Source organism: Pseudoalteromonas sp. S16_S37, from assembly GCF_014694405.1.
Lineage (GTDB): Bacteria > Pseudomonadota > Gammaproteobacteria > Enterobacterales > Alteromonadaceae > Pseudoalteromonas.
In genome coordinates this window covers 1-53,493 of record NZ_JAAUWV010000027.1, presented here as the reverse complement: position 1 = coordinate 53,493, position 53,493 = coordinate 1, and the positions used below count along the sequence as shown (strand labels likewise).

General features: G+C 42.6%; 55 protein-coding genes and 1 pseudogene. 22 read left to right on the top strand and 34 right to left on the bottom strand.

Annotated features, from left to right (window positions below; genetic code table 11):
* The 4 genes and pseudogenes from HC733_RS23165 to rlmB all read left to right on the top strand — a co-directional run.
* Positions 1-196 (top strand): annotated as a pseudogene (locus HC733_RS23165) (IS5/IS1182 family transposase); the annotation flags it as partial.
* 247 nt (positions 197-443) lie between these two features.
* Positions 444-929: a response regulator transcription factor gene (locus tag HC733_RS12975; RefSeq protein WP_238937542.1), complete on the top strand. Its 486-nt coding sequence runs from the start codon at positions 444-446 to the stop codon at positions 927-929.
* Between the two features lie 125 nt (positions 930-1,054).
* Positions 1,055-3,547: a ribonuclease R gene (gene rnr, locus HC733_RS12970; RefSeq protein WP_190365470.1), complete on the top strand. Its 2,493-nt coding sequence runs from the start codon at positions 1,055-1,057 to the stop codon at positions 3,545-3,547.
* A gap of 2 nt (positions 3,548-3,549) precedes the next feature.
* Positions 3,550-4,293, top strand: a complete 744-nt coding sequence (gene rlmB, locus HC733_RS12965; RefSeq protein ID WP_190365469.1) for a 23S rRNA (guanosine(2251)-2'-O)-methyltransferase RlmB — start codon at positions 3,550-3,552, stop codon at positions 4,291-4,293.
* Positions 4,294-4,356: 63 nt separating this feature from the next.
* Here the strand turns inward: rlmB and yjjG are convergent, their stop codons facing one another.
* The 3 genes from yjjG to HC733_RS12950 all read right to left on the bottom strand — a co-directional run bounded on the left by yjjG (position 4,357) and on the right by HC733_RS12950 (position 6,636).
* Entirely contained in the window at positions 4,357-5,037 is a 681-nt protein-coding gene (gene yjjG, locus HC733_RS12960; protein WP_190365468.1) for a pyrimidine 5'-nucleotidase, read from the bottom strand.
* A 9-nt stretch (positions 5,038-5,046) separates the two neighbouring features.
* Positions 5,047-5,592: an inosine/xanthosine triphosphatase gene (yjjX, locus tag HC733_RS12955; protein WP_190365467.1), complete on the bottom strand. Its 546-nt coding sequence runs from the start codon at positions 5,590-5,592 to the stop codon at positions 5,047-5,049.
* Positions 5,593-5,736: 144 nt separating this feature from the next.
* Positions 5,737-6,636, bottom strand: a complete 900-nt coding sequence (locus tag HC733_RS12950) for a phosphoribulokinase (protein ID WP_190365466.1) — start codon at positions 6,634-6,636, stop codon at positions 5,737-5,739.
* A 131-nt stretch (positions 6,637-6,767) separates the two neighbouring features.
* On the opposite strand from HC733_RS12950, the gene HC733_RS12945 reads away from it, so the two are divergent.
* Both HC733_RS12945 and galE read left to right on the top strand, forming a co-directional pair.
* A complete protein-coding gene (locus tag HC733_RS12945) occupies positions 6,768-7,631 on the top strand; it encodes a hypothetical protein (RefSeq protein ID WP_190365465.1) in 864 nt (287 codons plus the stop codon).
* 66 nt (positions 7,632-7,697) lie between these two features.
* Positions 7,698-8,714 carry a UDP-glucose 4-epimerase GalE gene (galE, locus tag HC733_RS12940; protein WP_190365464.1) on the top strand — a complete coding sequence of 339 codons (1,017 nt, stop codon included), beginning with the start codon at positions 7,698-7,700 and terminating at the stop codon, positions 8,712-8,714.
* Between the two features lie 42 nt (positions 8,715-8,756).
* On the opposite strand, the gene recG is transcribed toward galE, so the two are convergent.
* The 3 genes from recG to asnC are packed head-to-tail and all read right to left on the bottom strand — an operon-like array spanning position 8,757 to position 12,062.
* The gene (gene recG, locus HC733_RS12935) at positions 8,757-10,844 is read right to left on the bottom strand and encodes an ATP-dependent DNA helicase RecG (protein ID WP_190365463.1); all 2,088 of its coding nucleotides are present in this window, start codon (positions 10,842-10,844) and stop codon (positions 8,757-8,759) included.
* An 11-nt stretch (positions 10,845-10,855) separates the two neighbouring features.
* Positions 10,856-11,554: a tRNA (guanosine(18)-2'-O)-methyltransferase TrmH gene (trmH, locus tag HC733_RS12930; RefSeq protein ID WP_190365462.1), complete on the bottom strand. Its 699-nt coding sequence runs from the start codon at positions 11,552-11,554 to the stop codon at positions 10,856-10,858.
* A gap of 49 nt (positions 11,555-11,603) precedes the next feature.
* Complete coding sequence (asnC, locus tag HC733_RS12925; RefSeq protein WP_190365461.1) at positions 11,604-12,062, bottom strand: transcriptional regulator AsnC; 459 nt, start codon at positions 12,060-12,062, stop codon at positions 11,604-11,606.
* Between the two features lie 183 nt (positions 12,063-12,245).
* On the opposite strand from asnC, the gene asnA reads away from it, so the two are divergent.
* Positions 12,246-13,244, top strand: coding sequence for an aspartate--ammonia ligase (gene asnA, locus HC733_RS12920; RefSeq protein ID WP_190365460.1), 999 nt, complete (start codon positions 12,246-12,248; stop codon positions 13,242-13,244).
* 104 nt (positions 13,245-13,348) lie between these two features.
* Here asnA and HC733_RS12915 read toward each other — a convergent pair whose 3' ends face one another.
* From HC733_RS12915 to coaBC, 8 genes are all read right to left on the bottom strand, one after another.
* Positions 13,349-14,962 carry a FapA family protein gene (locus HC733_RS12915; RefSeq protein ID WP_190365459.1) on the bottom strand — a complete coding sequence of 538 codons (1,614 nt, stop codon included), beginning with the start codon at positions 14,960-14,962 and terminating at the stop codon, positions 13,349-13,351.
* Positions 14,963-15,132: 170 nt separating this feature from the next.
* On the bottom strand, positions 15,133-15,525 hold the full coding sequence (locus HC733_RS12910; protein WP_190365458.1) for a RidA family protein: 393 nt from the start codon (positions 15,523-15,525) through the stop codon (positions 15,133-15,135).
* Positions 15,526-15,533: 8 nt separating this feature from the next.
* Positions 15,534-17,636 carry a bifunctional GTP diphosphokinase/guanosine-3',5'-bis pyrophosphate 3'-pyrophosphohydrolase gene (spoT, locus tag HC733_RS12905; RefSeq protein ID WP_190365457.1) on the bottom strand — a complete coding sequence of 701 codons (2,103 nt, stop codon included), beginning with the start codon at positions 17,634-17,636 and terminating at the stop codon, positions 15,534-15,536.
* A 168-nt stretch (positions 17,637-17,804) separates the two neighbouring features.
* Positions 17,805-18,080, bottom strand: coding sequence for a DNA-directed RNA polymerase subunit omega (gene rpoZ / locus HC733_RS12900; RefSeq protein ID WP_171627710.1), 276 nt, complete (start codon positions 18,078-18,080; stop codon positions 17,805-17,807).
* A 90-nt stretch (positions 18,081-18,170) separates the two neighbouring features.
* Entirely contained in the window at positions 18,171-18,794 is a 624-nt protein-coding gene (gmk, locus tag HC733_RS12895) for a guanylate kinase (protein ID WP_190365456.1), read from the bottom strand.
* Positions 18,795-18,950: 156 nt separating this feature from the next.
* Positions 18,951-21,707, bottom strand: coding sequence for an alpha/beta hydrolase family protein (locus tag HC733_RS12890; protein WP_190365455.1), 2,757 nt, complete (start codon positions 21,705-21,707; stop codon positions 18,951-18,953).
* A 225-nt stretch (positions 21,708-21,932) separates the two neighbouring features.
* Entirely contained in the window at positions 21,933-22,523 is a 591-nt protein-coding gene (slmA, locus tag HC733_RS12885) for a nucleoid occlusion factor SlmA (protein ID WP_190365454.1), read from the bottom strand.
* A 129-nt stretch (positions 22,524-22,652) separates the two neighbouring features.
* Entirely contained in the window at positions 22,653-23,849 is a 1,197-nt protein-coding gene (gene coaBC, locus HC733_RS12880) for a bifunctional phosphopantothenoylcysteine decarboxylase/phosphopantothenate--cysteine ligase CoaBC (RefSeq protein WP_190365453.1), read from the bottom strand.
* A gap of 137 nt (positions 23,850-23,986) precedes the next feature.
* On the opposite strand from coaBC, the gene radC reads away from it, so the two are divergent.
* The 6 genes from radC to HC733_RS12850 all read left to right on the top strand — a co-directional run bounded on the left by radC (position 23,987) and on the right by HC733_RS12850 (position 30,017).
* A complete protein-coding gene (gene radC / locus HC733_RS12875; protein ID WP_190365452.1) occupies positions 23,987-24,661 on the top strand; it encodes a RadC family protein in 675 nt (224 codons plus the stop codon).
* A gap of 274 nt (positions 24,662-24,935) precedes the next feature.
* Complete coding sequence (gene rpmB / locus HC733_RS12870) at positions 24,936-25,172, top strand: 50S ribosomal protein L28 (protein WP_058028557.1); 237 nt, start codon at positions 24,936-24,938, stop codon at positions 25,170-25,172.
* A 12-nt stretch (positions 25,173-25,184) separates the two neighbouring features.
* Positions 25,185-25,340, top strand: a complete 156-nt coding sequence (gene rpmG / locus HC733_RS12865) for a 50S ribosomal protein L33 (protein WP_005493124.1) — start codon at positions 25,185-25,187, stop codon at positions 25,338-25,340.
* A gap of 420 nt (positions 25,341-25,760) precedes the next feature.
* Positions 25,761-27,875 (top strand): hypothetical protein, encoded by a 2,115-nt coding sequence (locus HC733_RS12860; RefSeq protein WP_190365451.1) that lies wholly within the window; start codon positions 25,761-25,763, stop codon positions 27,873-27,875.
* A 247-nt stretch (positions 27,876-28,122) separates the two neighbouring features.
* Positions 28,123-29,049 (top strand): Fic family protein, encoded by a 927-nt coding sequence (locus tag HC733_RS12855; RefSeq protein ID WP_190365450.1) that lies wholly within the window; start codon positions 28,123-28,125, stop codon positions 29,047-29,049.
* A gap of 368 nt (positions 29,050-29,417) precedes the next feature.
* A complete protein-coding gene (locus tag HC733_RS12850; RefSeq protein ID WP_190365449.1) occupies positions 29,418-30,017 on the top strand; it encodes an amidohydrolase family protein in 600 nt (199 codons plus the stop codon).
* 99 nt (positions 30,018-30,116) lie between these two features.
* Here HC733_RS12850 and HC733_RS12845 read toward each other — a convergent pair whose 3' ends face one another.
* The 12 genes from HC733_RS12845 to rpoE all read right to left on the bottom strand — a co-directional run bounded on the left by HC733_RS12845 (position 30,117) and on the right by rpoE (position 39,998).
* Positions 30,117-30,665 carry a GNAT family N-acetyltransferase gene (locus HC733_RS12845; RefSeq protein ID WP_190365448.1) on the bottom strand — a complete coding sequence of 183 codons (549 nt, stop codon included), beginning with the start codon at positions 30,663-30,665 and terminating at the stop codon, positions 30,117-30,119.
* Between the two features lie 26 nt (positions 30,666-30,691).
* Positions 30,692-31,528 (bottom strand): kinase, encoded by an 837-nt coding sequence (locus tag HC733_RS12840; protein ID WP_190365447.1) that lies wholly within the window; start codon positions 31,526-31,528, stop codon positions 30,692-30,694.
* Positions 31,529-31,597: 69 nt separating this feature from the next.
* Positions 31,598-32,332, bottom strand: a complete 735-nt coding sequence (pdxJ, locus tag HC733_RS12835; protein ID WP_190365446.1) for a pyridoxine 5'-phosphate synthase — start codon at positions 32,330-32,332, stop codon at positions 31,598-31,600.
* 4 nt (positions 32,333-32,336) lie between these two features.
* Entirely contained in the window at positions 32,337-33,026 is a 690-nt protein-coding gene (gene recO, locus HC733_RS12830; protein WP_190365445.1) for a DNA repair protein RecO, read from the bottom strand.
* The gene (era, locus tag HC733_RS12825) at positions 33,027-33,926 is read right to left on the bottom strand and encodes a GTPase Era (protein WP_190365444.1); all 900 of its coding nucleotides are present in this window, start codon (positions 33,924-33,926) and stop codon (positions 33,027-33,029) included.
* Positions 33,916-34,593 carry a ribonuclease III gene (gene rnc, locus HC733_RS12820; RefSeq protein ID WP_190365443.1) on the bottom strand — a complete coding sequence of 226 codons (678 nt, stop codon included), beginning with the start codon at positions 34,591-34,593 and terminating at the stop codon, positions 33,916-33,918. Before rnc ends, era begins: the two co-directional genes overlap by 11 nt.
* 2 nt (positions 34,594-34,595) lie before the next feature.
* On the bottom strand, positions 34,596-35,534 hold the full coding sequence (gene lepB, locus HC733_RS12815) for a signal peptidase I (RefSeq protein WP_190365442.1): 939 nt from the start codon (positions 35,532-35,534) through the stop codon (positions 34,596-34,598).
* Between the two features lie 13 nt (positions 35,535-35,547).
* Complete coding sequence (gene lepA, locus HC733_RS12810; protein WP_190365441.1) at positions 35,548-37,335, bottom strand: translation elongation factor 4; 1,788 nt, start codon at positions 37,333-37,335, stop codon at positions 35,548-35,550.
* 67 nt (positions 37,336-37,402) lie between these two features.
* On the bottom strand, positions 37,403-37,852 hold the full coding sequence (locus tag HC733_RS12805) for a SoxR reducing system RseC family protein (protein WP_190365440.1): 450 nt from the start codon (positions 37,850-37,852) through the stop codon (positions 37,403-37,405).
* A complete protein-coding gene (locus HC733_RS12800; protein ID WP_190365439.1) occupies positions 37,849-38,799 on the bottom strand; it encodes a MucB/RseB C-terminal domain-containing protein in 951 nt (316 codons plus the stop codon). Before HC733_RS12800 ends, HC733_RS12805 begins: the two co-directional genes overlap by 4 nt.
* A gap of 4 nt (positions 38,800-38,803) precedes the next feature.
* Entirely contained in the window at positions 38,804-39,415 is a 612-nt protein-coding gene (locus HC733_RS12795) for an anti sigma-E factor RseA C-terminal domain-containing protein (RefSeq protein ID WP_190365438.1), read from the bottom strand.
* Position 39,416: 1 nt separating this feature from the next.
* Positions 39,417-39,998, bottom strand: a complete 582-nt coding sequence (gene rpoE / locus HC733_RS12790) for an RNA polymerase sigma factor RpoE (RefSeq protein WP_190365437.1) — start codon at positions 39,996-39,998, stop codon at positions 39,417-39,419.
* Between the two features lie 267 nt (positions 39,999-40,265).
* Between rpoE and nadB the strand changes: the two genes are divergently transcribed.
* On the top strand, positions 40,266-41,861 hold the full coding sequence (nadB, locus tag HC733_RS12785; protein ID WP_190365436.1) for an L-aspartate oxidase: 1,596 nt from the start codon (positions 40,266-40,268) through the stop codon (positions 41,859-41,861).
* Here nadB and HC733_RS12780 read toward each other — a convergent pair.
* Together HC733_RS12780 and HC733_RS12775 are read right to left on the bottom strand one after the other, a co-directional pair.
* Positions 41,858-42,166, bottom strand: coding sequence for a hypothetical protein (locus tag HC733_RS12780; protein ID WP_190365435.1), 309 nt, complete (start codon positions 42,164-42,166; stop codon positions 41,858-41,860). The genes nadB and HC733_RS12780 overlap by 4 nt on opposite strands.
* A 97-nt stretch (positions 42,167-42,263) precedes the next feature.
* Positions 42,264-42,515 (bottom strand): FAD assembly factor SdhE, encoded by a 252-nt coding sequence (locus tag HC733_RS12775; RefSeq protein WP_190365434.1) that lies wholly within the window; start codon positions 42,513-42,515, stop codon positions 42,264-42,266.
* Positions 42,516-42,708: 193 nt separating this feature from the next.
* Between HC733_RS12775 and ygfZ the strand changes: the two genes are divergently transcribed.
* The gene (gene ygfZ, locus HC733_RS12770; protein ID WP_190365433.1) at positions 42,709-43,623 is read left to right on the top strand and encodes a CAF17-like 4Fe-4S cluster assembly/insertion protein YgfZ; all 915 of its coding nucleotides are present in this window, start codon (positions 42,709-42,711) and stop codon (positions 43,621-43,623) included.
* Between the two features lie 12 nt (positions 43,624-43,635).
* Positions 43,636-44,121, top strand: coding sequence for an FKBP-type peptidyl-prolyl cis-trans isomerase (locus tag HC733_RS12765; protein ID WP_190365432.1), 486 nt, complete (start codon positions 43,636-43,638; stop codon positions 44,119-44,121).
* 21 nt (positions 44,122-44,142) lie between these two features.
* On the opposite strand, the gene HC733_RS12760 is transcribed toward HC733_RS12765, so the two are convergent.
* The 3 genes from HC733_RS12760 to HC733_RS12750 are packed head-to-tail and all read right to left on the bottom strand — an operon-like array spanning position 44,143 to position 45,771.
* Positions 44,143-44,583, bottom strand: coding sequence for a hypothetical protein (locus HC733_RS12760; protein WP_190365431.1), 441 nt, complete (start codon positions 44,581-44,583; stop codon positions 44,143-44,145).
* Between the two features lie 11 nt (positions 44,584-44,594).
* Positions 44,595-45,419, bottom strand: coding sequence for a DUF481 domain-containing protein (locus HC733_RS12755; RefSeq protein WP_342366016.1), 825 nt, complete (start codon positions 45,417-45,419; stop codon positions 44,595-44,597).
* Between the two features lie 28 nt (positions 45,420-45,447).
* Complete coding sequence (locus HC733_RS12750) at positions 45,448-45,771, bottom strand: DUF440 family protein (RefSeq protein WP_190365430.1); 324 nt, start codon at positions 45,769-45,771, stop codon at positions 45,448-45,450.
* Positions 45,772-45,935: 164 nt separating this feature from the next.
* Here HC733_RS12750 and HC733_RS12745 point away from each other — a divergent pair, with 164 nt between their 5' ends.
* Genes HC733_RS12745 through HC733_RS12730 form a run of 4 tightly spaced genes read left to right on the top strand, consistent with a single transcriptional unit; the run spans position 45,936 to position 48,694 of the window.
* Positions 45,936-46,727, top strand: coding sequence for a crotonase/enoyl-CoA hydratase family protein (locus HC733_RS12745; protein ID WP_190365429.1), 792 nt, complete (start codon positions 45,936-45,938; stop codon positions 46,725-46,727).
* Between the two features lie 54 nt (positions 46,728-46,781).
* Positions 46,782-47,159 carry a CidA/LrgA family protein gene (locus HC733_RS12740; protein ID WP_190365428.1) on the top strand — a complete coding sequence of 126 codons (378 nt, stop codon included), beginning with the start codon at positions 46,782-46,784 and terminating at the stop codon, positions 47,157-47,159.
* Positions 47,152-47,838, top strand: coding sequence for an LrgB family protein (locus tag HC733_RS12735; protein WP_190365427.1), 687 nt, complete (start codon positions 47,152-47,154; stop codon positions 47,836-47,838). The genes HC733_RS12740 and HC733_RS12735 overlap by 8 nt, the downstream gene beginning before the upstream one ends.
* Before the next feature lie 28 nt (positions 47,839-47,866).
* Positions 47,867-48,694 carry a mechanosensitive ion channel domain-containing protein gene (locus HC733_RS12730; RefSeq protein WP_190365426.1) on the top strand — a complete coding sequence of 276 codons (828 nt, stop codon included), beginning with the start codon at positions 47,867-47,869 and terminating at the stop codon, positions 48,692-48,694.
* 52 nt (positions 48,695-48,746) lie between these two features.
* Here the strand turns inward: HC733_RS12730 and HC733_RS12725 are convergent, their stop codons facing one another.
* From HC733_RS12725 to cysS, 3 genes are all read right to left on the bottom strand, one after another.
* Positions 48,747-49,202: a hypothetical protein gene (locus HC733_RS12725; protein ID WP_190365425.1), complete on the bottom strand. Its 456-nt coding sequence runs from the start codon at positions 49,200-49,202 to the stop codon at positions 48,747-48,749.
* Positions 49,203-49,428: 226 nt separating this feature from the next.
* The gene (locus HC733_RS12720; RefSeq protein WP_190365424.1) at positions 49,429-50,295 is read right to left on the bottom strand and encodes a mechanosensitive ion channel family protein; all 867 of its coding nucleotides are present in this window, start codon (positions 50,293-50,295) and stop codon (positions 49,429-49,431) included.
* 79 nt (positions 50,296-50,374) lie between these two features.
* On the bottom strand, positions 50,375-51,754 hold the full coding sequence (cysS, locus tag HC733_RS12715; RefSeq protein ID WP_190365423.1) for a cysteine--tRNA ligase: 1,380 nt from the start codon (positions 51,752-51,754) through the stop codon (positions 50,375-50,377).
* 201 nt (positions 51,755-51,955) lie between these two features.
* Between cysS and HC733_RS12710 the strand changes: the two genes are divergently transcribed.
* On the top strand, positions 51,956-52,450 hold the full coding sequence (locus HC733_RS12710) for a peptidylprolyl isomerase (protein WP_190365422.1): 495 nt from the start codon (positions 51,956-51,958) through the stop codon (positions 52,448-52,450).
* A 51-nt stretch (positions 52,451-52,501) separates the two neighbouring features.
* Entirely contained in the window at positions 52,502-53,236 is a 735-nt protein-coding gene (locus HC733_RS12705; protein WP_190365421.1) for a UDP-2,3-diacylglucosamine diphosphatase, read from the top strand.
* Positions 53,237-53,493 lie beyond the last annotated feature (257 nt).

Here is a 53,493-nt window from a genome sequence, read left to right as displayed (position 1 = left end):
CATCATCGGGCACATGAAAAGTGATGGCCATTTGGGATTAAACCGCTTGAAAGGCATATTGGGCGACAAACTCAATGCCATTCTAGCGGGTGTGGGCCAAAACTTTAGAAAAATCCTAACCCTATTGAGGCTTTTTTACGTCTGGATTTTAAGCTGGCTATGTGCGCCATTGGCACGTGAAAATCAACAACAATAACGTTAGTTGGTTAACCGAATCTAAAGATAGCAACCCACATTAGACAATCTTAGTTTTTTGAAAAACCGAGTTTTTCAGAATCGACTAATTATGCAAGCGATAAACAAATGTGACACAGAGCCGCTGCTACGCAAAGAACAAAAAATGGGTAAGTGGGCGCTCATTTTTTCATGTTTTTACTTTTTCCCATTGCTCACTCAATGGGACAAGGTAAATGGCTTGGACGTTATTTTGCAGTTGCTTGTGTATGTTGTCTTTGTGGGCTCAGTTATCGTTTAAAGCATGGCTTGATATTGAAATGCCTAATAAAACGGGGCTCGACCTCGCCCAACATATCAACGCGCATTGTCCACATATTTTAACCGTGATTATGACCACATTTTCTAAGTCAGGGTATATTCAAAGGGCGATGTCACTGAACGTTAAGGGGTTTATCCTAAAAGAAGCACCGGTGAATTATTTGGTTGAGGCACTGGAAAAGGTCATGATGGGTAAGGTTGTGATTGAACCAGAACTTGCTGCATTAGCCTTGGATGAAATAGACCCGCTCACAGATAGAGAGCGCGCGGCTTTGCGTTTGGCTACAGAGGGAATGAGTAATAAAGAGATAGCCGCGAGACTATATTTAAGTGACGGCACGGTGAGGAATTATTTATCAGAAGCGATGGCTAAATTACATGCCTCTAATCGAGTAGATGCAGCTCGCATAGCCAAGCAAAAGGGCTGGCTGTAAAGGAGTTGGTGACACTTAACTTTGCAGCACTCATTTGTTGTAAATAAAACTTTCACTATGTGAAGCTGTCTCATTATCGGCTTTTGGGTTAAAATAACAACATAACTCAATTAACAAGTTAGTGAATGTCAAAACAGGATCCTTATCTCAGTCGAGAACAAGACAAATACGAAAACCCAGTACCCAGTCGCGAATTTATTTTAGAGCACATTAAAGCTGCCGACAAAGCGACTACTTTTAGTCAACTCTGCAATAGTCTCAACGTATTAGATGATGAGCGCCAAGAGGCGTTTAAACGTCGTTTGCGTGCCATGGAGCGAGACGGGCAATTGCACTTCAATAAATTTAAACGCTATGTGATCCCATCGGATGATGGCTTAGTGAAAGGTCGGGTGATTGGTCATCGTGATGGTTTTGGCTTTTTGGCGGTTGAAGGTGAGCCTAAAGATTGGTTTATAGCCAAGCACCAAATGAATGGGGTGTTACATGGTGATATCGTGCTGGCTAAGGCTGCAAGCCGAGGTTCAGGCGGCAAGGTAGAAGCGCGCATCGTTCGTGTACTTGTAAGTGAACGAGCACCTATCGTCGGGCGCTACTTTGTTGAATATGGTACTGCGGTAGTTGTGCCTGAAGACCCGCGCATTACGCAAGATATCATCATCTTACCGGGCAGTGAAAACGGTGCCCGTCATAACCAAATGGTGCAAGTACAAATTACGCAAAGCCCAACAAGGCACATGAACGCCGTGGGTAAAGTAACCGAAGTACTCGGTGAGCATATGGCCCCGGGTATGGAAATTGAAGTGGCTTTGCGCAATCATGATATTCCTCATGTTTGGCCTGAGGCTGTGCTTGAGCAAGTTGCATGTCATGGCGAAGAAGTAGAAGAAGCCGATAAGCTTGGCCGTGTAGATTTACGTGATTTACCACTGGTGACCATCGACGGTGAAGATGCCCGTGATTTTGACGATGCAGTTTACTGTGAGCGTAAAAAATCAGGTGGCTGGCGTTTATGGGTTGCGATTGCTGATGTGTCTCATTATGTGCCAAAAGGTAGTCCACTTGATAAAGAAGCAATTGAGCGCGGTAACTCAGTGTATTTCCCTGAGCAAGTGATCCCCATGCTACCTAAAGTGTTGTCAAATGGCCTCTGCTCGTTAAATCCGCACGTTGATCGTTTATGCATGGTCGCTGAAATGACCGTTTCTGATGCAGGGCGCTTATCGGGTTATCGATTCTACGAAGCGATTATGAACTCACATGCACGGCTTACTTACACCAAAGTACACGCGATTTTGCAAGGTGATGAACTTCTACGTGAGCAGCATGCTCAGTTGGTGCCACATTTAACCGACTTACAGCAAATGTACATGGCACTAAAATCAGCCAGACAAACCCGTGGTGCGATTGAGTTTGAAACACTTGAAACACGTTTTGTATTTAATGCACACCGTAAGATTGAATCGATTGTGCCCTTGGTACGTAACGATGCACACAAGTTAATAGAAGAGTGCATGATTTTAGCCAATGTCTCGGCTGCTAAGCTACTTGAAAAGCACGAAGCGAGCGCGTTATACCGTGTACACGATGAGCCTGACCAAGAAAAGCTCAGTCACTTTAGACAGTTTTTAAATGACCTAGGTATCGAAAGTCTATTACCTAATGATCCATCACCGCTTGAGTTGACCGCGGCGTTAAATTCATTGGGTGAACGTCCAGAACAAGAACTGATCCAAACCATGCTACTGCGCTCAATGAAGCAAGCGGTGTATCAGCCTGACAACATAGGCCACTATGGCTTAGCGCTAGACGCATATGCACATTTTACTTCGCCAATTCGTCGTTATCCTGACTTGGTAGTACATCGAGCAATTAAAGGTATTTTAAATAGCCAAGGCCAAAAAACTTCTGGGGCATATGTGTATGATACCGATGAGGTTGACAAGCTAGGTGAGCAGTGTTCAACCACTGAACGCCGTGCCGATGATGCTACCCGTGAAGTGGCTGATTGGTTGAAATGTGAATTCATGCAAGACCATGTTGGTGATGAGTTTACCGGCGTGGTCTCTTCGGTGACAAATTTTGGTTTATTTGTACGCTTAGATGACTTGCAAATTGATGGCATGATCCATATTTCTAGCTTAGGGCAAGAATACTTCCACTACGATGGTGCTAAGCACTGCTTGGTAGGAGAGCACAGTCGTCAGGTCTATCGTTTAGGCGATAAGCTCAAAGTGGTCGTGGCTTCAGTTAGTTTGGATGAGCGCCGTATCAATTTGGCTATGGCTGGTGAGCAGTTGCCGGATAGATATGCACGCCGTCGCAACAAATCAGTTGCGTTGCAGGCAAGACCTGAACCGCAAAGTGTCAGAGCACAGTTAAAAGCGGGTAAGATCCCAGGTAAAAAAGCGACTGAACGTGGCGATAATAAAGACGAACCAAGGTCTAAAAAAGGTAAAAAAACCACCCCGAAAGGCAAGCTGAAAAAAGCCAAAAAAGCGGGTGGTGAGGGCAAAAAAGGCCCATCGAAAATAAAAGCAAAGGGTAAAAACGTTAAGGCAAAACGTCCTGGTAAAAATGCCCGAAAACGCAATACAAGTAGCTCTGGAGCACAGTAACAGTGAGTAATGAATTAATTTTTGGATTTCATAGTATCGAAGCGATTTTAGCGAAAGAGCCGGAGCGCTTTTTAGAAATTTATGCGCTTAAAGGTCGTGAAGATAATCGTTTGAATCCGCTGATCAATGAAGCTCGCAAGTTTGGTATTTCGGTGCAATTTATGCAGCGAAAAGCACTTGATAACAAAGCCAATGGTGAACAACACCAAGGCATTATTGCGAATGTGAAAGCTGCAAGAACGTACAATGAAAAAGATTTGGACGATATCTTAGCACGTGAGACAACACCGTTCTTTTTGGTGTTAGATGGCGTAACCGACCCTCATAACTTAGGTGCGTGTTTACGCAGTGCTGACGCTGCGGGTGTACACGCGGTCATTGTGCCAAAAGATAAATCTGCAAAGCTCAACGGTACTGCTCGTAAAGTTGCGTGTGGCGCAGCTGAAACGGTGCCACTAATTCAAGTAACTAATCTTGCTCGCACATTACGTGATATCAAAGAAGCGGGTGTATGGGTTGCAGGTACGGCCGGTGAAACCGATACTGGGGTTTTTGATGCCAACCTGACTGGACCTATTGCAATCGTAATGGGGGCTGAAGGCGATGGTATGCGTCGCTTAACCCGAGAGCATTGCGATGTGCTGGTGAAAATCCCAATGGTGGGAACTGTGTCGAGTTTGAATGTATCCGTGGCAACGGGGATTTGTTTATTTGAAGTATTACGTCAGCGTAACGCTTTGCAATAATAGCCACACTCATCGACCAAGCTAGATATGAAAAAGCGCAGCAATCGTCTGCGCTTTTTGCTTTTAGTGATCAGTGCCCAGAATCGCTTCTAGCTCTTGTAAAGATTGCACGGTATAGGTTGGCTTAACGCCTTCAGGGCAAGTTTTGCCTGGGTGTTGTAGCCAGCAGCTATCTATACCAAAATTATTGGCACCTAAAATATCGCTGCTTGGTGTATCGCCTACCATTAACACTTTGCTTTTATCTGGATTGCCAAGCAAAGACAGTGTATGAGCAAAAATATAAGGATCGGGTTTGGCTGTGCCCACTAATTCAGAAATCACAACGCAGTCAAAACAATCACTTAAGCCGGTATTGGCAAGCCTCTTTTCTTGTAAAGCGGCAAAACCATTGGTGATAATGCCCAAGTGCGCTTTACCCTTTAGATGATTTAACAGGCTTCGAGCACCTGGTAAGGGCTCACAAATACTTGCCATTGACTCTAAAAAACCGGCGTTTAGCTCATGAGCTGGGACTGTGAGCCGCTGAGCCCATTTAGAAAAACGGGTCACTTGTAAAGTCTGAGCATCAATGCGTCCTGCTTGATAGTCAAGCCATAGTGGGGCATTCACTTTTTGGTATTCATCGTGATCTTGCTCAGTAAAATCAACGCCATATTGAGCAAATAATTTTTTCAGCCCCAAAAAGGCATTAAAGCTAAACAGGGTTTCATCTGCATCAAATAGGATATGGCTATACTTCATCACTGGCCTTTAGTTGCTGTATAAATGTGGGTGTAAAAACGGTGCCATAGCTAACGTGAGCGCTTGTGTGTATGTACTTTCACGGGTAGCAACGTGGTTGGTGAGTAGTCCAATGGCGCCACCTTTTTGCTTGATATTATCGGTATTGAAGACTTTATCCATCACAGGGCCTAATTCTTCACCAGCTACAAGGGCATCATAAATAGGCTGTGGTAACGGCAAATTACTGCTGCGATTCACACTGGTGTGTTGATTATTAGCTATCACTACATAAGCAAATGTTGCTGGGCCATAGCTAAATTGGTATGCCCCACCTTCCATTGCGCAGTAAAAGTCTGCTTGGTGGTGAGCTTGCAAATACGCTACACGATTTTGCGCACCGAAACGGGTTTCGTCTTCACCCAGCGGTTGGTCGGGTACGCCACTGGGGGCACGTAACCCTTGGCAGTCAACTTGATGATCTGGATAGTAGCGCTCAAATACGCTCTTGGCTGCGTTAATCTTGACAGGGTTTTGCGAACCCACGAGTACTTTTATGGCCTTTGCTGATGCCATTGTTCGCCTCCAACTGCGGCAAAAAGAGGAATGCTAGTTTAATGTGCCATGTCTGTGCTCGCAAGTTAAATAACTTCAGCAGTTGGTGGCCATTTATTGTGGTTTTTTATTGCCAAGTCTTTAGTTAGCGTTTTAACGCGCAGTCTAAATCGGTAAGTCTACTGGCGCCATGTTTTCAAGTGCGCGCTTTTTTACGAGCAGATCTTTAATAAGAGGAGTAAGTACTAACTCCATTGCTAATCCCATTTTACCGCCCGGTACCACGAGCGTGTTCATGCGAGACATGAAACTGCCGTCAATCATGTGCAAGTAGTAAGGAAAATTCACATCGTCAATACCGCGAAAACGGATCACCACAAAACTTTCATCAAGCGAGGGAATATCTTTGGCGCTAAAGGGGTTTGAAGTATCAACCGTAGGCACGCGTTGGAAGTTAATGTGGGTGCGAGAAAATTGCGGTGTAATATGATTAATGTAATCGTCCATACTACGCACAATTGAGGTCATCACAGCCTCTCTTGAGTGACCTCGCTCATTGGTATCGCGGATCAGCTTTTGGATCCACTCAAGGTTGATAATCGGCACCATGCCAATCAATAAATCGACATGTTTTGCAACATCATGCTCTTGCGTGACGACACCTCCATGCAGGCCCTCATAAAACAACACATCAGTATTAGGTTCTAAATCTTGATATGGCGTAAATGTCCCCGGCAGTTGATTGTAGGGGACGGCATCATCAAAGGTGTGTAGATAGCGCCTGATCTTACCATCACCATGTTCACCATAGCGGCTAAACAGCTCTTCTAGTGCAGCAAAGTCATTAGCCTCTTGGCCAAAGTAGCTGATATGCTTTCCCTCTTGTAGGGCATCTCGTTTGAGTTTGTCCATTTCGGGGCGTGTATAGCGATGAAAGCTATCACCTTCGATAAAAGCTGCATTGGCACTTAAACTACGAAATATATGCTTAATGGCATTAGTGGTGGTGGTGGTGCCAGCCCCGGAGCTACCAGTAATAGCAATGATTGGGTGCTTTTGGGACATAGTTGGCCTCGATAATCTCAAAATTTTAACAAAATAGTTAAAATCGATTGTTACTCGAAGCGACGCGAATAGCAAGTTTTGTGGTTTAATCCACAACTGAGTATGATAAAAGAAAAACAATAAGGACCATCATGAAAGCACGTATCCCACTGGCCACATGTTTGTTTGCTGTAACGACTTATTCAGCACAAGCGGCGATGCCGAAAAGCCAAATTTTGCTTGCCAGTGAAGTAGCTGACTCGATTAAAGTTGTATCATTAACGTCATCAGATAGTTATCACAACCAACCGCTAGTTACAGATAAAGGGGTGTACTTCACTCAAGAAGTACTCAACAGTGAGCAAGCGCAAACTGATTTGTTTTTCTACGATTTTGCAAGTAAACAGAGCCGTAATTTAACCAATACACCTGTCTCTGAATTTTCGCCTACTCTGTATCCCCATGGCGACGGCCTATCGAGCGTGGTTGTAGAGCCTGATGGCAAGCAAAAACTGTGGTTTTATCCATTCGATACAAAACAAAGCGCGACTCGGATATTTGAACACATTGAACCTGTGGGTTATCACGCATGGGGCGCTAAAGATGACTTGGTAATGTTTATATTGGGTGAGCCACACACATTGCAGTACACGGATACCGCAGGACACTTACCATCTAAAGTAGCAAAAGATATTGGGCGTACTTTAGCGTTTAATGATAAAAAGCAAATTTATTCGTTTACCTATAATAAAAATGGTCAGCATTGGTTTGCGAGTTTTTCCGCTAAAACACAGCAACTACAGGATCATTTTGTGATGCCAGCTGGCGTGCAAGATTACACTTGGTTAGACGACACGCGTGTTGCTTATGCGATTGGTAACCGTATCTACACTCGTGATTTTGAAAGCCCAAAGGCGGTGTCGCAGTGGCACAATTTAAGTCAGTATTGCGATACTCATATTTCTAGGCTGAGTTATCATAAAGGACATTTAGCGTTTGTTTGCGATAAATCGTAACTTACTGTGCAAAGTGTTGTAAAACTACATTAAAATAGCGGGATATTTTTAGCTAAAGGACGCGAAATGAGTATATTGGTCACTGGTGGTGCTGGGTACATTGGCTCACACACGGTACTTGAACTACTACAACAAGGTGAAGATGTAGTGGTTGTTGATAATTTAAGTAATTCTTCTAAGGAGTCTTTGACGCGCGTCGCAAAAATCACGGGTAAAGAAGTTGCTTTTCACCAAGGTGATATTATAAATAAAGCCTTTCTTGATGAAGTATTTTCTCTTTACAACATCAGTGAAGTAATTCACTTTGCCGGCCTAAAAGCGGTTGGTGAATCGGTACGCAAGCCCATCGAATATTATCAGGTTAATGTGCAGGGTACGTTAACATTACTTGATGCTATGCGCGATGCTGGGGTATTCAAATTGGTGTTTAGCTCCTCAGCCACAGTGTATGGCGACCCTCAGACTTTACCTATTAGAGAAGATTTTCCGGTTGGAGGGACTACCAATCCTTATGGTACGTCAAAACTGATGGTTGAGATGGTCTTACAGGATGTTGCAAAATCAGATGAGCGTTGGGCATTTGCTATCCTTCGCTATTTTAACCCAGTAGGTGCTCATGATTCAGGGCTTATAGGGGAAGATCCAAATGGCATTCCAAATAATTTACTGCCTTATATTGCGCAAGTTGCTGTAGGTAAATTAGCGCAGTTGGGCGTGTTTGGCGATGACTACGATACCGTTGATGGTACTGGGGTGCGTGATTATATTCACGTTGTTGATTTGGCGGTTGGTCATCTCAAAGCGTTAGAAAAACTGCATGATCACGCTGGTACGCATATCTATAATTTAGGGACCGGTAATGGTTATTCGGTATTGCAAATGGTCACTGCATTTGAAAAGGCTTCCGGTAAACCCGTTCCTTATCAAATAAAACCACGTCGTGAAGGGGATATTGCAGCCTGCTATGCGGCCCCTGAAAAAGCACAGCAAGAACTCGGCTGGCAAGCTTGTCGTGGCATTGACGAAATGATGCAAGATACATGGCGTTGGCAAAGTAATAACCCGAATGGTTACAAAGGGTAAAGGCTGTATTAGCAGATAAGTGTTGTTTGCTTATCTGCCTTTTTAGGCCATAGCCAGTTCGCTTTTTGCGCCAAGCCAACGCGTGACTAACGGTTCTACAATTTCAGGATGAGATTGCATTAGTTTAAATGCCAGTGGCCTAACTTGGGTTAAGAGCGCTTTATCACGATTTAAGTCTGCAACTTTAAATTCAGCCAACCCGGTTTGCTTGGTGCCTAATACCTCACCTGGGCCGCGAATTTCCAAGTCTTTCTCAGCAATTACAAAACCGTCATTACTATCGCGCAAAACGCCTAAACGTTTTTGCGCTGTGATTGATAATGGTGCGTGGTACAACAACAAGCAATGTGAAGCGACAGCACCACGGCCTACGCGTCCACGTAGCTGGTGGAGCTGTGCAAGACCTAAGCGTTCAGGGTTTTCTATGATGATGAGACTGGCATTGGGCACATCGACACCGACTTCGATCACCGTTGTTGCAACCAGTACATCTATATCCCCATTTTTGAAAGCCATCATAATATCTTGCTTTTCTTGTGCTTTCATTCTTCCGTGTACTAACCCAACTTTTAGCTCAGGGAGTTGTTCACGCAGTATTGTTGCAGCATCTTCTGCTGCTTGGCATTGCAATACTTCCGACTCATCAATCAAAGTGCATACCCAATAAACTTGGCGTTTATCATCCAAACAAGCGGTTCTTACTCTATCAATTACTTGGCCACGGCGTGTATCTGGTACTGCAACCGTTGTTATTGGCGTGCGACCGGGCGGTAGTTCATCAATGACGGAGGTTTCTAAATCAGCATATGCGGTCATGGCGAGTGTTCTGGGAATTGGGGTAGCCGTCATGACTAATTGGTGTGGATAGCAATCGTTAAATTGGCCTTTTTCTCGCAGTGCTAGGCGTTGATGTACACCAAAGCGATGTTGCTCGTCAATGATGATGAGGGCTAGATTATAAAACTCAACTTGCTGTTGGAACAATGCATGAGTGCCTACCACCATCTGCGCCTTACCATTGGCAATGTTTTCCAAAACACGTGTTCTTTCTTTCCCCTTTGTTTTACCTCCAAGCCAAGCCACTTCAATGCCCAGATGTTTAAACCAATTACTGAAGTTTATGCCATGTTGCTCGGATAGTATTTCCGTGGGAGCCATTAAAGCGACTTGATATCCTTTGGCGATTGCGCCTAATGCAGCTAAAGCCGCAACGAGTGTTTTTCCCGACCCCACATCCCCCTGTACCAATCGCATCATTGGAAAAGGCTGTTGTAAATCTTGTTTAATTTCGACCACCACACGACTTTGCGCATTAGTGGGGGCAAAAGGCAAGTTGGCTAAAAATTCAGGTTCTAAGGTGTTGTAAGGCGGTAACGGCACAGCTTTTACCGACTGAGCGCGACTGCGAAGCTGTAGTAAGCTTAAATTTTGTGCCAATAGCTCTTCAAAAGCTAAACGTTGTTGCGCAGGATGCTGGCCAAGCTCAAGTAAAGATAAATCTGTGTCTTGTGGTGGTTTATGTAGTGTTAATACTGCTTCTTTAAGGCTCAGTCCCGCAGGGCGATATGCTTGCGGCAAGTACTCATCTAATTGGTACTTTTCCAATAGCGCAATGGCTTTGTCTGCGATGGCACGAATACTGAGCTGTTTTAAGCCTTCGGTAGTTGGGTAGACAGCCGTTAGCGTTGCCAAAGCGGGATCTTGCGCTGCGCTATGACTGTCTCGAATGCTGTATTCTGGGTGTGCCATTTCAAGACCGGCTTGGCCGCGACGCACCTCACCAAAGCAGCGGATGATTTTGCCTGTCTCCATGGCATTTTTTTGTGCTGCATTGAAGTTAAAAAACCGCAGCGTCAGTCTGCCAGTGCCATCATTTACATGGCAAATAAGCATTCGTCTTTTGCCAAAGGTAATTTGGCTATGTTCAATTTGGGCTTCGATGCTAACATGACTGTGTGGCGTTAATTCGGCAATGGCATAAGTACGGGCTCTGTCTTCATAACGCAGCGGTAAGTGAAAGAGCATATCTTGGACGCTAAAAATCCCCAACTTTGCCAAACGCTCTGCTACCTTAGGCCCAACGCCTTTAAGCTCGGTGATAGGGTAGTGAGAAAGATTTGGCGTCGTCATGCTATTCCTTGTTATTTCACTTTTTTATATTTCAGGATATGCCAAAAGGCGTCGTCGGCCACGATTTCACCTTCTTCATCTAAGGCTGGATAGGGCAAGCCCTTTTCTGTGCAGCGATTAGCAATGATTGGGTGGCAACCTTCAAACAATAAAGTATGTTTGGTGTCGGCGTCCAGCATATCGTTACGATCATACAAGCCTGCTGCTTGTCTTTGTCTCTGCGCTTCGTACAAGATCAAAGCGGCTGCAACAGATACATTCAATGACTGCACCATGCCTTCCATGGGTATCACAATATGCTTATCAGCATGCGCTAAGGCTTTATCTGAAATGCCGAGACGCTCTTGGCCCACAATAATAGCTGTCGGTTTGGTGTAGTCAATCTCGCGAAAATCAACTGCTTCATCGCTTAAATTGGTCGCAAGTAATTGTATCCCAGGGTTTTGAGCGCGAATTGCAGCAACGGCGGTATCAATGTCATCGTGCATATGCGTTTCAACCCAGTTTTTACTGCCACCCGAGGTGTTATTGGTTAAACGTCTTTGCTCTTGTGGCCAGACAGCATGTACGTGATGACAGCCCACCGCATCTGCAGTACGTACGATGGCTGATAAGTTATGGTGTTTATGTACTTCGTCTAAACAGACGGTCAGGTCGGTTTGGCGTCTATCTAACACCTGTTTGACACGATGAAAACGTGTTTCTTTCATCAATTACTGCTCTTTTAATCAAAATTGCGTCGATTATACCTGCTAATCGTTAGGGGATCACCTCGCGGGCAATGGGGTTTTGTAATGAGATCAAGGTTTCAGTGGATTGAATGGCTTCAATAGTTTGAATTTTATTGATCAGTACATCTTGTAAATGGTCGATGGTGCGGGCCATTACTTTAATAAAAATGCTGTAATTACCCGTTGTATAATAGGCTTCCACCACTTCTTCAAATTCTTGTAACTGTGCAATAGTGCTGGGGTAATCTCGCGCATGCTTTAAGTTAACACCAATAAAACAACACACATCATAGCCCAGCTTTTTTGCACTGATGGTGACTTTAGTGCCTTGAATGATCCCAGCTTGTTTCATCTTTTCAACCCGCACATGAATTGTACCCGCACTGACTGCGAATCTTTTTGCTAATTCGGCATAAGGCGTACGGGCATTGCCCATTAATGCATGCAAAATCGATTTATCCAGATTATCGATTTGATAATTTTCCATGTGAATTTACCACTTTGATTTTTGATTTATCAAAATATAGCGTGATTTTTTTATGATATATAGAGTGATTTGTTATTTTTATTGATGGTTGTTGTAATTTATTCATTTTTTGTTGACGATAGCTTTAAGCCACGAAGCGCTGGCAATTAAATTTAAGAATTTACTGGGAGTGAGGTCCTAATTATGCAAAGTACATATCGTCAAACACAGCAGCAAATAAGCCGAGTTAAACAAGTCTTTTCACAACAACTAGAAAGTGAACTGGGCTTAATAGAAGTTCAAGCGCCGATACTGGCTAAAGTGGGTGATGGCATTCAAGACAACCTAAGTGGTACTGAAAAAGCCGTATCGGTGAAAGTTAAAACGTTACCTGAAGAACAGTTTGAAGTGGTGCACTCTTTGGCTAAATGGAAGCGTAAAACATTAGGTGATTACGGTTTTTGTGTGGGGGAGGGCTTGTATACGCACATGAAAGCGCTTCGTCCTGACGAGGAAAAGCTATCCCCTGTTCACTCTGTTTATGTTGATCAGTGGGACTGGGAAAAAATTATTTGTGCAGAATCAGAGCGTTCTTTAACCACCTTAAAACAAACCGTGGAAGCGCTTTATCGCGGGATTAGAGCCACCGAGCAAGTGGTTGCCCAAGAGTTTGGTTTAAAGCCGTTTCTACCTGAGACGATTACCTTCGTCCACAGTGAAGAATTGCGTCAAATGTATCCAGATTTTAGTGCTAAGCAGCGTGAAAAAGCGATTGCACAAGAGTATGGTGCCGTATTTTTAATTGGTATTGGTGGTGAATTAGGTGATGGCAAAATTCATGATGTACGTGCACCAGACTACGACGATTGGTCAACAGCAACGTGTGATAAGTATCAAGGTTTGAACGGCGATATTCTGGTGTGGAACCCTGTGCTAGAAGATGCTTTTGAAATCTCTTCAATGGGTATTCGTGTCTGTCCTGAGTCTTTGCAAAGACAGCTTAAGATCACTGAGGATGAAGATCGTCTAGTCCATGATTGGCACCAACAATTACTTGCAGGTGAAATGCCACAAACCATTGGTGGCGGTATTGGTCAATCACGTTTAGTGATGTTGTTATTGCAAAAGCAGCATATTGCACAAGTTCAAGTAGGCGTTTGGAGTGATGAACTCAAAGCGCAAGTTTCAGATGTATTACGTTAATTGTGTTGTTTTATAATGAGTAGCGTAAAGCGGTAACACTTAATAGTGTGCCGCTTTTTTGTCTAAGCTATGGCACAACTCGATATCAATGCGATATAGCGTAATCAGCTGGTTTTAAATTCTATCTCAATTTTGTTTTCTACAAGGCTTGCGCTACAAGGCGGGTAGCTACGGGTGGTTTTATAGACACGGTCAAAAATATGAATTTCAACGCCTGGGTTAAGCGCTTGATTAGCGACTAGTTTGGTATTTTCTAATAAGCTATTGAGATTATACTCTAGTTCGGACATTTTCTTTTCAAGGACTTCGGCTTCTTCACAGTAGTGCATTTGTGTGGCACCAATTTTGGCCATCAGTTGTTTTTTCTTTTCGGCGTCTTTGACTTGATCTGCTTTTTCAATCGCGCTTTGCAACGTATTGAGCTGTTCACTGGTTTTAGTTAACGCTTTTAGGCACTCATCGGTTTCTGAGGTGATTTCGATACCGCGATGGGCCAAGCGCACAGTCATTTTAGCGCCTGACTCACTGCCAATTTCCCCAGCAATAACCATTTGCGCATCAAGTATTTCTCCGCCGATAAGTTTACCCTTTGGCGCATCGTCTGCGCCAACTTGCACAAGTGACGTTGCTTTAATGGCGCAATGGTTGCTCTGTTTGGCAATAAATACATTGTTTGCCTCTAAGTAGCTGTATTGACCATGTGCTAAGTGAATGTCTCCAGCAGCGATGAGTCGACAAGTTAGACCCTGATCGTTATTTTGATGATCAACATGGCCAATCGCTGCTTGTTTTACGTCAATGTGGCCACCACTGATGAGCTCGCCAGATTCTACCGAGCCCATCACCGTAATATCGCCCTTTGCTTTTACTTTCATACCGGGGGCGACATTGTGGGTAACAATAACAGTACCGTTAAAGTCAACATGGCCACTGCGCACATCGACGTCGCCAATGGTAAAGACATCATCCACACGCATCCCATTTTGGATATCTGATGGACAACCAGCGATGGTAGCGATAAGTTCAAGGGGATTGCTTGCAGAGATCTCAGTACCATCACCTGCGCTTAGCTCAAAAGTATCTCCGTCTTTAGCGGGAATGCTATCACCGGTTACGGTATAGCCTTCTTTTCCTAGTGTAGCAGGTTGTTTCGAGACTAATAAAGTACCCGGTGCAACACTTGCGAGTTTACCAAAGTCACGCATATCCACAGAGCCATCTTCTCGAAGCTTAGGTTGTTTTAAACGCTCTCTAAGTGTGGTTACATGAGGGATGAGTTTGGCTGCTTGACCATCAACGGGTGGACGTCCTCTAGCGATGACGCCTTTGGCGTTCGAACCAGGCGGAAGCTCAAACTGCTTTTGTAAAACTTGCTCTAAATAAGCTTGCTTATAACCGCGGCTGACACCTGCTTTTATGATCACTTTTTTGGCCTGTTCAAGGCTAATTTTGGCACCACCTTTGGCCATCACTAGGTGCGCTGTTGCTGTCATTTTATCGTCAGATACTTCAATGGATAGTTGGGCATCTACTTTTTTAGCAACGACTAGGTGTCTCTTCGGATGTTCACTTTTAAAAAACGCGTCAATTGATTCATGGTCCACTTCGCAATCGGCATAAGGAGATTTTTCCAGCGCTTCAACAATGAAGGCTGCATTAGGTGGGTTAAGTTGAGCAACTTCTAATAAAATATTACCGTTGTGCGCCAGTTTGAACACGTTTATCACCCTTTACCTTTCAGGCCAATCAATTAAACCAATGACAGAAAACAAAAGTATTAGTTACAGAGTGCTTAATAAAGAGTATAGAGTCAAGTGCTTAAGATCAAAGAACAAGCATAAAAAAAGCTGCATAACAGCAGCTTTTTAATACTAATGCATTAGTTGCATCAATTTGTTGAAGGCAGTTCCATGATGCCGTCAATTTCAATTTGTGAGCCTTTAGGCAATTCCTTCACGCCAATGGCTGCTCGTGCAGGATAAGGCGTTTTAAAGTGCTGGCTCATAATTTCATTAACTGTTGCAAAGTTGCTTAAATCAGTTAAGAAAATATTTACCTTGACCATATCTTGCAGTTTACCACCTGCAGCTTCGCATACCGCGGTTAGGTTTTTAAACACTTGCTGAGCTTGCTCAGCAAAGTCATCAGACACCATTTCCATGGTTTCAGGAACCAAAGGAATTTGCCCTGATAAGTAAACTGCAGTACCAACTTTCACTGCTTGGTTATAAGTACCGATTGCTGCAGGTGCTTGATCGGTAGAGATAATCGCTTTATTCATTGTTAATCCTATTTCTTACGATATACGCGTTGGACATCTGGCATCACGCGAATGCGACGCATAATGTTAGCGACGTGAATACGGTCTTTTACCGTTATGCCTAAATCTATCACGTATAAGTTACTTTCTTTTTCATCGGTAGCTATTTCAACGATATTAGCTTGTGTACTTGCTACCACGTTTGTGAGTTTTGCTAATGCACCTTGATGATTGATAATTTCAACTCTCAGTGCTGCAATGTATTCTTTTTCTGGGTTATCTTCCCATTTTACAACAAAGTATTTAGAGCGTTCGTTCTCCCAACCTTTGATGTTTTTACACTCTTGGCGGTGTACGTTTAACCCTTTACCTTGGCTTACGTAAGCGGTAATGGCATCACCTGGTACAGGTCGGCAGCATTTAGAGTAATTTACCAACATGCCTTCTGTACCTATGATGGCGGCTTTGGCACGTTTTGCAACGTTTTCGATGCCGTCATCCGTTTGCAGCAGGCGTTTAGCTATGAGCACACTCATAATGTTACCTGTGCCAATTTCTACTAAAAGTTCCAGCAAAGTCGAGAGTTTATGTTCTTCTAGAACGCGATCAATATTCTCTTGCGGAATATCATCAAGCTTGCTCTCTCCCAACGCCGAGTCTAACAGACGTCTGCCAAGTTGAATTGCTTCTTCTTGGTGCTGGCTTTTCAGGTAATTGCGCACGCCTAAGCGGGCTTTACCTGTGACAATAAAGTTTAACCACGTTGCATTTGGATGGGCCCCTGAACTGGTTATAACCTCAACCGTTTGACCCGTATCAAGCGCTTTGCTCAAAGGGTAAGGCTTGCGATTAACGCGAGCGCCAACGCAGGTGTTCCCTACATCAGTATGTACCGCATAGGCAAAGTCAACGGCGGTTGCGCCCATTGGCAGCTCAACAATGCGGCCATCTGGTGTAAACACGTAGATTTCTTCTGGGAATAGCTCAGTTTTAACGTTTTCAACAAACTCAAACGATGAGCCCGCACTTTGTTGTAACTCAAGCAAACTTTGCATCCATTGTCGTGCGCGTTGCTGGGCAGTGTGACCTGCATTGTCTCCAGCTTTTTTATACATCCAATGTGCTGCAACCCCTTTGTCGGCCATATGATCCATATCATGGGTGCGAATTTGGATCTCAACAGGAATACCATGAGGCCCAACTAAAGACGTATGCAACGATTGATAACCATTAGTCTTAGGGACTGCGATATAGTCTTTAAAGCGAGTTTCGATTGGTTTATATAAATTGTGCACCACACCTAATACGCGATAACAGGTATCTAGGTTGTCAACGTTGATTCTAAAAGCGTAAATGTCCATTACTTCGTTGAACATGAGCTCTTTATTAAGCATCTTCTTGTAAATACTATACAAGTGCTTTTCACGCCCGCTAACAAATGCTTGGATCCCAGATTCTTGTAAGCGCGATTCAATTTCTGTTTGAATGTTACTGATCACTTCTTTGCGGTTACCGCGCGCTTTGGCGACTTCCGACTTCAGTGCTCGATGGCGCATGGGATAGAGTGCTTGAAAGCCTAAATCCTCAAGCTCATTTTTGATATCATGGATACCCAAGCGGTTTGCGATCGGTGCAAAAATTTCTAGTGTTTCACGGGCAATACGGCGACGCTTATCTGGCCTTAATGCACCTAGCGTGCGCATATTGTGAGTTCTATCGGCAAGTTTAATCAGGATAACGCGGATATCTTGCGTCATCGCCATGATCATTTTTCGGTAGTTCTCAGCCTGAAACTGTTTTTTGTCTTTAAAGCTCAGCTTATCAAGTTTACTTACGCCTTCAACAAGCTCTGCAACGGTATCACCAAATATTTCCGCTAAGTCTTGCTGGCTAAAATCCGTATCTTCAATGACATCATGCATGAGCGCAGCCATCAGAGTTTCATGATCTAGGCGCATGCCCGCAAGTATTTGTGTCACCTCAACTGGATGGGTGATATAGGGCTCACCACTTGAGCGCGTTTGTCCCTCGTGGGCTTCACGAGCAACCACATAGGCTTTTTGCACAAGCTCTATGTCGCCAGGTGCTAAATACTCAGAGATTTTCTTTTTTAGGCCTTCAAAAAGATACATTCACGCTCCAGTGTTCCGGTGAAGTTATCGATATGTAACGAATATACGATGAAATGAAAGAGAAACCAACGACTAGGCCAGACTTTATTTTTAGGTACGGCTTTTATTGGGCTATAAAACAACAATGCCAGCAAAAATGCTGGCATTGTCATAAAAACTAAATGTATTTTAGTTGTTGCCGCCGACAATAGCTGCAACAGCTGCAAGCTCAGCAGCTTCTTGGTTTTGCTGTTCTTCACGGTCAATCACGTCTAATGAAGAGTTGTTCACAAGACCTTTTTCAATTTCACGTAAAGCGATAACCGTTGGCTTATCGTTTTCAGGATCAACCATAGGATCTTTACCACCTACAGCGATTTGACGAGCGCGACGCGCTGCTACCAAGATTAAATCAAAACGGTTACCAATTGCATCTACTGCATCTTCTACAGTTACGCGAGCCATCGAAGCACTCCAAAGTTAATTCATTTCCAAAAGGGTAGTTTACTGCAAGGGAAGCAGTTCGCCAAGTGGATGGTTAAAATTTATCAAAAATTAGCGTAAAAGATCGTTGATCAATTCGCCATGACGTACTTGCTGAGCTTTAAGTTCCATGCGCGCGGCTATTACAATATGTTCTAGTTGAGCTAACGTTGTATCAAAGTCGTCGTTTACCAGTACGTAATCAAATTCGTTGTAGTGTGAGCTTTCTGATTTAGCTTGCGCCATACGTGATGCAATCACTTCTTTTGAATCTTGGCCACGGCTGTTGAGTCTGTTTTCAAGTTCTTGTTGAGATGGAGGTAAGATAAAGATAGTTTTAACGTCTGGCACCAATTTACGTACCTGTTGAGCACCTTGCCAGTCGATATCCAAAAATACGTCTAAGCCTTCATTCAATTGTGTTTCAACGGCAGCTTTAGAAGTACCATAATAATTATCAAATACTTTGGCCCACTCAAAAAAATCACCCTTCACGATCAGCGCACTGAACTCATCTTCTGTAACAAAGTGATAATGTTCACCGTCATTTTCCCCTGGGCGTGGTGCACGAGTGGTATGTGACACAGACATTTTTATGTCTTGGTGTTTAGTTAATAACGCTTTAATTAAGCTTGATTTACCGGCACCAGAAGGAGAGGAAAGAATAAAAAGATTACCACGCGTTGCTGTCGTCATAGGATATTGCTCTTTATATAAAGTGGCGAAGGGTTGCCACAGCTAAAATCAATCTAAACGCACATTTTAAACGCTACATTTGATATAAGCTAGTCAATAAAGAAAAGTGGTGGATAGAACATTAAAAAGGCCCAAGTATTAGTTGGGCCTTTTAGGTTATTCAGCTTTATAAGCTTCGCCTTGCGTTATCCAACTTGCTGCTGGTACACCTTTGAGATAATGGTCAAAGTACTCCATTATGCGAATAGAAAAATCTAGCTGATTTGGAAATTGCTTAAGGTGGTGTGGCTCACCTTCATATTGCAAGAATATCGCGTCTTTATCGTAGCGACGCAGGGCTAGATAGTATTGGATGCCCTCTTGCCAAGGCACTGCGCCATCTTCATCACCAAACATGATTAGAATCGGCGTATTCACTTTGTCTGCAAAAAATACTGGTGAATTTTCGATATATAACTCAGGTGCTTCTACCAAGGTTTTGCCAATGCGACTTTGCCCCGTTTCATATTGGAATTGACGTGCCAGTCCTGTTTTTAAACGAATGCCACTGTATGCTGAGGTCATGTTAGACACAGGCGCACCAGATACAACCGCTTTAAACATATCTGTTTGGGTAACCATAAATGCACTTTGATAACCTGCCCATGAATGGCCTTGTAAGCCAATTTTATCTGGGTGTGCCACGCCGATATCAATCAGCTTTTGCGCTGCATTGATCATAGTTTGTGTTGACGAACGTCCAGGGTGACCGATTTCAAAGCGAATATCAGGTAAAAACAGAGCATAACCATTAGAGGTAAACATAGGGAAGTTAGGTCTATGATTAAGCTCCATTTTAGGGAAGTCATACATACGTTGGCTCATGTAACGATAAAAGTAGATAACTACTGGGACCTTATCGCCTTTTTTGTAACCAGCAGGCTTAATCAATACACCTTGTAAGTCTTCGCCATCATAGCCTTTATATTGCACTAGTTCAGGTTTTTGCCCCCATGCAAAGTGACTCACCTGAGGATTTAAATCCGTCACTCTCTGTGGCTTGTCAAAGTTGAGATTACTGTGCCAGAAGTCTGGAAATTGGTGATAGGTTTGTTTGGTAAAAATGATTTGGTCAGCATTTTTGGCCTTTTTAACCACATCAAAGCGTGCCTTATCGGCAAGGTTTGTCGTTAAGGTGCCATTTGCCAGTGACAAAGTAGCAACATGGGTTTGTTTATTATCTAGGTTATGCGCTTCAAGTATTAGGCTTTCGTCTTGATTAAAACCTACCTTTTTATCATCTAACTGTACCACGCGGTACTGGGTATGTGTTTCTCTTCCTTGTGTAAGTCGCTTAGCTTGAAGTGTTTTAACATCAAATGCCCAAATATCATATTTGGAATAAACATACACAATGCTGCCATCCTGTTGCCAACCCGCGGATCCATAGCCAGGTTGTGGCTGCGGATAATCATGCTTATCATCGGCAAAAATAGCCTCGCGCACAGCGGCAGTTAAAGGGGCTACCTTTTGCTCGTGTAAATCTTTTAGCCATACTTGGCTGTCTTCAAAATATACCGCATGCGTACCTGTTGGTGACAAACTTGGCTGAAAAGGTGATTCTTTTACTATGAAGTGTTTAGCGCCTGTTGCCACTTGTACGGCATAGTAATCTTCATAAAAGCCCTTATACATAGTTTGTTTTAAATAAGGGGTGTCGTTACTGGCCAATAAAAATTGTGCTTCGGTGTTGAGCGTTAAATTAGGCACTTGCTCGTCAGTTAGTTGTGCAACACGTTGGCCATTTATGTGATAGACCGCCTTATAATGACGTTTTTTATTAGTCTCTTCCCAGGTTTTTATCTCGCGAGTTTTTATTTCTGGGTCTTTGTTGTGCCAAATTTTTAAGCCTTTTTGTGCTCGAATGGTGTCGAAATCTTTTAAAGACGCTTCATCGTGGTATTTAAGCTCTTTAGCTTTGCTATCAAGCTCGGGGCGATTTTCAAAATATAAACGCGAGCCATCTTGAGACCACTCAAGCGTAGCCGATTTACCATTAAACCAACCATCGGCACTGGCCACGGTTTGAGTTTCATTTTTATCGGCATCCCAAAGCATCAGCTGGTAGTGACGACGCAGCGGGTCATTATTCACATAATTGCCTTGATAAAACGCGACAAGTTTTCCTTGTGGATGCCAAGCAACCTGACTCAGCGTGATCCCCGGTTCATCAAATAAAACGTGTTGTTTGGCGTTATCGAGTTCAAGAAAGCTAATGCGGTTTTTACTTCCATCATCAGAGCGCTGATTAAATAACACGCCTTTGTTTGTGGGGCTAAGGCCATAATTACCAATATGCTCAATGCGAAGCGTATTTTCATTGTTTAAATTTACAATGACTAGAGTGTGAATTTTGTCTTCTTTATCGGCCGTGATGCTGGGTTGCTCGCTGTCTTTAGCGTCTGATTCTTTATCAGCGTCGGAGGCTTTTTCTCTATAAACCAGCCAGCTGCCATCGTCAGACAACTGATAGTCAACGATATTTGTAAATTCTTGCTGTTGCTTAGTTTGGGTATTTACCAACACCAAGTTTTTTGGCAGGTTTTTCTTATTTTTTTTAGAGGCTGTTTCTTTGTCTAGCAGCGATGGCGTTTGTGTAAACGCAACCCAAGTGGCTGATTTATTAATATGTGGTTTAGAACCTCTTGGCACGCTTGCTATTAGTTGGTTGAGTTTTAAATCATATACTTGGCCTTCGCTATCGCCTCGGTATGGCTTGGCAGAAAACGACAGATATTGACCATCGTCAGACAATACGGTGTTGTGGGCATAGCGAAAGTCAAATACATCTTCAAATTGTAGTGACTTTTCGGCTGCTGAGGCTGTGCTGGCGAGCATAATGCTGGCGCTGAGCAAAGAATGTATGAACTTCATGTGTGTGAACTTGTGGTTAACCATGCTTTGTTTTAACACAAGTCGGCCCTGTCGCTAAAGGCAGTTGCGGCAAATGTTGCATTGTAAGAGATAAAAAGACGGCTCGGCCGTGATTATCTCTTACACACTTGCTTGGGCGTAATTAGGAAGCCAGTTCAGGCAAGCCAGTTCAGGCAAGCCAGTTCAGGCAAGCCAGTTCAGGCAAGCCAGTTCAGGCAAGCCACTTCAGGCGAGCCAGATCTTTTGCAGCTCTACCCATTGCTTTTCAAATTGGCTGCTTGGCAGGGACTTAAAATCGCTACGCACGAATTGGTTCATCTTACCTTCAACATAAGCCAAAAATAAGTTAGCCAGTGCGCCTTCTTCGGTCGCGAATGCTTTGCCTTCTCGCAATTTTCTTTCGCGTAGCACCTGTTTGAATTGTGTTTCGAGTTTTTCGAATAAGCTTTGAACGCGCTCTCTGAGTCGCTCTTGCTCACCCTGAAGTGCATCTCCGGTTAAAATTCGGGTGATACCAGGGTTTTTTTCAGCAAAAGCTAAAAGCAGCATTAAAATGTTATAAACGCGCCCTTGGGTTTCTTTCTCATTTTCTAAAATGAGATTGATACGTGACAAAAGGGTATCTTCAATGAACTCTATTAATCCTTCAAACATACGCGCTTTACTAGGGAAATGACGGTAAAGTGCGGCTTCAGATACACCCACTTCGGCTGCTAGTTTAGCTGTAGTGATGCGTTGACCTGGGCTAGTTTCAAGCATTTGTGCGAGAGATTGTAGTATTTGCTCTTTGCGATTACTGCGTTTAGTCGCTGGCATGAACTTTCCTTTCGTTATCGTTATTATGGTCAGTGCAAACCCCAAGCAGCTCACACCTATTGCTCGGGGCCTTATGTTAATGCTTTATTCAGCTTGGTGCCAGTATTTTAAAAAGTTGCTTTTATGTACTTAATAATCAAGCCTTTTCGTAATTTCCATGAGTACAGTCATAGCGAGTGCTTGCTTATCAGCAACGGGTAACTCTAAGCTCTCATCAGGCCAAAACAGTGTTAGCGCGTTGTTGTCTGCGTTAAAACCGAGACCTTGGCGTGATACATCATTGGCACAGATCATATCTAAGTTTTTGTTTTTTAGCTTGCCTTGAGCATACTGCTCAACATTTTGTGTTTCGGCGGCAAAGCCAACAGTGTAAGGTCTATTTTTAGTCAATGCAGCTACTTCGGCGATAATATCCGGGTTTTTAACCATGGTTATGCTTATTTCGTCGCCTTGCTTTTTAATTTTTTGCTCGGCAACCTGTGCTACTCGGTAATCAGCAACGGCAGCGCAGCCAATAAAAATATTTGATTCACTGGCCAATTTTAGCGCGGTATCACGCATTTGCATGGCGCTTTCGACGGCAAAAACTTCTGCGCCACTTGGAGGGGCAATACTTACAGGGCCTGAAATCAAGTTAACTTTAGCACCGAGTAATAAAGCCGCCTGAGCCAACGCATAGCCCATTTTTCCTGAGCTGTGATTACTGATAAAACGTACCGGATCAAGTGCTTCTCGAGTAGGCCCTGCTGTTATAGTGACTGTGACATCCGCCAACACCGTTGCCGGCTCTGTTGCGATGCACAAATCGACCAATTCATGAGGCTCTAACATGCGACCAGCGCCAACATCACCGCACGCCTGTTCACCCTTACCAGGACCCCAAATTTTAACACCGCGGGAGGCGAGCAGGTTTAAATTGGCCTGAGTTGCAGCATGTGCATACATTTGTTGATTCATAGCCGGTGCAACGGCAACCTGCGCAGGTGTTGCTAATAATAGCGTTGTTAACAAATCATCGGCAATACCGTGCGCCATTTTAGCAATGATGTTGCAACTGGCGGGCGCGACTAAAATAAGATCTGCCCACTTGGCCAGCTCAATATGGCCCATTGCCGCCTCGGCATTTGGATCTAGGAGTGATTCTGCGACGGGTTCACCAGAGACAGCTTGCATTGTTAGCGGGGTGATAAAGTGTTTGGCTGAGTCGGTCATAACGACTTTTACAACGCAATTTTGCTCTTTTAAGCGTCTTACCAGTTCTGCACATTTATAGGCTGCAATACCGCCACTGATCCCTAGCACAATATTTTTATGTTGTTGGCTCATGTCCCAAATCCAGAGTAATTTGTTTAAGTGTTAAAGATAACACAGCCTCAATATTGATGGCACTAATGGGGCATTGAATATTCATCCAAGCAAACTACACTTTATGACCTAAGGACAGCCAACTCTAAGGAATAGAGATGCAAATACATACATTACCTGCGCATACGCGCCCCCGTGAAAAACTCCTCAACCTTGGGCCTGATGCGCTATCGGATGCAGAGTTACTCGCTATTTTTCTACGTACCGGTGTGAGCGGTATGAATGCCATAGAATTGGCGCAATCCCTACTAAAGCAAAATCACACTTTAAGTAATCTGTTTAACGCGAGCTTAAGTGATTTTTGCACACACAAGGGCTTAGGGGAGGCAAAATATGTGCAACTGCAAGCGGTATTAGAGCTAAGTAAGCGGTATTTAAAAGAGCGTTGCCAACGAGACACCTTGTTCAGTTCACCCGATGCAGTGAGTGACTATTTGTCGATACAGCTTAGAGGATTAGATCATGAAGTGTTTATGGCGCTGTATGTGGATAATCAAAATCGCTTAATAAAAGACGAAATATTATTTAGAGGGACGATTAACGCCGCGAGTGTTTATCCACGAGAAGTCGTTAAAGCGGCTTTAAAATACAACGCGGCTTCACTTATTTTTGCTCACAATCACCCATCAGGAATTGCAGAGCCAAGCCAAGCTGACAAATTAATTACCAAAAAACTGCAAAATGCACTGGCTTTGGTTGACATAAATGTGCTTGATCATCTGATTGTTGCTGGCGAGCAGTGTATTTCTTTTGCGCAACGAGGCTTAATTTAGGCTGTTTTGCTCAACAAAGTTGTAAAAAACATCACTTTGCGAGGCTTTTTACAAATTAGTTTAATTTAAATGCAGTTTTTGCTTTCCTAAGGGGCATTCGATCATTATAATTGGCCGCTATCAAATTTACACATGAGCTGATTAGATAGGATCAGATCCTTGATCTCTGCCTGTAGATGCTGTATAAAGAGCGCCCTCTGATTTACCCCGGGGCAACGCAGTTAAGGTCCAAGGGAAAATTAAGCTCGAGCGAAGTTATTGGAGATACATAGACATGTCTAAAGTCTGTCAAGTTACAGGTAAGCGCCCAGTGGTAGGTAACCACCGTTCACACGCGCGCAACGCTACTAAGCGTCGCTTCCTACCTAACCTACAAACACACCGTTTCTGGGTTGAAAGCGAAAAACGTTTCGTTACATTACGTACTACTACTAAAGGTATGCGTATTATCGATAAGAAAGGCATCGACGCGGTATTAGTAGATATCCGTGCTCGCGGCGAAAAAGTTTAAGGAGCTTGAATCATGCGTGATAAGATCCGTTTAGTTTCAACTGCTGGTACTGGTTATTTCTACACTACCGACAAGAACAAGCGTAACATGCCTGAAAAAATGGAAATCAAAAAATACGATCCTAAAGTTCGTAAGCACGTGATTTTCAAAGAAGCAAAAATCAAGTAATTTTGCTTTTTACAGAATACTAAAAACCCAGCCTCGGCTGGGTTTTTTGTTTTGTACTATTTTAAACGAACGATTGTTATACCAATTACATTAAATAAGTGATCAGATATTGCGACAGATAAATGGCTTAGAAACAAGGCAAATATTTCGCTATGTAGTTATTCTACATGAGAAATATTTAACGCAGTTAATGAGTCATTTAGCTCGCTAGAATGATCAATGTATTAATAAAATTGGTATTACTTATTATTTACCCATTCAAACAACAACATCAACAAGTTAATTCATTTTTACCATGAATTTACTTAATTTAACTAGTCATATTGAATCACCTAGCAGCAAACTCTCCTTTGTACCGTTAAAGCGGTACACATTATGAGATTGATCTCTGCGTTAGTAGTCATTTAAGGAAACAACATTATGAATATGAAACAAGCTCGCCATGCCGCAGTTTTGGGTGTAGCGTTAAGTATAACAAGCGCACAAGTCGCCGCGTTTGAACAATTGGTAGAACAGCAACCAAGTAGTGTCATTGAGCAAGACGCTAATTACGAAAAAAATAAAAATTTAACTGGCTGGGGTTGGAACCAAAAACTCAATGCAAATGCAAATACAAACAACTCAGATAGCAGCATTGATAATACGCAGCAAAAAGATCTACCTAAAATAGAAAATATTGAACCTATAGAAAGATTCTTATTTGAACATGATACTGTTGCAGAGCTAGCACTCATACTCAATGTCAAAAAAAATGTTCCTAATCAGAAGTTTAATATACTAGTCAATCAAGATGGTAATGGCTGGCAACTTGCCAAAACTGTATATACAGGTGGCGAGGTTACACTTGAAGACGTGACAGTTTCGGACCAAGCAGAAGTCGCAGTGCAACCATGCTTAAATGATGATTCAGTTAACTGCAATGAGCTTTACAGTGCTGGTTTTACGCATAAAGTACCCTATGAGTCTGAGATGGGTTGGCCAGACCAAATAGAAGCACAAGTCCATACTTTCGCTGCTAACAGTCGCGTCACTGGGATCGATAAGCTGTTAGAAAAGGGCTATGACATGGTTCGCAATGGTATGAATATTAACGCCCACTGTTTTACTACCCCACCCGGTGAGCAGCATACCAGTTACAACAAATTCGAGACAGATCAATCTTTTGAGCTAATAACCGAACGTGACAAAGCTACTAGTATTCTTGATAAGGATAACACCATAAAAGGTAGCGCTTCATTATTGGGGTTAGAAACAAAAGATAATGTCTATAAGAACAAACTATACGAATATGCAATGCAAAAACGTGATAAGTCACTATTTATGGGCAAGTTTAGACATATAAGCAAAACCTTGGTATCACGCCCAAGTAATCAGTTACACTTGCAGCATAAATTCAACAGCATGTTGATAAATGGTGATAAATCAAGCTTTAGAAGCCTGTGTGGTGACCAATATATTGCTTCTGTCGATATTGGAAAAGAGATGTATTATTACATTCGCGTTTTGAACGAAGAAGGCTTTAACTATAAGAAAAAAGACCTTGAAACAAAATTTGCTGCCAAATTTAAAGAATTAGTGAGCTCAAACTTCGACAGTAACAAAAAAGAAACCTTCTTGAATGACTTTGCTAACTTTAATTTAGAGATAAAATCTGTTTCAGCAGGAGCTGAATTCGCAGGGTCAGTTGTCTCACATAACTCTCTGCCCTCGTTTATTGAAAGCTTGAAAAAGTTCTCTGATGTAAATACAAGCTTTGACAATTACACCGCGATTGGCTTTACGACTAACAACTATCCAATTCCGAATGAGTTAACAAATAAACCTCTAAACGAGATATTTATGGATTACTCACCCATTGTTGAAAAAATTACAACATGGTCAAATTTTAACGCACAGGTAGAAGATCGTTGCGACATCTACGGTCCACACTCAGATGGTATTACACAAGCTGGAAGAAAAATCAGTCGTGATGTAGGCTTGATCCGTATAGATAGTTATAAACGACCACAATACGATATCTGTAACGCGGTTCGCAGCAAAATAATTAAAGAGTATGGCCAGTGTTTAGCGCAACGTACATGGTCATCATGTATAGATGGACCAAAAGTTTCGAGCTGTAAAATTGGTAATACTAACTGCCATGAATACGCAATGGAAATACACCGCTGGGAACCAGTGGAAAAAACTGCAACCTTAAATGTAAAGAAGCCTGCTTGTGGAGCGGTGCAAGACTGTGAGGAAACATTTTGGGTAGAAACCTGCCTACACCCTGACTATGTCTTAGATTACCGTGTAAATTTTGGTTATAACCCTAGTGGTGCATATGATCGTGTCGCTGAAGGTGTCTCTGTTGCAGAACACTACACTAAAAACGTGGGTCGCGTAAAAACCGACCTATTCTCTCAAAATGGACAACAATGTGCACGCTTGAGTGCTGTACTCGTTACCCTCTCTTGGTGGAGGAATACCGCAGAGTATATTGGTGATGTGACCATGCATGGTTTTAACTTTATACCTCGCGTACCTTACCAGTAACCTAAATACATGGGGCAAATCATAAATATTTGCCCTTTTTTCAGAGAGTAATATTATGCCTTCTTATGAAAACTGCATTTGGCAAAAAAACAATCAACCCTATCAATGCTATGTGCCCAATTTTCTTAAACACAAAGTCACACCTGTATCATCAACCCTACAATCGATACAGAAACGACTAAATGTCTACTCAATTGCGCCAGTTCACGCTAAGTTTTTTAGCCGTTATTTAGCAGGGAGCGTGAGTTTGCGTGAAGGAAAACAAGTTAGCCATAAACAACTATCCGTTTGCTCTCTTGGCGTTCAAACCACAAACCCAGTGACTCAGCAGCTGTGGAGTCAAATTTACAATTTTCAGCGAGGATGCTTGTTTGCTAAAGAGCAACTAGCTATTAAAAGCCCTTCAAGAAATGTACTCTTACAGAAGGTACATCAGATATTGGCCCCCGAAGTAGGTAATCATGGTGAATATCGAACCTCTCCATGCTGGATTGGAGGTAAGAGCCCTGATACAGCGCGTTTTGTAGCTGCAGATGCCAATCGAATTCACAGCCTGATGCAAGATTGGTATAACGCATTGGACCAACAACCACCCACCTCCTTAGAGCACGCACTAAGTCTTTATGATCAGTTTTTAGTTGTCCACCCTTTTAACGATGGCAATGGTAGAGTAGCTAGAGCATTTCTAGATGGGGCACTATCCCATGTTCGAAACAACTATTGGCTACACCCACTTTTTTTTAGATTAGCCAACAGCTCAGTGCAATACGAGAATAAACACAATGCTTACCAAAGAGACGACATAGTTTCATGGCTCAACTATTGGGAAACCGCATTTAGGTGGCTCGAACAAAAACAAAGACAAATAGCACAAGCTTTGAGCGAGTGTGAACAACAATTTAGGCTTGCACTCGCATGCTGCATGAAACCAAAAGGGTGGGAGGAACTAGTCCAGCAACTGTACGATACCCCCATTATAAATATGCAAACAGCACATCATTACGTCGAAGCAGCCACCGTTATGCTGCAGACAGGATTGTTGGAAGTGAAAACGCTCAGTAATGCCAATAACACCAAGGTACTAGAATGTCCCTATATCTTTAAGCTTTGGCAATGTTGGGAGGATATTTTATTGGCAAGTGAGGATATTATTGACAAAAGAGTAGCTAACTAACCGGATCTTTGCACAAAAAAACCTTTTAGATAAATCAATATTCACTAATAAAGTCTTGTAAAAAGCTAAATTGAGCCGTCTTAGATATCCTAACTGATTAAAGCTAATTCTTAGCTTTAATCAGTGTATTAACTAACGCTTTTTGACGGAGCTATTGATCGTACGACAAATAACTAATTGCCTGCCTAGTTTTCTTTCGATTGGGCTAAAAAAATTTCATTCCAAAGCTTTGGAAAGAGCCTAAGTTTTTTATAACTCTGAACTGTATTTTTAATGACGCCCTCAGGCTTTACAAAAAAATCCTTTAATCAAACGTATTGTTACTATTCAATAACCCCGCTCTGGCCAAACTAAACAATGTTACCTATATGCCTACACTCTCAGCATATAACCATTACTTTCAACTGTTTAAAAATACTTTAGAATTTACGCCTTTTCAACACCAACATGGTGATAAAGCCACAATTGATAGCTTCAAGCAGCTCATGCTACAGAGTGACAAAACAGGCCAAATGTTCCAGTTACTTTTGCAGTATATGCCCTTAGTCGATGAACCAGAGGAAAAAATAGCCAAGCTAGGTAAGCAAGGTCAATCAATCGTAGCTCAGCTACAGACTCTATTCTCGAGCAAGCTTGAAGAACTCCAAAAGCAGAACCTAAAACGAGCGCTAGAGGCAGGCATCAACATCGCGTTTGGCACAGACGCGGGTAATCCAGGCACGTTGCATGGCGTATCAATATTTGGAGAAGCTGCACTGTGGCAAAAAGCAGGAATAAGCAATCAACACATTCTCAAAGCCATGACCTATGGCAATGCCATTGCATTCTCCGTCGATGGCAAATTAGGGACTATACAAACAGGCAAGCAAGCGGATTTTGTTGTTGTTGAACAAAACCCCTATGCCACATTGTATACCTTGCAAAAACCACACCTTGTGGTAAAACATGGCGCAATCATCGGGCTTTGATATCAATCGTTTAGTAAGCTGCAGCGAGTATTGCTGCGGCTTAGCTAAAATGCAAGTTGTAATGCTCCCTACGCTTACCTTGTCTAGCTCTGTGTCTTTTTAAGTACCAGTAGAGCGATTAAATTCAGACGCAAGCATCGCGTACAAACATTCGTCTGCCCACTCACCTTTAAAAAATACGTTTTGCAGGTAATGAGCTTCAAGGCGAAACCCCAAACGCTTTAAAAGACGTTGTGCAGCTTCATTTTTAGCGTCGGTGATTGCAATAACACGGTGCTTATTCAATTCATTAAACAAGTAACCGAGTAAGGCTATTACTGCATTACTTGCCACCTCCTGGCGCTGGTTAGTCGGGGCAATGGTAAAACCGATTTCAACTTGCTCATCATCGATAAAGTGTATGGCTAAATCACCCAATATATGATCAGAGGATGAATCGACAATGGCAAGTTGAAACCATTTTCCGGCTTCGCTAAAAGTCTTATAGTCCATATTATCAAATAGCCGCTGGGCATCAGCTAGCGTGTAATTTTCCCAGCTTTGATAACGGGCTACCTCTTTTATATTTCGATACTGTGCAAAATACTCGAGATCTTTGGCTAAAAAAGGTCTTATTTGTAAATGTTTGATGTATAAAGTAGGTGCCATAACTGTCCTTATTGTTTAGTTACACCCTAGAGCGTGAAGCGGTGATTCTCTAATACCTTCACATGTAAGTCACAAAAATGCGGCAAAACATCAAAGCCGTGTTCAGTTAAGCGCTGAAAGAACATGATGAAGTATTTAATTTGTTGGTCACTCATCCCTTTACCTGTGCGCGCTATCAACTGTTTTTCTTGTTGTAAACGCCATTTAAATACTCGTTCAAAGTGACCGACATCCAAGTAAATAAGGTTGTCTAAGTGCGAAAACAGTGGTTGATAGTCAGTGGCCAAAAACGCGTTAACTAACGCTCTAAAATGACCATTTTTATCATCTTCACACTCTAATTGGTTGATTGGGCCACTTAGCTGCTCATTTGATTGGGCCGTGATACCCACGCACCACCCTTCAAAAATCAATATATCCAGTGGCTGCTGATGTTTGGGCCACAAGTAAGTTGCACAGGGCTCGTCAATTGCTTTATCAAAGCGTGGTAACAGTAACGAACGCCGCTGTTTAAAGTCAGCCAAAACTTGTTGGACTAAAGCAGTGTCATGGGTGCCAGGCACACCGCGCGTTGCAAACAAAGGATGGACTTGGCTGGCACGCTGTTTTCGCTCATTTGAGCTTAGGTAAAAATCATCAAGCGATACCCTGTCGGTGCGATAGCCACTGTCGTTTAGGTGCTCTACCAAATACGCCGCTAGGGTTGATTTTCCAGACCCTTGCGCGCCATTAATACCCAGACAATAAGGACGCACGGCACTACTGACTTGCTGATTCAGCCAAGCAACAATTGGGGCCGCATCTTTTATATAATCTGTTGATAACTGATACCGCTCTATAAATGCAGTTTGCCAAGGTTTCATAAGATCTTTTAACTTACTAAAATAATAAAGGCCACTGACGTGACCTTTATTATGCGTTAAATATAAAAATTAAGCCTGTCTGGCTTCTAGCATCAAACGCTTCATGTCTCTGACAGCTTTTTCTAAGCCATCAATTGCAGCGCGAGCGACAATCGCATGACCAATATTTAATTCATAAATTTCAGGCATTTGAGCGATGGGTTTCACATTATGATAATGCAAACCATGACCCGCATTCACGATAATGCCTAAGCTATGTGCATATTGTACACCTTCGCGGATGCGTTCTAATTCTTGTGCTTGTTGTTTGTCATTTTCTGCATCGGCGTAAGCACCAGTGTGGATCTCTATGTAAGGAGCACCCGTGGCTTTTGCAGCATCAATTTGCGCTTTGTTTGCATCAATAAACAAGCTCACCTTAATACCTGAAGCTTCGAGCGCTTTTACAGCTTCAGTGATTTTTGCTTGGTTGCCTATCACATCCAACCCACCTTCAGTTGTGAGCTCTTCACGCTTTTCAGGTACTAAACACACATATTCAGGCTTCACTTCTTGGGCGATAGCCAACATTTCATCTGTTACAGCGATTTCAAGGTTCATACGTGTTTGAATGGTTTTAGCCATTACATATACATCTGAGTCTTGAATATGACGACGGTCTTCACGCAAGTGAATAGTGATGCCATCTGCACCGGCATGCTCAGCAACGCTTGCTGCGTGGGCAGGATCGGGGTAACTGGTGCCGCGTGCCTGTCTGAGTGTTGCAATGTGATCTACGTTAACGCCCAAAAAAATCTCTTTCATAGCCCTACCTTGATATAAATAATTCGCGGCTTTTTAGCGCCTTGTTTCCTAAAAGGGGTTTCAATAAATATCGACTCAAGTGTTTTGCTGGAGTACGAACGGTTGCTTTGGCAAAATCATGCTCTGCCATTGCTAATAAAACTGCGCCCGAAAAACCGTATTGTGGCGTGTCTATCGGTTCAAATCCTAATTCAGGTATATATTGATAATGTAAATTTGCCGTTATCGGCTCACCATGGGCATCAATATCAAACTCAATCCCAAAACCTAATGCACTTAGCAACTGAAACTCATAACTACGCAAAATAGGTTCAACATCGTTATTTTGCGCTAACGAGCATAAATGAGTTTGGTATAACTCGAATACTTGCTCTAAAGGCTCATTACGAGGCACGATACGATAGGTCAGCTCATTCAAATAAAAACCACAATACAGCTGCTTGCCCTGCAATTCTAATGGATTTTGAGCCAGCTCAAAGGAGTTTAAATATTTTAGGTCGTAACGGCCAGCATATTGGGCCAAAATAGGAGCGAAAGGTCTAAGATGTGCGTTGTGTTTTAGTGACTGTTTACCTTTGATACGCGCGATCATACTTAAATGACCAACGCCCTCAACAAGCATATTCAGCATCCATTGAGAGTCGCTGTGCGCTCTACGATGAAGCAAATACACTTGCCGAAAGTCGTTTTGCAATTAGTCTTCTCCGTACCCTAAGCTACGTAGTGCGCGCTCATCATCAGCCCAGCCTGATTTTACTTTAACCCAAAGCTCTAAAAAGACCTTGTTATCCAACATAGCCTCTAAATCTTTACGAGCTTCACGACCAATGACTTTGAGCTTTTCGCCTTTATTACCAATAACCATACGCTTTTGTGATTCACGCTCAACTAAGATCAATGCATTGATCTGCCAAACGCCATTGTCTTGCCATTTAAACTGTTCAATTTCAACAGTAACGGAGTATGGAAGTTCATCACCCATAAAACGCATCAGTTTTTCACGCACAATTTCTGCTGCTAAAAAGCGCATTGAGCGATCTGTTACATAGTCTTCTGGGAAATAAAACTCACTCTCAGGTAAGCGCGCACGCACTTGCTCTTTTACCAAATCGATGTTTTTATTCTGCTTTGCAGAAACTGGTACAATCCCAACAAAATCGCCTTGCTCAGATAGCCATTGCATATGCTTTAGCACATCTTCTTGCACTTTTACTTGGTCAACTTTATTCATCACCACAAGTACAGGACGACCACTTTGTTTGACCTTGTTTAACACCATTTCATCATCGCTGTTCCAAAGTGTGCCCTCTAGAACGAAAATGATCAGCTCAACATCACCGATTGAACTTGAAGCTGCACGGTTCATTAAACGGTTGATGGCACGCTTCTCTTCAATGTGAAGCCCTGGCGTATCAACGTAGACAGCTTGGTAATCACCTTCGGTATGAATACCCATAATGCGATGACGAGTGGTTTGTGGCTTACGAGAGGTGATACTCACCTTTTGTTCCACAATCTTATTGAGTAACGTTGACTTGCCCACATTTGGGCGTCCAACGATGGCAACCATGCCACAGTGTGTGTTAGGCGTCATTTTTTAAAATCTTCAATGCTTTTTCGGCAGCTTTTTGCTCAGCTTTACGACGAGAGCTACCTACTGAAATTATGCTCTCCATCCCTTCCACAATACATTCAACCGTGAACGTTTGGTTATGCGCCTGACCTTTAGTATCAATCACTGTGTATCCAGGTAAAGGCAACTTTCGCGCTTGTAAATATTCTTGCAGCAGCGTTTTTGGGTCTTTTTGGTTATGTCCTGGAGATATCGCATCTAAACGAGAGGAGTACCAAGTTAAAATCAATTCGCTACAAGTATCAATGTCAGAGTCTAAAAACACGGCGCCAATAATCGCTTCTACTGCATCTGCAAGTGTTGATTCACGACGAAAGCCGCCGCTTTTAAGTTCACCAGGGCCAAGTCTTAAATAATCACCTAAGTTAAACTCTACACCAAATTCAGCTAAAGTTTGCCCTCTAACTAAGGTAGAACGCATGCGGCTCAAGTCACCTTCACGCGCTTTGGGAAATTTATGATACAAGGCATTGGCGATGACAAAGCTCAAAATTGAGTCACCAAGAAATTCTAATCGCTCATTGTGCTGACCTTTATGACTACGATGCGTCATGGCCTGCTCAAGCAATACCTCGTTACTAAAGTGATATCCTATCTTACTGTATAATTCTGCTACGTTTTTTTTCATTGCTACTGAATATTACCTAGGCGTTCAAAGCGAACACCAGTTGGAACCCAACCTGGAAGTAGGCTGTCTGGGCCATTTTCAAAATCAAAACTCATCCAAATAAAGACAGCTTTACCGACCAAGTTCTCCTTAGGAACAAATCCCCACATACGGCTATCTTGACTGTTGTTACGGTTATCCCCCATTGCAAAATAGCTATCTTCTGGCACTATCCATTCATCTTTTCTCGTACCAGGTTGTTGCGGGCGATAACGTTCTACAGGTTCTATAGCCTGCGGGTTAATGAGTATATCATGCTGCACATCTGGCAGGCTTTCGGTTAAACGCACCAGCGGCATTGAACCTTGCGTATATTCATCATTGTTAACAATATCAAGTTTGATCTTATTATACTCACCACACACCAAACTGCCCTGTTGCTGCTGGCCATCTGCGCAATTAGGCTTGATGTAAAGCTGGCGATTACGATAAACAATATGGTCACCCGGTAAGCCAATCACTCGCTTAATGAAGTCAATTCGCTCATCAAGTGGAAATTTAAACACCATAACATCACCGCGCTGCGGTTGGCCAACTTCAACCAATTGTGAACGCCAAACTGGGTCTTTAATGCCGTACGCGTATTTTTGCACCAAAATAAAATCACCATCTAATAAAGTTGGCATCATTGAGCCCGATGGGATTTGAAATGGTTCAAAGATGAATGAGCGGAAAATAGTGATCGCCGCAATCATCGGGAAAATAGACTTTGCACCTTCAATAATGGCAGGTTCTGGTGCTATTTGCGCAATCACATCTTCGTCAAGAGGCTCTTCGGAAGAGCCTTGTGCCAATGCAATACGGTCTTTGCGCTTAGGTGCATAAACCAAATGGTCTAGTAGCCAAAGTAAGCCAGAGCCAATGGTCAATACCACCAAAAATATAGAAAAATAGCCTGCCATTAATAAATTCCTGTTATTTACCCACTTTAAGTATGGCTAGAAACGCATCTTGAGGTACTTCTACATTACCTAGCTGCTTCATGCGTTTTTTACCTTCTTTTTGTTTCTGAAGTAGTTTCTTCTTACGACTTACGTCACCACCATAACATTTTGCAATTACGTTTTTACGTAATTGTTTTACCGTCGTACGCGCAATAACATGTCCACCAATAGCCGCTTGAATTGCAATATCGAACATCTGACGTGGAATAAGTTCCTTCAGGGCTTCTGCCAACTGACGTCCACGGCTTTGCGCGCCATCACGGTGTGCGATAATTGCCAATGCATCAACACGGTCACCGTTAATAAGAATATCAACCCTAACCATATCAGATGCTTGGAAGTGCTTGAAGTTATAGTCTAATGACGCAAAACCACGACTCGTTGACTTTAACTTATCAAAGAAGTCCATCACCACTTCAGCCATCGGTAGCTCATACGTTACCGCGACTTGTTTACCGTGATACGCCATTTTGGTCTGCATACCACGCTTTTCAATACATAGCGTAATAACATTGCCTAGATACTCTTGCGGTACCAGAATGTTCGCTTCAACGATAGGCTCGCGGATCTCTAAAATATCATTAACCGGAGGTAAATCCGATGGGTTATCTATTTGAATGGTGCCATGTTTGGTCTCAATCTCATAGATTACCGTTGGCGCTGTGGTGATAAGATCCATGTCATATTCACGCTCCAAGCGCTCTTGAATAATTTCCATGTGCAACATGCCTAAGAAGCCAACACGGAAACCAAAACCAAGTGCAGTTGAATTCTCAGGTTCAAAGAACAACGATGCGTCGTTTAAGCTAAGTTTGTTCAATGCATCACGGAATGATTCATAGTCATCTGAAGAGATTGGGAACATTCCCGCGTATACCTGCGGTTTAATTTTTTGGAAACCAGGTAGGCGCTGTGGTGCTGGATTTTTCGTAAGTGTAATTGTATCACCCACTGGTGCACCGTGAATGTCTTTAATACCAGCAATCACATAGCCTACTTCACCCGTTTTTAAAGTACCAGTGTCGGTTTGTTTAGGTGTAAAAATACCAACTTTGTCAACAAGATGAGTTTGGCCTGTAGACATGATCTTTATTTTATCACCTTGGCGTAGCGCACCATGTTTGATACGCACCAAAGACACAACACCTTGGTATGAGTCAAACCAAGAGTCAATGATAAGGGCTTGTAGTGGTGCTTCCGGATCGCCTTCTGGTGGCGGTACATCACGAACAATGTTTTCTAATACATCTTCGATACCCACGCCTGTTTTTGCACTACATTGCACAGCATCAAGCGCATCAATACCAACGATATCTTCAATTTCCTCAGCAACACGCAGTGGATCAGCCTGAGGTAAATCGATTTTGTTCAAAATTGGAATAACTTCCAAATCCATTTCAATTGCGGTGTAACAGTTAGCAAGTGTTTGTGCTTCTACACCTTGACCAGCGTCAACAACTAGCAGCGCACCTTCACAGGCAGCCAAAGAGCGAGACACTTCGTACGTGAAATCCACGTGTCCCGGGGTGTCGATAAAGTTCAACATGTAAGTTTCACCATCTTTAGCCGTGTAGTTCAAAGTTACACTTTGTGCTTTGATGGTAATACCGCGCTCACGCTCGATGTCCATAGAATCCAGAACCTGCTGCTGCATTTCTCGGTCTGTAAGGCCACCGCATACTTGAATTAGGCGGTCAGAAAGTGTTGATTTGCCATGGTCAATGTGGGCGATGATAGAAAAGTTACGGATATGCTTCATATACTGGATTCTAAACTTCTATAAGTCACTAAATGGATTAAAGTGGCGATTTTACCTCTTATTTATCTCAATCACCATCTATTTGCGTCACGCTCATGCTAATTGGATAAATTTTTACCACTTTCACCTCATGCTGTAACCCTTGCACTCGCCATTTGGCAAATAGATATCCGAAAAAGCCGCCAAATCCAGCACTTAGAATTTGCTTTGGCTCACTCCAATCAAGCGCTAACGCACTCACAAATGAGAATAAAAAAGCACCAAATATCGGGAACATATACACATAAAAGGAATGACTAACGATTTTTGAATCATCAAGGCTAAGTTTAACTTTTTGTCCAACCTGAACTGGCTCGTCAAACTTAATTGGCAAGGTTTTTTTATGGGAGCCAAATAGCTTAGCAAAAATTTGCGAGCCGCATTTGCCGTTGCAGCCCTCACAGGCAGGCTTCTGCTGCGCCTGTAAATAAGCAGTAGTGCCAGAGACTGACACTACGGTAAGTGTTTGTTCTATCATAATGGCCGTTTCACAGACTCTGCGATGCTCTTTGCCGTAATGGCTGGAATATTGCCAACCACAGAGACATCAAATGCGCCAGAGTTATGCACATAAACGGTCGTTGCACCCGATGATAGCGCACCACTTGGACGCTGCCCTGGCAGTGGTCGTTGTACAAATACAGAAACATCGACTAAACCATCAGAAAACAAATAGTAGTCAGCCAGTTCGTTGTTTAAATCTAATTTATGACGGTCAGATTTTAGTAATTTAAATCCCTCAGGCAACCAACCAATTTGCCAGTTACTCTGAGTTGTTTCATCTTTGCTTAACTCTAACGCCGGCAAAGGTGTTGGGAATTCTCTTTGTGTCAATTCGAGTAGCTGTTCAGCGGGTTCAGGCGTTACGCTTATGTGCGTTAATTGTAACTGCTCAAGTAACTCACCTTGCTGCGTTACGTAGGCAGCTTTGAGTAACAGCGACGATTGTGTATCTATCCAAAGCCAATAGTTGTACTTTGAGTCATCTTTTGCTTCTACTCGAACCAACTGAGCAGGACGCCCTGCAATGCGCCCTTTACCACCTAAAACAAAATCGTAATGTTCTAACAACGCTTCAGAATCTTTGAACAATATTTCTGGGATAGGTCCAGCTATAGAATCCGTTTTTACCGAATAAGGCGCTGATTGTGGTTCATAGTAGGTGACTAAATCATCGACTCGCACTATTTCAAGCCCAGCACCATTGAGTAAACTTAAAAGCTCTAATTCTTTGTTATCGTGTTTGGCATGTACCCATCTGTAGGGCTCCATACCTTTACCTTTAAGAACAACAAACGAAGCATCAAAGTTTCTATTGTGGACGGCTGTCGCCATGTTATTTAATAATTGTTTAGCAGAAACAACCTCTTCGGCATGCGCTAAGGTTGCCAAAAATAAACCTAAAATGCAGGCAAGTAATCTCATTTAACTACTTCTTTTCCTCTGATTGTTCACGTTCAGCTTTGTCTTTTTGTTGCAGTGCATAAGCCACGCGAGATTGGCGCTGATGCTCTAAAACCAATGCACCAATACGTTGCTGCTGTAAATCGCGAATACCTTGTTCAGCCTGCTGCAAAGCAGGTTGCTCAGACGAAAAACTCACAGGCGCAACGCCACCTGCTAATGGACGAGACTGTAAAATAGGCATTTCATCAATTGCAGGACTATTTTGCTGTGGCATGGTGTTTACACCAACCACGGCTACCAACGCCACACTTGCCGCTATCGCAATCTGAGACAAAGGCCTACGCCAAGCACTTAACTTAATTACCTTTGTGTCGTTTATTTGTTCTATATCCGCACTGTTATCATCAGTCACATTGTGGCAAGGCTCACTTTCTAAAGCACGGGCAACACTGGCAGTAATGTCAATGTTAATACCACCTGTTTGCGTGTGACGCATCACATCACCAATTTGCGCATAGCGGGCAAACTTTTCTTGGTCTATATGACTCAAAGAAGATTGTTCTAGCTGCAAGTCGCCATCAAGTAAGCGCGATGCAGCTTCTTGCGGTGATGTAGTAAGGTTTTGTTTTGTCATGTTATGACTCACCTATTAGTGGGTTTAAATTATTATCTATTGCCTCTCGCGCCCTAAAGATACGAGAACGAACGGTACCAACAGGGCAATCCATCACTACCGCAATTTCGTCATAGCTCATACCTTCGATTTCACGAAGGGTAATCGCTGTTTTCAAGTCATCAGGCAAACCGTCTATTGTTGAAAATATAACAGCCCTTACCTCATCACTAAGCAATAAATTCTCAGGGGATGCATTTGAGCGTAATTGCTCAGCGCCGTCATAAAACTCAGCTTCTTCAGCATCCACATCGTTGGCCGGGGGTTTGCGCCCTTGAGCCACCAAATAATTTTTTGAGCAGTTAACCGCAATACGATACAACCAAGTGTAAAATGCGCTCTCGCCCCTAAAGTTCGGCAGTGCACGATACGCCTTGATGAATGCCTCTTGGGCTACATCTGCTACATCGCCGTGATTTGATACGTAACGTGAAATCAACGCGGCGACTTTATTTTGATACTTGGCAACTAAAAGGTTGAAGGCGTTTTTATCTCCTTGCTGCACCCGCTTAACCAGTTCTAAATCCAAATCCTGCTCGCTCATTCGAGCCGGTACTCCTCTTTGTTATAGTTATAACTCAATATTTCGTTGCCATTATTTACAGCTACTCTGACTGAGCCATGATTAAAAAGTTCTGTTTTTTTGATATTTTTTTTAAAATAATGACCAAAAGCACGTTTTTAACGTACATAACTGCACTTACATAGCTCACACAAAGCACATATGGTTTACCTTAATTAGGTGTATAATAGCAAAAGATGATGCAACTAGCTGTATGTAGCGCATAGAAAAAAGTGAAGATCCAAACACATGAAGTCAAATAAAAACCATAATACCGATGTAGTCGTTATCGGAAGCGGCGCTGCGGGTTTAAGCTTAGCGCTGTCTTTAGCAAATCATTGTCATGTTACTGTAATAAGCAAAGGCGACTTAAAAGAAGGCTCCACACTGTATGCACAAGGTGGTATCGCAGCGGTATTTGACAAAAAAAATGACAGTATTGAGTCTCATGTTGAAGACACATTGGCCGCCGGTGCAGGTCTGTGCGATCGTGATGCAGTGCATTATACCGCGAGTAACGCAAAAAACTGTTTAAAGTGGCTTATTGAACAGGGTGTGCCATTTGATGTCGAATTTGATAGCAAAGGCAAAGAAAGATTTCATCTTACGCGTGAAGGTGGCCACAGCCACAGACGTATTTTACATGCAGCCGATGCAACCGGCAAAGCAGTACAAACCACGTTAGTCAGTCAAGTACAAGCTCACAGCAATATCACTTTACTTGAACAACACAATGCCATCGACCTTATATGTGACAAAACCAGCGAGCAAAGACGCATAAATGGCGTTTATGTGTTCAATAGGAAAAAAGATCGCGTAGAAACAATCTCAGCAAAATTTGTCGCCTTAGCAACTGGTGGCGCAAGTAAAGTATATCTATATACATCAAACCCTGATGTATCCAGTGGCGATGGTATTGCCATGGCGTGGCGCGCTGGCTGCAAGGTTGCGAATATGGAATTTAACCAGTTCCACCCCACTAGTCTTTATCATCCAGAGCTGCAAAACTTTTTGATCACCGAAGCGATGCGCGGTGAAGGTGCACTACTAAAACGTCCTGATGGCACCCGTTTTATGCCTGATTTCGATAAGCGCGAAGAGCTGGCCCCTCGAGACATCGTTGCGAGAGCCATTGACTATGAGATGAAACGCTTAGGTGCAAATTGCGTGTATCTGGACATTTCGCACAAAGACAAAGATTTTATTATTGAGCATTTCCCTACCATTTATGCCAAGTGCCTAAGTGTTGGCTTAGATATTACCAAAGAAGCTATTCCCGTTGTTCCTGCGGCGCATTACACATGTGGTGGAGTTGTCACTGACTTCAATGGTAAAACCGACATTGACAACTTGTATGCGGTAGGTGAAGTGGCGTATACAGGTCTACACGGTGCTAACCGTATGGCGAGCAATTCATTGTTGGAATGCATCGTTTTTGCGCATGCTGCGGCTAAAGATATCTTGTCTAAAATTAAAACCAGCCCACAACCTCCAGAGCTGCCTGAATGGGACGAAAGTCAAGTTAACGACTCAGACGAGGAAGTCGTTATCACTCACAACTGGCACGAGCTCAGGTTATTTATGTGGGATTATGTTGGTATCGTGCGCTCAACCAAACGGCTAGAACGTGCACTGCGTCGCGTCGAGCTTTTACAGCAAGAAATCAATGAGTACTATGCGCATTTTAGGGTCTCGAATAATCTACTTGAACTTAGAAACTTAGTACTCGTGGCTGAGCTTATTATCCGCTGCGCACTTGAGCGTAAAGAAAGTAGAGGCCTGCACTACACCATTGATTATCCTCAGCAAAGTGATTCACCTAAGCCTACGATTTTAACACCTTAGGCCTTAGATTTATCGTGAGCAAAGCATACTCGGCACAAGTGAGAAAAATCTTGTGCCGATAATGCCCATGCACCTATAAATACATGTTTTTCCTCACCAGAATAGTCTTTTACTTGCAAACACAATACATTCATAAATAACTGAGCACTTGCCACTTTCCCTACCAAATCTAACGCACCTTGAAATTCAATATAGTTATCAGATTCAGTAATCAAGATGGTGCCACTTGGTGGGGTATTTTTTCGACATTGCAGTAGGCATACTTTATATCCAACATAACCTAAAACAATTGCTAGTGAAATCATGTGATACGAAGGAAACAGCATCACACATATAAAAGTGATGCTAGCAAATAAGGCCACAAATGGCTTGTGACCTAATATATTGTTTTCAAATACGAACTTATACGCGGACTCGGTCAAGGATCAATTTAACCATGGCATTGAGTTCTGCATCTGGGCAAGTTTCATGGCCCATAAACCACGCAAATAAATCTGGGTCTTCCACAGCAAGTAAACGTTGGAATACCAATTTATCAGCCTCGCTCAATGCATCGTAAGCGTCGTCAACAAATGGCCCTAACAATACGTCTAGCTCCAACATACCGCGTCGACATGCCCATTTTGTGCGAGACTTTGAATACAGCTCTGCCATTTCAATACCCTTATCTGTAATTGTTTTACTTATACCGCGCAAATTATATCTTAGTTTAGCCTACGAGACACCCAACTTAGTCACAAAAACATCTTGCCTCATATTCTAAGCAGATTTCTTTTACCATCAGCATTTATGCGCATGTCGATATGAGTTACCATTAGCGCCATTCTCTATCTTAAGGATTAATTTTATGTCACTCGCAAGTGCTGTTAATCTACCATACAAGGTAATTACTGTTTCAGGGCCTGAGCAACTGAGCTATTTGCATGGCCAGCTAACCCAAGATATGAACCTGATCACTGAGCACAACTTTATGTGGGCTGGTCATTGCAGTCCAAAAGGCAAGTTGTGGGGCGTATTTCGACTGTTCAAACATCAGCAAAGCTTTATGCTGCTTGGCTCTGAACCTGAGATTGACGCTTCAACTCGAGAACTAAAAAAATATGGTGTCTTTGCAAAAGTAAGTATTGAACCTCTAAATAATGCCAAGATAGTAGGAGTTCACAGCCCGCAATTGAACAATGTATGTGATTTGCTAGGCTTAAATTTCGAAGAGCAGCAAAACGCATGTGATTTTGGTGACAATAAAGCGATTAAACTTGATGATACGAGACTCATTCTTATTGTAAGTGACAGCTATGAATTTCCTGCTGACATTGAATTAAGCAATGACCCAAGCGCATTTATTGAAGCTGGTATTCTCGCTGGCGAGCCACAAATCAATGAACAAAATATTGAAGAGTTTGTGCCACAGATGATCAACCTACAGGCGTTAAATGGTATCAGCTTTAAAAAAGGCTGCTATACAGGCCAAGAAACCGTAGCAAGAATGCGCTACCTTGGTAAAAACAAGCGCGCTATGTATATTGTACAAGGCGAGTCGACAAGGGCGATAGAAGACAGCGAGTTAGAGCTACATCTTGGTGATAATTGGCGTCGTGCAGGAAAGATAGTTCATCAGGTTTTTAACTCAACAACAAATACTTACAGCGCTTTGGCCGTTCTCCCAAACGACACTGAACATTCAGCACAGTTACGTGCAAAAAATTCACCCGAGGTAGCCCTTAAGATATTACCGCTACCCTATTCTCTAGATGACCAATAAACGGGATATATTATGAAAATCGCACCGAACAAAGTGGTAAGTATGCATTACTCTGTATTAGATAATGACAACAACACCATAGACAACTCTTTCGATGGTGAACCACTGGTGTTTATCGTAGGTACTGGCTATTTGATCCAAGGCCTTGAAGACGCGCTAATTGATAAGCAGGTTGGCGACAAACTCAGCGTCACTGTTGAACCAGAGCAAGGCTATGGTGAGCGTCATGATAACCTGATGCAAGCCGTACCAAAATCTATGTTTGAAGGCATGGATATTGAAGTGGGTATGCAATTTAGAGCAACCACAGATGATGGCGACCAAATGGTAATGATCATCGATATCCAAGATGAAGAAGTGATAGTTGATGGCAACCATCCTTTATCAGGGATCACACTTAATTTTGACGTAGAAATTTTAGAAGTACGTGACGCTACCGATGAAGAGCTTGCACATGGCCATGTGCATGGTGAAGGTGGCTGCGGTCACGACCACTAAGCTAAACTTATGAACAAGCGCCTATTCGGCGCTTGTTATCTTTTCACTTAATGCGTCTAACAACCTTGCTTGGTCATTAGTCCCCAAGCGATATTTCATACCATCCGATAAACTCACTTCAATCGCGCTAAATCCAGATGCCGAATAAACCCAACCGTCATTGGTTATACGCATACCAACACCGTGGCGCAGCGAGTTTGTAACGCCTTTGATTTCCTCAATATCATCAAAACTAAGGGTTTTCTTGGCAACACCAGGCCCAAACCACCAACTTAAAGTTCGTTGTTCTTTGTTTACTTCTATTGTTAAGCCGTAAAATAAACAAGCTAAAACGGCAATAATAATGCCAAAAACAAGCACTATCACATTGTATCCAAGCAACCAGGTCGCCAAAATTAAAAAGCTTGCTATCCAAGCTAAAATAGCCATTATTGCCCATGAAAATTGGGTGTGACGGTACATAAATTTCCTCTTTAAAAGCTATAAACGAAAGTGGCACCAAGCTCAGTATCTGCTTTTAGCTTATTTTCTTCTGGTTGTGAATTATAACGATAGCTATATGACACCTTCAACGACACACCACCTAAAACCTGACTAACAATAGCGGTTTCACTGATCAAGCGGTCATTTAACCCTGACAAAGAAATTTCCATACTCACATCTTGATTAAAACGTGTACGCTTAGAAATATTCCTCTCCCACTGCAATGCGATACGAACAAGCTGACCCTGCTTTAGCCGTGATTCACCTATCGGCAGCTCTGTTTCACCATCTGTTTTTGACAAGTACAAACCCGGACCAATATCAAAATCTACGGTGTCTTTTCGACCTTCAAACAAACGATTTCCATAGCCCAGTGCCACCGTGGTTGTATACTCTTTACCGCTGAATTTATCGTCAAGATAATCTGCATACAGGAAGAATGACTCATTATCTTGACCAACTTTATAGTTTCCCTGTGCGGAAACAAAGTATTTAGATGCAGAGACTTCATGTTGACCGTTATCGTTAGCATCATCTTCACGGTACAAAGCGTCTAATTTGAATTGATTTCGCCACTGCGTAAAATCTTGGTAGATATTACTTTTTAGCTTAAACGCAGTGCTATTTTTGTTGCCGTTATTAGCAATTAAGCCAAACTCAACGTCTCCATACAACAAATCCCCTTGATGTTTCTGATGGATTTCTTCGTCTGACAACTCGCCATATTTATGAAAATCTTTTAATGGATCTGAGGCATAGCTTTTTACCGCAAGCAACAAGCTAAACAAACACAAAATTATTTTTAAATACTGCACGACTTCCCAACCACTACTTCAAAAGAGTTTACTCAGACTCGTTTTGCTTCCACAAAACATGACAAAACGGTGCATCGATATCTCTGCTAATCAGAATTTTTGCAAGCACTTCATCGCCATCTTCGTACTCAATACCGATAAGCACTTGTACAAAATGTTCAGGCTCTATCTCAAGCGCAACAAATTCCTGCCAACTTTCATCTGGTTCACTATCTTCAATAAAACCATAGTCTTCATGATGCAGATTAAACTGTTCAATATCTTGATCTGATAAATTCTCAGGTGCGAGTTGTTGAAATATTTCATATGCTTGATGGGTTATTTCTTCAACACTACAAAGGCGGGCTGACATGGTTGAGGCTCTCTTAATTAATGCATTCATTGCTATGATAACAAAATCATAAAATTAAAGGCCACGATGTTTCGTTAAATATGCAAATTTATCTGCTGAAATTACAATAGCTAGAATATAAACTCTAAAACAGACCATAATTATAACCATAACAGGATTTTTTAATGCTCACTGTAGAACACCGCGAAAATGTCGCTTGGGTCACGCTCAACCGCCCAGAAAAACAAAATGCACTTACCTTTGAGATGTTTGTTGCCATTGATAAAACGATAAAGCGACTCAAAAAGGACCGTCAACTAAGAGCCGTTGTTATTCAAGGTGCAGGAGGCAACTTTTGCTCTGGGCTCGACGTAAAGTCGATGATAAAAAAACCATCTGCAATTGTTCGGCTGCTGTTTAAATGGTTACCAGGTAACGCCAACTTGGCGCAACGTGTATGTCTTTCGTGGCGTCGCCTCCCAGTACCTGTTATCGCTCTGATTGATGGAAATTGTTTTGGCGGCGGTCTACATATCGCCCTTGGCGCTGACTATCGAATTACAACAAGCTGTGCACAATTAGCTATCATGGAGTCTAAATGGGGGTTGTGTCCAGATATGGGTTCAGGCCCACTACTTCCTTCAATACTTAGCTATGATCAAGCTTTAAAACTTGCTTGGCTAGGAACGACAATCAGTGGTAAGCAAGCAGCGCAATTAGGTCTAGCATCCGAAGTGAGTGATGACTTACAAGCTAGTTGCGATGATTTGTTAAAGCGATTACTTATTCGTTCACCCGACACACTCGCCGCTATAAAGCGTGTTAACCAAAGCGCTTATCAACAAAATCTCAGAGCAACATTAGCCAAAGAGACATTTACTCAGATAAAACTGCTACTCAATAAAAATACCAAAACCGCTATGCACAATGCCACTCATGATGAGCAAAAACCCTACAGTGTTAGAAGCAAATGGTAATTTGGTCCAATAGCAATAATTTGCATAAGTTGATTATTATGGACCTCTGTAGACATGAATGATTGGGTAGCCTCGTTGCGTCAGCTTATTAAGTTTATTATTGCCTTGGGTATTTTGTTGATGTGTTTATATAGCGCTAAATTAATGACTTTATGGTGGCAAATCCCATTACCTTCGCCGCTGGTTGCTATGCTCATTTTGCTACTTTTACTGGCCAGTAAAATTATAGAACCTAGCTGGCTGGCGCCCGCCTGTGCACCCATTTTAAAGTATATGGCGCTGTTCTTTATCCCAGCAGGCGTTGGCATTGTGCAATATACCTCCTTACTCGCGCTTTATTGGCCTCTGTTGGTATGCACGTTGATATTGGTGCCCGTTGCTGGCTTAAGTTTAGTGGGCTTCGTTGCAAAAAAAGGGCTGAAAAATGACTAGCTCAGCCTTGGTTGTTATCTTGATCTGCGCCCTGTTTTATCTTTTTCGACGGGTATATCGAGCCTACCCTATTTCGCTATTAAACCCATTACTTATGTGTATTGTTACCATCAGCACAGCATTATTAGTCTTAGATATAGAATACCAAGTATTCTTTTTTGCAGCCCAGCCGATACACTTTTTTTTAGAGGTTGCCGTTGTCGCTCTAGCCTACCCTCTTTACATGCAGTTTCACGATATTAAACGTTACTTTGTGCATATCCTGTTATGTAGTTTTATCGGTGTTAGCAGTGCAACGGTAATTGCACTGCTACTGTGTAAACTGTTTTCAGTGGATGAACAACTCAGTGCTTCACTCGCAGCCTTATCTGTCACCACCCCCATCACTATCATTGTGAGCGAAAGCCTCGGTGGTGTAAGCGCTATTGCTGCCATAATGGTTATTTTAGTTGGCGTGTTTGGTGGTATATTTGGTTTATCGTTACTAGATAAATTGCATATTAAGCACCCTAAAGCACAAGGCATTGCGCTGGGCGTAGCTTGCCATGCAATTGGCACTGCAAGCGCCTTTGAGCATCATCCAATAACGGGTGCCTATGCGTCTGCAGCGATGACCATTAGTGCCATCACTACTGCAATTTGGGTGCCGCCATTTTATACTTGGCTAGCGATGCTGTAAAAGCCACGCTTTAAACAAGGAAAACAACGTGATCGAGCAAGAAATAAAACAATTTGAACACTACTTTAACCTGATCAGAGACTATTTGGTGACCTACAGTATGCAAGTGGTAGGTGCAATCCTGATATTGCTTATTGGTCTTTGGGTCTCAAACCGACTGTCTAAAATGGTTGAAGCGCTGATGCAGCGCCATAATATTGATGTCACGCTTACCAACTTTATTAGCAATGTCGTCAAAGTATTACTCATTATCATGTTTGTGATCATCGCCTTAGGAAAAGTTGGTATCAGTGTTACGCCTTTTGTTGCAGCCATTGGTGCCGCTTCACTTGGTGCTGGTTTGGCGTTACAGGGAATGCTATCAAACTATGGTTCTGGCTTTGCCATAATTGCTACTCGCCCGTTTATTGTTGGTGATACAATTCAGATCAAAGGTGTCAGCGGTCAAGTTAAACAAATCGAACTAGGACACACTATTCTCATCAATGAAGAGAAAGTTGAGATAACGATTCCAAACAAACATATTGTTGGAGAAATCTTACACAACTCATTTGAGTACTCTCTTGTCAAAGGTGAAATTGGTATCGCTTATCACAGTGATAGCGATATTGCCATTAACGAAATAGTCAATGTAATTGTCTCTAACGATAAAGTGGCGCAAAGCCCGCAACCACAAGTAGGCATTGAACAATTTGCTGATAGTGCGGTGATCATTAGCTACCGTTATTGGGTGCCCACCTCGCAAATTATCGAGACTAAGCTGGCAATCAACAAACAGGTTTATCGCACAATTAAATCAGCAAACATTGACATTCCTTTCCCTCAACGGGTAGTCACATTGCACAAAGAATCCTAAAGAAAAGGCACCTTTCGGTGCCTAATTGTTGGGAAATCAATTCGTTAAATGTTCAATAGACCAGCGTGTGAGCCAATGCACGGGCAGCGCCATAATCTGACATCATTCGGCACAATAGCTCATGGCACGGCACACTGCCGTTAAGTAATTCTGTGTCCTCTAGAAAAAACACCATGAGTGGGCCTCGCCGTATCACAACATACATAGATAAAATACTGTGCCCTTGACCTTTCAGGGCATCAATCACGGCCAATTCATCATCTGACCAAGCACAATCAAAGCTCGCTTGTGCGCTTAAGGCCTGCTCGGTTACCTCTTTGCAAACTAATATGCTGTCTACATCACTAAATACCGACTTACGACGAGAATATAGCCGCATTTGAACGCCACTTTGCGCGACATGCCGAAAAGTAAACATTTTGCTATCAAGGTGATTGAGCCCTTTATTCATAGCGTCTATAAATGCTGCTGTGTGATCAAAGTCAAACTTTATTACACCCTCAGCCATAGGCCTGCTCACCCAAATAAATTACACTAATTTAACTATAATGCTAATTTCGTTTTATGCAAAATTAATTATTAACAGATTGACAACCAAAAAGTATTAAAGGTGGGGGCAATGAAAATAAAAACTACCTTTTATCAAACAACTAATAAAAAAGAGCAAAAATATGTTTGCCCTTTTTTACTGTTGCATTCGACTAAAGACTGATATCAAACCCAGTATTATTTAACTAATTAACACAATCATCTTTAGGTGCTGGCGTACGAATATGAATATCTCGTTGCGGAAATGGGATCTCAATTTGGTATTTTCGAAGTGCATCGTCTATCGCCCACAAGTAATCAGAAACCAACGCGGTTGGGCGTTTTACTTGTTCAGGTTGAACCCATACTCCTAGGGTGAAATTTAAACTACTGTCTCCAAACCCAGTCATCCAAACCGTTGGCTCACGGCCCAAACTGTTTAGCGTATAAGGTACATTGTCTGCGGCCTCTAAAACTGCCTTTTTCACTAATGCCTTATCACTGCCATAAGCTACCGAAAAGGAAATTCTAAAGCGCCTAACTTTTTCTGCTAAGGTCCAGTTAGTAACTAAACCTGATACCAACTCCGCATTCGGGATAAGAATATCCACATTATCATTGGTACGAATTAAAGTCGCGCGCATATAAATGGCCATCACTTCGCCGACAACATCATTAGACAGTTCAACAAAATCTCCCACCTTGACTGTTTTTTCTAATAGTAAAACAAGTCCAGAAACAAAATTGTTGACCATACCTTGTAAGCCAAGGCCAATGCCAACACCAAGGGCACTGGCTATCAACGCCAGCTCTGTCATTTTCATACCCAGTGATGTTAAGGCAATAATAAAACCGATAAATAGTACGATGTAATGTATAAAGCGACCGATGACATACGCTGAGGTGTGGGCAATCATGCCCTGACGCATTGCCAAACGTCCAAATGCCGCTCTCAGTACCCGAGAAATGATAAAGGTGAGTAACAGCACCATAAAAAATGATAACAGTTCGCCAACAAGCAAAGAAAAATCGCCTACTTTAATAAGCTCTTTATCAAGCCAACTCATATCCATTTATTTTTCCTCAAAAAAAACGCCACACTCAATGAGTGTGGCGTTTACCATTAAAATTGGCAACTAATTTTGCAAGCCGTTATGCTTTGCGCCAAGTGGTTTTTCCTGCGCTATCTTCTAGCACCACCCCCATGGCATTGAGCGCATCACGCGCTTCATCTGCAGCCGCCCAATCTTTGTTTGCGCGAGCTTCATTGCGTTTAACAATAAGCGCCTCAATTTTTGCCACTTCATCGTTATCTTGCTCGCCTTGCAAGAAACGTTCAGGCTCTTGCTGTGCAATGCCTAACACACCTGCAAGTTGTACTAAGATGTAAGCCAGTTCGCCCGCCGATTTAGCATCTTTGTCTTTCAGTAAGTTCACTTCTTTCGCGAGCTCAAAAATCACCGGCAATGCTTCAGGGGTATTGAAGTCATCATTCATAGCCGTTTCAAAACGCTTAGCGTATTCGTTACCCTCAAGTGACACCTCAACTAACTCTACACCGCGAAGCGCTGTGTAAATGCGCTCTAACGATGAACGCGCTTGATCTAAGTTTTCTTGAGAGTAGTTTAACTGACTACGATAATGACCATTGATCAAGAAGTAACGAACAGTTTCACGGTCGTATTGTTTTAGTACTTCGCGCACCGTAAAGAAATTGCCTAACGATTTAGACATTTTCTCTTTGTTCACTTGCACCATACCTGTGTGGATCCAAGTATTCACATACTTGCCATTGTTAGCACAGCATGACTGCGCGATTTCATTTTCGTGATGTGGAAATTGCAAGTCAGAACCACCACCGTGAATATCAAAAAACTCACCAAGGTGTTTTGAGCTCATCGCACTACATTCAATATGCCAACCTGGACGACCTTCACCCCATGGTGACTGCCAAGCTGGCTCGCCAGCTTTGGCCTTTTTCCAGAGAACGAAGTCTAACGGATCGTCTTTGTCTTGCGCCACTTCAACACGCGCACCCGCTTGCAACATCTCTAAATCTTGTTGTGACAGCTGACCATATTGCTCAAAGGTCGACACATCAAATAACACATCACCACTACCAGCAACATACGCATGGCCTTTAGCAATGAGCTTTTCAATCATCGCGATGATCTCATCCATGTGCCCCGTAACCGTAGGCTCAATATCCGCAGGTAAGATATTTAAGGCTGCAAAGTCTTCATGCATGGCTTTGGTCATACGCACGGTTAAATCGTTTATCTCTTCGTTGTTCTCTGCCGCACGTTTAATGATTTTATCGTCAACATCTGTGATATTGCGTACATAGGTTACGTCATAACCTAAGTAACGTAGGTATCTGTTCATCACATCAAATGAAACATAAGTACGTGCGTGTCCCACATGGCAGAAATCATAAATGGTGATACCACACACATACATGTCGACTTTACCTTCGACTAATGGTTTAAACGGCGCTTTTTGGCGAGTTAGTGTGTTGTATATCTGCAACATGTAGTGTTTTTCCTAAACAAAAAAGACATAAAACATAATCATAACACTTGCCCCGCCGCTGCTCTATAGCCAATTTAATGCTACAGGCACAAATCGACAGGTTTTTTCTTATGTACGATTAATTCTCTTTGAAAATTGTCAGCTCCTACTTTTGTGCTATAGAATACAGCCTTTGTAAATTCTAAAGATTAGGAAGCCGAAATGGTTGTTCTACACACAAACTACGGTCAAATCAGCGTTAACTTATTTGCTGAAGATGCACCTAAAACAGTTGAAAACTTTTTAAACTACGCAAAGTCTGGTTTTTACGATGGCACAATCTTCCACCGTGTTATCGATGGCTTTATGGTTCAAGGCGGTGGTTTTGCACCTGGCATGGAACAAAAGTCTGTGCAAGCGCCGATTGAAAACGAAGCAAACAATGGCCTGAGCAACAAAACTGGTACACTAGCGATGGCGCGTACACCAGATCCTCACTCTGCAACTGCGCAATTTTTTATCAACGTCAATGACAACGACTTCTTGAACTTCAGCAGTGAAACTTCACAAGGTTGGGGTTACTGCGTGTTCGGTGAAGTTGTTGAAGGTATGGACGTAGTTAACAAGATCAAATCTGTTGCTACTGGTTCAGCTGGATTCCATCAAGACGTGCCTCTTGAAGATGTAATAATCGAAAAAGTAACTGTCACTGAATAATCCAAAAATATTATAAGCGGGCTTTGCCCGCTTTATCTCAAAAGAAGAGCCATGAGAAAAACCTATTTCATCTCCGACCTACATTTAAGTGACGACTACCCGCAAATTACTCAAGCCTTCTTTGACTTTTTAGCAATGCACATGAACGCTGATGTAGATGCTTTGTACATTTTGGGCGACTTTTTTGAGGTGTGGATAGGTGATGATGAGCAAAGTCCACTTGCTATTTCAGTAGCAAACAAGCTCAAGGCCGTTGCACAAGCAGGTATCAATATTTTCTTTACCCATGGCAACCGAGACTTCTTACTCTCTAAACGCTATGCCAAACAAGCCGGATTCACACTACTACCTGAACAGCATATTGTCGATTTATACGGTACCCCGACGCTAGTATTACATGGCGACGAAATGTGTACTCAAGACATTGCCTATCAAAAGTTTCGTAAAAAAAGCCGTGGCTGGTGGTGGCCAAGATTAATTTTATCTTTACCTTTAAGCGTTCGCCGCAATATTGCTCGCAATGGTCGCGCAAAGAGCAAAGCTAACCAAATGGGTAAAGCCGCTGAAATTTTGGATGTCACACCCAGTGCCGTGTTGGAAATGTTCGAGCGTTATAACGTGGCGCATATGATCCACGGTCATACCCACCGCCCCGATGTACATATTCACGAGCACAACAATAAACGGCTTACCCGCACGGTATTAGGTGACTGGTATAGCCAAAGCTCATATTTAGTGGTGAACGAAACTGGTGAGCAAGAATTAGTTAAAGATAAGCCTGCATAGCAGCACAAAAGCTCTCTACTTAAATTTGTATTTAAAATGCCCACTAATACTAGCTAAATAAATCGCCCTGCCTGTCACGCATTTCTTTTGCGTGGAGGTATGCTACCCCCTGTTCTGTTTTTCGTCTCGTTGGACCATTGATCTGCTCTAATCATACAGGACACTTTTATAATGGAATATAATCCAAATATCGAGGTGTAAAATGACAAAAAGAACTAATAGAAGTTATCCAGCTGAGTTTAAGCAAGAAGCAGTAG

Coding starts and splice junctions, on each gene's coding strand:
- HC733_RS12740 (WP_190365428.1), top strand. CDS start 46,782: ATGAATGATTGGGTAGCCTCGTTGCGTCAGCTTATTAAGTTTATTATT.
- asnA (WP_190365460.1), top strand. CDS start 12,246: ATGCAAAGTACATATCGTCAAACACAGCAGCAAATAAGCCGAGTTAAA.
- recG (WP_190365463.1), bottom strand. CDS start 10,844: ATGACGACGCCAAATCTTTCTCACTACCCTATCACCGAGCTTAAAGGC.
- HC733_RS12705 (WP_190365421.1), top strand. CDS start 52,502: ATGAGAAAAACCTATTTCATCTCCGACCTACATTTAAGTGACGACTAC.
- HC733_RS12765 (WP_190365432.1), top strand. CDS start 43,636: ATGAAAATCGCACCGAACAAAGTGGTAAGTATGCATTACTCTGTATTA.
- HC733_RS12795 (WP_190365438.1), bottom strand. CDS start 39,415: ATGACAAAACAAAACCTTACTACATCACCGCAAGAAGCTGCATCGCGC.
- HC733_RS12775 (WP_190365434.1), bottom strand. CDS start 42,515: ATGGCAGAGCTGTATTCAAAGTCTCGCACAAAATGGGCATGTCGACGC.
- HC733_RS12725 (WP_190365425.1), bottom strand. CDS start 49,202: ATGGCTGAGGGTGTAATAAAGTTTGACTTTGATCACACAGCAGCATTT.
- HC733_RS12950 (WP_190365466.1), bottom strand. CDS start 6,636: ATGTCCCAAAAGCACCCAATCATTGCTATTACTGGTAGCTCCGGGGCT.
- HC733_RS12805 (WP_190365440.1), bottom strand. CDS start 37,852: ATGATAGAACAAACACTTACCGTAGTGTCAGTCTCTGGCACTACTGCT.
- yjjG (WP_190365468.1), bottom strand. CDS start 5,037: ATGAAGTATAGCCATATCCTATTTGATGCAGATGAAACCCTGTTTAGC.
- pdxJ (WP_190365446.1), bottom strand. CDS start 32,332: ATGAAAGAGATTTTTTTGGGCGTTAACGTAGATCACATTGCAACACTC.
- nadB (WP_190365436.1), top strand. CDS start 40,266: ATGAAGTCAAATAAAAACCATAATACCGATGTAGTCGTTATCGGAAGC.
- gmk (WP_190365456.1), bottom strand. CDS start 18,794: ATGACGACAGCAACGCGTGGTAATCTTTTTATTCTTTCCTCTCCTTCT.
- cysS (WP_190365423.1), bottom strand. CDS start 51,754: ATGTTGCAGATATACAACACACTAACTCGCCAAAAAGCGCCGTTTAAA.
- asnC (WP_190365461.1), bottom strand. CDS start 12,062: ATGGAAAATTATCAAATCGATAATCTGGATAAATCGATTTTGCATGCA.
- HC733_RS12945 (WP_190365465.1), top strand. CDS start 6,768: ATGAAAGCACGTATCCCACTGGCCACATGTTTGTTTGCTGTAACGACT.
- rpmB (WP_058028557.1), top strand. CDS start 24,936: ATGTCTAAAGTCTGTCAAGTTACAGGTAAGCGCCCAGTGGTAGGTAAC.
- HC733_RS12850 (WP_190365449.1), top strand. CDS start 29,418: ATGCCTACACTCTCAGCATATAACCATTACTTTCAACTGTTTAAAAAT.
- HC733_RS12760 (WP_190365431.1), bottom strand. CDS start 44,583: ATGTACCGTCACACCCAATTTTCATGGGCAATAATGGCTATTTTAGCT.
- trmH (WP_190365462.1), bottom strand. CDS start 11,554: ATGAAAGAAACACGTTTTCATCGTGTCAAACAGGTGTTAGATAGACGC.
- lepB (WP_190365442.1), bottom strand. CDS start 35,534: ATGGCAGGCTATTTTTCTATATTTTTGGTGGTATTGACCATTGGCTCT.
- HC733_RS12735 (WP_190365427.1), top strand. CDS start 47,152: ATGACTAGCTCAGCCTTGGTTGTTATCTTGATCTGCGCCCTGTTTTAT.
- HC733_RS12975 (WP_238937542.1), top strand. CDS start 444: ATGTTGTCTTTGTGGGCTCAGTTATCGTTTAAAGCATGGCTTGATATT.
- spoT (WP_190365457.1), bottom strand. CDS start 17,636: ATGTATCTTTTTGAAGGCCTAAAAAAGAAAATCTCTGAGTATTTAGCA.
- HC733_RS12800 (WP_190365439.1), bottom strand. CDS start 38,799: ATGAGATTACTTGCCTGCATTTTAGGTTTATTTTTGGCAACCTTAGCG.
- rnc (WP_190365443.1), bottom strand. CDS start 34,593: ATGAAAAAAAACGTAGCAGAATTATACAGTAAGATAGGATATCACTTT.
- HC733_RS12710 (WP_190365422.1), top strand. CDS start 51,956: ATGGTTGTTCTACACACAAACTACGGTCAAATCAGCGTTAACTTATTT.
- HC733_RS12720 (WP_190365424.1), bottom strand. CDS start 50,295: ATGGATATGAGTTGGCTTGATAAAGAGCTTATTAAAGTAGGCGATTTT.
- slmA (WP_190365454.1), bottom strand. CDS start 22,523: ATGCCAGCGACTAAACGCAGTAATCGCAAAGAGCAAATACTACAATCT.
- HC733_RS12890 (WP_190365455.1), bottom strand. CDS start 21,707: ATGAAGTTCATACATTCTTTGCTCAGCGCCAGCATTATGCTCGCCAGC.
- HC733_RS12840 (WP_190365447.1), bottom strand. CDS start 31,528: ATGAAACCTTGGCAAACTGCATTTATAGAGCGGTATCAGTTATCAACA.
- coaBC (WP_190365453.1), bottom strand. CDS start 23,849: ATGAGCCAACAACATAAAAATATTGTGCTAGGGATCAGTGGCGGTATT.
- HC733_RS12750 (WP_190365430.1), bottom strand. CDS start 45,771: ATGTCAGCCCGCCTTTGTAGTGTTGAAGAAATAACCCATCAAGCATAT.
- ygfZ (WP_190365433.1), top strand. CDS start 42,709: ATGTCACTCGCAAGTGCTGTTAATCTACCATACAAGGTAATTACTGTT.
- HC733_RS12745 (WP_190365429.1), top strand. CDS start 45,936: ATGCTCACTGTAGAACACCGCGAAAATGTCGCTTGGGTCACGCTCAAC.
- rpoE (WP_190365437.1), bottom strand. CDS start 39,998: ATGAGCGAGCAGGATTTGGATTTAGAACTGGTTAAGCGGGTGCAGCAA.
- yjjX (WP_190365467.1), bottom strand. CDS start 5,592: ATGGCATCAGCAAAGGCCATAAAAGTACTCGTGGGTTCGCAAAACCCT.
- rnr (WP_190365470.1), top strand. CDS start 1,055: ATGTCAAAACAGGATCCTTATCTCAGTCGAGAACAAGACAAATACGAA.
- HC733_RS12910 (WP_190365458.1), bottom strand. CDS start 15,525: ATGAATAAAGCGATTATCTCTACCGATCAAGCACCTGCAGCAATCGGT.
- rpoZ (WP_171627710.1), bottom strand. CDS start 18,080: ATGGCTCGCGTAACTGTAGAAGATGCAGTAGATGCAATTGGTAACCGT.
- HC733_RS12860 (WP_190365451.1), top strand. CDS start 25,761: ATGAATATGAAACAAGCTCGCCATGCCGCAGTTTTGGGTGTAGCGTTA.
- radC (WP_190365452.1), top strand. CDS start 23,987: ATGCAAATACATACATTACCTGCGCATACGCGCCCCCGTGAAAAACTC.
- rpmG (WP_005493124.1), top strand. CDS start 25,185: ATGCGTGATAAGATCCGTTTAGTTTCAACTGCTGGTACTGGTTATTTC.
- HC733_RS12845 (WP_190365448.1), bottom strand. CDS start 30,665: ATGGCACCTACTTTATACATCAAACATTTACAAATAAGACCTTTTTTA.
- era (WP_190365444.1), bottom strand. CDS start 33,926: ATGACGCCTAACACACACTGTGGCATGGTTGCCATCGTTGGACGCCCA.
- galE (WP_190365464.1), top strand. CDS start 7,698: ATGAGTATATTGGTCACTGGTGGTGCTGGGTACATTGGCTCACACACG.
- HC733_RS12780 (WP_190365435.1), bottom strand. CDS start 42,166: ATGATTTCACTAGCAATTGTTTTAGGTTATGTTGGATATAAAGTATGC.
- lepA (WP_190365441.1), bottom strand. CDS start 37,335: ATGAAGCATATCCGTAACTTTTCTATCATCGCCCACATTGACCATGGC.